Annotated in this window: 49 protein-coding genes and 3 pseudogenes (1 of these 52 cut by a window edge); 14 read left to right on the top strand and 38 right to left on the bottom strand. The window is 71.6% G+C overall.

Annotated features, from left to right (window positions below; translation table 11 throughout):
• The 11 genes from OO62_RS25825 to OO62_RS25775 all read right to left on the bottom strand — a co-directional run.
• On the bottom strand, positions 1-1,108 hold the 5' end (the start) of the coding sequence (locus OO62_RS25825) for a DEAD/DEAH box helicase (RefSeq protein ID WP_033269974.1). The gene continues 1,709 nt to the left of window position 1, outside the view; the window shows 1,108 of its 2,817 coding nt (coding positions 1-1,108); it begins with the start codon at positions 1,106-1,108; the stop codon falls past the left edge of the window.
• Between the two features lie 216 nt (positions 1,109-1,324).
• A complete protein-coding gene (tatC, locus tag OO62_RS25820; RefSeq protein ID WP_033269973.1) occupies positions 1,325-2,293 on the bottom strand; it encodes a twin-arginine translocase subunit TatC in 969 nt (322 codons plus the stop codon).
• A 62-nt stretch (positions 2,294-2,355) separates the two neighbouring features.
• The gene (gene tatA / locus OO62_RS25815; RefSeq protein WP_033269972.1) at positions 2,356-2,655 is read right to left on the bottom strand and encodes a Sec-independent protein translocase subunit TatA; all 300 of its coding nucleotides are present in this window, start codon (positions 2,653-2,655) and stop codon (positions 2,356-2,358) included.
• 267 nt (positions 2,656-2,922) lie between these two features.
• Complete coding sequence (locus tag OO62_RS25810) at positions 2,923-3,126, bottom strand: hypothetical protein (RefSeq protein WP_033269971.1); 204 nt, start codon at positions 3,124-3,126, stop codon at positions 2,923-2,925.
• 16 nt (positions 3,127-3,142) lie between these two features.
• Positions 3,143-3,388 (bottom strand): hypothetical protein, encoded by a 246-nt coding sequence (locus tag OO62_RS25805; RefSeq protein ID WP_033269970.1) that lies wholly within the window; start codon positions 3,386-3,388, stop codon positions 3,143-3,145.
• Positions 3,389-3,447: 59 nt separating this feature from the next.
• The gene (locus tag OO62_RS25800) at positions 3,448-4,398 is read right to left on the bottom strand and encodes a helix-turn-helix transcriptional regulator (RefSeq protein ID WP_033269969.1); all 951 of its coding nucleotides are present in this window, start codon (positions 4,396-4,398) and stop codon (positions 3,448-3,450) included.
• A 20-nt stretch (positions 4,399-4,418) separates the two neighbouring features.
• The gene (locus tag OO62_RS25795) at positions 4,419-5,435 is read right to left on the bottom strand and encodes a helix-turn-helix transcriptional regulator (protein ID WP_033269968.1); all 1,017 of its coding nucleotides are present in this window, start codon (positions 5,433-5,435) and stop codon (positions 4,419-4,421) included.
• A 138-nt stretch (positions 5,436-5,573) separates the two neighbouring features.
• Positions 5,574-5,948 (bottom strand): FKBP-type peptidyl-prolyl cis-trans isomerase, encoded by a 375-nt coding sequence (locus OO62_RS25790; RefSeq protein ID WP_033269967.1) that lies wholly within the window; start codon positions 5,946-5,948, stop codon positions 5,574-5,576.
• 69 nt (positions 5,949-6,017) lie between these two features.
• Positions 6,018-7,043 (bottom strand): FKBP-type peptidyl-prolyl cis-trans isomerase, encoded by a 1,026-nt coding sequence (locus OO62_RS25785; RefSeq protein WP_078617354.1) that lies wholly within the window; start codon positions 7,041-7,043, stop codon positions 6,018-6,020.
• Positions 7,044-7,179: 136 nt separating this feature from the next.
• Positions 7,180-8,541, bottom strand: coding sequence for a Pup--protein ligase (gene pafA / locus OO62_RS25780; protein WP_033269966.1), 1,362 nt, complete (start codon positions 8,539-8,541; stop codon positions 7,180-7,182).
• Positions 8,542-8,550: 9 nt separating this feature from the next.
• Positions 8,551-9,810, bottom strand: a complete 1,260-nt coding sequence (locus OO62_RS25775; protein WP_033269965.1) for an MFS transporter — start codon at positions 9,808-9,810, stop codon at positions 8,551-8,553.
• Positions 9,811-9,930: 120 nt separating this feature from the next.
• Between OO62_RS25775 and OO62_RS25770 the strand changes: the two genes are divergently transcribed.
• A complete protein-coding gene (locus tag OO62_RS25770; protein ID WP_033269964.1) occupies positions 9,931-11,103 on the top strand; it encodes a LacI family DNA-binding transcriptional regulator in 1,173 nt (390 codons plus the stop codon).
• A 64-nt stretch (positions 11,104-11,167) separates the two neighbouring features.
• Here OO62_RS25770 and prcA read toward each other — a convergent pair whose 3' ends face one another.
• From prcA to arc, 6 genes and pseudogenes are all read right to left on the bottom strand, one after another.
• On the bottom strand, positions 11,168-12,022 hold the full coding sequence (prcA, locus tag OO62_RS25765) for a proteasome subunit alpha (RefSeq protein WP_033269963.1): 855 nt from the start codon (positions 12,020-12,022) through the stop codon (positions 11,168-11,170).
• A 63-nt stretch (positions 12,023-12,085) separates the two neighbouring features.
• Entirely contained in the window at positions 12,086-12,931 is an 846-nt protein-coding gene (gene prcB / locus OO62_RS25760) for a proteasome subunit beta (RefSeq protein ID WP_033269962.1), read from the bottom strand.
• Positions 12,883-13,069 (bottom strand): annotated as a pseudogene (locus OO62_RS41770) (endonuclease domain-containing protein); the annotation flags it as partial. The pseudogene OO62_RS41770 and the gene prcB, both read right to left, overlap by 49 nt.
• Before the next feature lie 133 nt (positions 13,070-13,202).
• Positions 13,203-13,421, bottom strand: coding sequence for a ubiquitin-like protein Pup (locus OO62_RS25755; RefSeq protein WP_033269961.1), 219 nt, complete (start codon positions 13,419-13,421; stop codon positions 13,203-13,205).
• A gap of 190 nt (positions 13,422-13,611) precedes the next feature.
• The gene (dop, locus tag OO62_RS25750) at positions 13,612-15,123 is read right to left on the bottom strand and encodes a depupylase/deamidase Dop (RefSeq protein ID WP_180290006.1); all 1,512 of its coding nucleotides are present in this window, start codon (positions 15,121-15,123) and stop codon (positions 13,612-13,614) included.
• A 277-nt stretch (positions 15,124-15,400) separates the two neighbouring features.
• Complete coding sequence (arc, locus tag OO62_RS25745) at positions 15,401-17,167, bottom strand: proteasome ATPase (RefSeq protein ID WP_033269959.1); 1,767 nt, start codon at positions 17,165-17,167, stop codon at positions 15,401-15,403.
• Between the two features lie 249 nt (positions 17,168-17,416).
• On the opposite strand from arc, the gene OO62_RS25740 reads away from it, so the two are divergent.
• Entirely contained in the window at positions 17,417-17,710 is a 294-nt protein-coding gene (locus OO62_RS25740; protein WP_033269958.1) for a ferredoxin, read from the top strand.
• A 45-nt stretch (positions 17,711-17,755) separates the two neighbouring features.
• Here OO62_RS25740 and OO62_RS25735 read toward each other — a convergent pair whose 3' ends face one another.
• The 3 genes from OO62_RS25735 to OO62_RS25725 form a co-directional block, all read right to left on the bottom strand.
• Complete coding sequence (locus OO62_RS25735) at positions 17,756-18,328, bottom strand: hypothetical protein (protein WP_099868836.1); 573 nt, start codon at positions 18,326-18,328, stop codon at positions 17,756-17,758.
• 239 nt (positions 18,329-18,567) lie between these two features.
• Complete coding sequence (locus OO62_RS25730) at positions 18,568-19,479, bottom strand: tRNA (adenine-N1)-methyltransferase (protein ID WP_033269956.1); 912 nt, start codon at positions 19,477-19,479, stop codon at positions 18,568-18,570.
• Between the two features lie 89 nt (positions 19,480-19,568).
• Positions 19,569-20,846 carry a site-2 protease family protein gene (locus OO62_RS25725; RefSeq protein ID WP_410177140.1) on the bottom strand — a complete coding sequence of 426 codons (1,278 nt, stop codon included), beginning with the start codon at positions 20,844-20,846 and terminating at the stop codon, positions 19,569-19,571.
• Between the two features lie 188 nt (positions 20,847-21,034).
• Between OO62_RS25725 and OO62_RS25720 the strand changes: the two genes are divergently transcribed.
• Together OO62_RS25720 and OO62_RS25715 are read left to right on the top strand one after the other, a co-directional pair.
• Complete coding sequence (locus OO62_RS25720) at positions 21,035-21,976, top strand: RecB family exonuclease (protein ID WP_033269954.1); 942 nt, start codon at positions 21,035-21,037, stop codon at positions 21,974-21,976.
• 41 nt (positions 21,977-22,017) lie between these two features.
• Entirely contained in the window at positions 22,018-22,689 is a 672-nt protein-coding gene (locus tag OO62_RS25715) for a response regulator (protein ID WP_033269953.1), read from the top strand.
• A 103-nt stretch (positions 22,690-22,792) separates the two neighbouring features.
• Here OO62_RS25715 and OO62_RS25710 read toward each other — a convergent pair whose 3' ends face one another.
• From OO62_RS25710 to metH, 4 genes are all read right to left on the bottom strand, one after another.
• The gene (locus OO62_RS25710; RefSeq protein WP_033269952.1) at positions 22,793-24,391 is read right to left on the bottom strand and encodes an ABC transporter substrate-binding protein; all 1,599 of its coding nucleotides are present in this window, start codon (positions 24,389-24,391) and stop codon (positions 22,793-22,795) included.
• Positions 24,392-24,482: 91 nt separating this feature from the next.
• Entirely contained in the window at positions 24,483-26,090 is a 1,608-nt protein-coding gene (locus OO62_RS25705) for an ABC transporter substrate-binding protein (protein ID WP_033269951.1), read from the bottom strand.
• 362 nt (positions 26,091-26,452) lie between these two features.
• Positions 26,453-27,166, bottom strand: coding sequence for an HAD family hydrolase (locus tag OO62_RS25700; RefSeq protein WP_033269950.1), 714 nt, complete (start codon positions 27,164-27,166; stop codon positions 26,453-26,455).
• Between the two features lie 184 nt (positions 27,167-27,350).
• Positions 27,351-30,860, bottom strand: coding sequence for a methionine synthase (gene metH, locus OO62_RS25695; RefSeq protein ID WP_033269949.1), 3,510 nt, complete (start codon positions 30,858-30,860; stop codon positions 27,351-27,353).
• A gap of 260 nt (positions 30,861-31,120) precedes the next feature.
• Between metH and OO62_RS25690 the strand changes: the two genes are divergently transcribed.
• The 6 genes from OO62_RS25690 (at position 31,121) to OO62_RS25665 (ending at position 38,087) form a co-directional block, all read left to right on the top strand.
• On the top strand, positions 31,121-31,885 hold the full coding sequence (locus tag OO62_RS25690; RefSeq protein ID WP_033269948.1) for an IclR family transcriptional regulator: 765 nt from the start codon (positions 31,121-31,123) through the stop codon (positions 31,883-31,885).
• Positions 31,886-32,112: 227 nt separating this feature from the next.
• Positions 32,113-32,901, top strand: coding sequence for an MIP/aquaporin family protein (locus OO62_RS25685; RefSeq protein ID WP_033269947.1), 789 nt, complete (start codon positions 32,113-32,115; stop codon positions 32,899-32,901).
• A 46-nt stretch (positions 32,902-32,947) separates the two neighbouring features.
• Positions 32,948-34,489 (top strand): glycerol kinase GlpK, encoded by a 1,542-nt coding sequence (glpK, locus tag OO62_RS25680; protein ID WP_033269946.1) that lies wholly within the window; start codon positions 32,948-32,950, stop codon positions 34,487-34,489.
• Positions 34,490-34,502: 13 nt separating this feature from the next.
• Positions 34,503-36,107: a glycerol-3-phosphate dehydrogenase/oxidase gene (locus OO62_RS25675; RefSeq protein ID WP_033269945.1), complete on the top strand. Its 1,605-nt coding sequence runs from the start codon at positions 34,503-34,505 to the stop codon at positions 36,105-36,107.
• 208 nt (positions 36,108-36,315) lie between these two features.
• Positions 36,316-37,356, top strand: a complete 1,041-nt coding sequence (locus OO62_RS25670) for a glycoside hydrolase family 18 protein (RefSeq protein WP_033269944.1) — start codon at positions 36,316-36,318, stop codon at positions 37,354-37,356.
• A gap of 59 nt (positions 37,357-37,415) precedes the next feature.
• A complete protein-coding gene (locus OO62_RS25665) occupies positions 37,416-38,087 on the top strand; it encodes a FadR/GntR family transcriptional regulator (protein WP_033269943.1) in 672 nt (223 codons plus the stop codon).
• 151 nt (positions 38,088-38,238) lie between these two features.
• Here the strand turns inward: OO62_RS25665 and OO62_RS25660 are convergent, their stop codons facing one another.
• The 8 genes from OO62_RS25660 to OO62_RS25625 all read right to left on the bottom strand — a co-directional run bounded on the left by OO62_RS25660 (position 38,239) and on the right by OO62_RS25625 (position 46,977).
• Positions 38,239-39,009: a 3-oxoacyl-ACP reductase family protein gene (locus OO62_RS25660; RefSeq protein ID WP_051733598.1), complete on the bottom strand. Its 771-nt coding sequence runs from the start codon at positions 39,007-39,009 to the stop codon at positions 38,239-38,241.
• A gap of 218 nt (positions 39,010-39,227) precedes the next feature.
• Positions 39,228-40,067 (bottom strand): amidohydrolase family protein, encoded by an 840-nt coding sequence (locus OO62_RS25655; protein WP_033269942.1) that lies wholly within the window; start codon positions 40,065-40,067, stop codon positions 39,228-39,230.
• A gap of 19 nt (positions 40,068-40,086) precedes the next feature.
• On the bottom strand, positions 40,087-41,088 hold the full coding sequence (locus OO62_RS25650) for an aldo/keto reductase (protein WP_051733594.1): 1,002 nt from the start codon (positions 41,086-41,088) through the stop codon (positions 40,087-40,089).
• Between the two features lie 13 nt (positions 41,089-41,101).
• Positions 41,102-42,136 (bottom strand): ABC transporter permease, encoded by a 1,035-nt coding sequence (locus OO62_RS25645; protein ID WP_033269941.1) that lies wholly within the window; start codon positions 42,134-42,136, stop codon positions 41,102-41,104.
• Positions 42,133-43,734 (bottom strand): sugar ABC transporter ATP-binding protein, encoded by a 1,602-nt coding sequence (locus OO62_RS25640; RefSeq protein ID WP_033269940.1) that lies wholly within the window; start codon positions 43,732-43,734, stop codon positions 42,133-42,135. The genes OO62_RS25645 and OO62_RS25640 overlap by 4 nt, the downstream gene beginning before the upstream one ends.
• On the bottom strand, positions 43,734-44,765 hold the full coding sequence (locus tag OO62_RS25635; protein WP_033269939.1) for a sugar ABC transporter substrate-binding protein: 1,032 nt from the start codon (positions 44,763-44,765) through the stop codon (positions 43,734-43,736). Before OO62_RS25635 ends, OO62_RS25640 begins: the two co-directional genes overlap by 1 nt.
• Before the next feature lie 65 nt (positions 44,766-44,830).
• The gene (locus OO62_RS25630; RefSeq protein ID WP_051733593.1) at positions 44,831-45,628 is read right to left on the bottom strand and encodes an SDR family NAD(P)-dependent oxidoreductase; all 798 of its coding nucleotides are present in this window, start codon (positions 45,626-45,628) and stop codon (positions 44,831-44,833) included.
• Entirely contained in the window at positions 45,625-46,977 is a 1,353-nt protein-coding gene (locus OO62_RS25625; protein WP_381569089.1) for an enolase C-terminal domain-like protein, read from the bottom strand. The genes OO62_RS25630 and OO62_RS25625 overlap by 4 nt, the downstream gene beginning before the upstream one ends.
• Positions 46,978-47,238: 261 nt before the next feature.
• On the opposite strand from OO62_RS25625, the gene OO62_RS25620 reads away from it, so the two are divergent.
• Positions 47,239-48,288, top strand: coding sequence for a PAC2 family protein (locus OO62_RS25620; protein WP_033269938.1), 1,050 nt, complete (start codon positions 47,239-47,241; stop codon positions 48,286-48,288).
• 223 nt (positions 48,289-48,511) lie between these two features.
• Here the strand turns inward: OO62_RS25620 and mshC are convergent, their stop codons facing one another.
• From mshC to OO62_RS25600, 4 genes are all read right to left on the bottom strand, one after another.
• Positions 48,512-49,741, bottom strand: coding sequence for a cysteine--1-D-myo-inosityl 2-amino-2-deoxy-alpha-D-glucopyranoside ligase (gene mshC / locus OO62_RS25615; RefSeq protein WP_033269937.1), 1,230 nt, complete (start codon positions 49,739-49,741; stop codon positions 48,512-48,514).
• A gap of 119 nt (positions 49,742-49,860) precedes the next feature.
• Positions 49,861-50,784: an SCO1664 family protein gene (locus tag OO62_RS25610; protein WP_078617352.1), complete on the bottom strand. Its 924-nt coding sequence runs from the start codon at positions 50,782-50,784 to the stop codon at positions 49,861-49,863.
• A complete protein-coding gene (locus tag OO62_RS25605; RefSeq protein ID WP_033269936.1) occupies positions 50,748-51,338 on the bottom strand; it encodes a DUF3090 domain-containing protein in 591 nt (196 codons plus the stop codon). Before OO62_RS25605 ends, OO62_RS25610 begins: the two co-directional genes overlap by 37 nt.
• Before the next feature lie 109 nt (positions 51,339-51,447).
• Positions 51,448-52,146, bottom strand: coding sequence for a histidine phosphatase family protein (locus OO62_RS25600; RefSeq protein WP_033269935.1), 699 nt, complete (start codon positions 52,144-52,146; stop codon positions 51,448-51,450).
• Between the two features lie 59 nt (positions 52,147-52,205).
• Between OO62_RS25600 and corA the strand changes: the two genes are divergently transcribed.
• Positions 52,206-53,201 (top strand): magnesium/cobalt transporter CorA, encoded by a 996-nt coding sequence (gene corA, locus OO62_RS25595; protein ID WP_180290007.1) that lies wholly within the window; start codon positions 52,206-52,208, stop codon positions 53,199-53,201.
• Positions 53,202-53,237: 36 nt separating this feature from the next.
• Here the strand turns inward: corA and OO62_RS25590 are convergent, their stop codons facing one another.
• Both OO62_RS25590 and OO62_RS36590 read right to left on the bottom strand, forming a co-directional pair.
• Positions 53,238-54,026, bottom strand: a complete 789-nt coding sequence (locus OO62_RS25590; RefSeq protein ID WP_033269933.1) for a ferritin-like domain-containing protein — start codon at positions 54,024-54,026, stop codon at positions 53,238-53,240.
• Positions 54,027-54,313: 287 nt separating this feature from the next.
• Positions 54,314-55,361 (bottom strand): annotated as a pseudogene (locus OO62_RS36590) (LLM class F420-dependent oxidoreductase).
• Between the two features lie 328 nt (positions 55,362-55,689).
• On the opposite strand from OO62_RS36590, the gene OO62_RS25580 reads away from it, so the two are divergent.
• Together OO62_RS25580 and OO62_RS39100 are read left to right on the top strand one after the other, a co-directional pair.
• Positions 55,690-56,673 carry an aldo/keto reductase gene (locus OO62_RS25580; RefSeq protein ID WP_033269932.1) on the top strand — a complete coding sequence of 328 codons (984 nt, stop codon included), beginning with the start codon at positions 55,690-55,692 and terminating at the stop codon, positions 56,671-56,673.
• Positions 56,670-57,022 (top strand): annotated as a pseudogene (locus OO62_RS39100) (hypothetical protein); the annotation flags it as partial. The gene OO62_RS25580 and the pseudogene OO62_RS39100, both read left to right, overlap by 4 nt.

The following is a 57,022-nucleotide window of genomic DNA, read 5'->3' as shown; positions in this document are numbered from 1 at the left end:
GCGCCGCGATACCGCGCTCCAGGCCCTCCAGCCACTCGTAGTAGCCGAGCACATGGAGGTCGTCGTCCGGGATCCCGGCCGTCCGCGCCTCCACGATGCGGCGGACCTGCTCGCGGCCCTCCGGGTCGTTGAGCCGCAGCCCCGAGTAGAGGCACTGCTGGACGGCCGCCTCGCAGCCGGCGCGGCTGAAGATGAAGGTGATCGCGGGCAACAGGCCCTCGTTGTCGAGGCGTTCGATCACCTCGGGCCGGCTCGGCGTCCAGATCCTGGCGCGCTGCCTGCGCTCGCGCTCCCGGTCCGCCTCGCGCAGCGTGCGGCCCCGGCGCTTGTCCCGGCCGAACGTCGGCCGGCTGTTCTCCATACGGGCCAGCCGCTCCAGGTCGGGGTTGACCTCGCGGCGGCCGCCGCCCTGCCCGTCCCGCTCCTCGAAGAGGTCGTATATCCGGCGGCCCGCGAGCACGTGCTGCCACAGCGGTACCGGGCGGTGCTCGGAGACGATCACCGCGGTGTCACCGCGGACGGTGTCCAGCCAGTCGCCGAACTCCTCGGCGTTGGAGACCGTCGCCGACAGTGACACCAGCGTCACGGAATCGGGAAGATGGATGATCACCTCTTCCCAGACGGCGCCGCGGAAGCGGTCGGAGAGGTAGTGCACCTCGTCCATCACCACATAGCCGAGGCCGGCCAGCGACTGCGAGCCCGCGTAGAGCATGTTGCGCAGCACTTCGGTGGTCATCACGATCACCGGTGCGTCGGAGTTGACGCTGTTGTCACCGGTCAGCAGGCCGACCTTCTCGGCACCGTAACGCCTGACCAGGTCCTGGTACTTCTGGTTGGAAAGCGCCTTGATGGGCGTGGTGTAGAAGCATTTGCGGCCCTGCTCCAGGGCCAGGTGGACGGCGAACTCGCCGACGATCGTCTTGCCGGATCCGGTGGGAGCCGCGACCAGCACGCCCTTCCCGGCCTCCAGGGCCTCGCACGCCTCGATCTGGAACGGGTCCAGCTCGAAGTCGTACATCTCTCGGAAAGGGGCGAGTGCGGTGGCCTGCTCGGCCGCCCGGAGCCTGGCGGCGGCATAGCGTTCAGCAGGGGACATGTCCTCGGTCATCGTGCTTACGAGCCTACCGGCCACGTCTGACAACGACCCGATCTTTATGGCGGCCCTTTACCCGACGGTGGGCGAACGGCCCGGACGGGCAGCGCACCGGACGGGCGGGGACCGCCCCGGACGAGCGCGGACCGCACCCGACGGGCGTGCCCGCCCCGCGTACGCCGACGGCCCCGGCTCGTCGAGCACGGGGCCGTCACCACACGCCGTCAGGCGTCACGTCACGTCGTCGTAGCCGCCCCGGCGCGGCGGTTCGCCCGCGCCGTGCTCCCCGCTCGCCTGCTCGGGCAGCATCCGGCCGGACGACACCGACTCGATCTCCCCGATGTCCAGCGGCGTCAGGTCCAGCGCGGACGCCTCGTCGTCGTCCAGCGCCGCATCGGGGTTGCCCAGCTTGCGGCGGCGGTCGTTGAAGAGGCAGATGCCGGCCGCGCCGAAGTACAGCACCACGATGGGGGCGGCCAGCAGGCTCATGGTCAGCGGGTCACCGGTCGGTGTGGCGAGCGCCGCGAAGACCGTGATGCCCAGCACCATGAAGCGCCACCAGCTCATGATCCGGCGGCCGGTGAGCACCCCGCCGAAGTTCAGCAGCACCAGCAGCAGCGGCAACTCGAAGGCGAGGCCGAAGACCACGACCATGCGCGTGACGATGTCGAGGAAATCGTCGGCCGGGAACATGTTGGACCACTGGTCGGGGGTCAGGCCGACCAGCGCCCCGGCGGTGGTGGGGAGGACCGCGTAGGCGAGGTACGCGCCGCCGAGGAAGAGCGGGACGCCGGCGCCGACGAAGCTGAGCGCGTACTTCTTCTCGTGCGAGTGCAGGCCCGGCGCGAGGAAGGCCCAGAGCTGATAGAGCCACACCGGGCTGGCGAGGACCACGCCTGTGGTGAGCGAGAGCTTCATCGCGATCGTGAAGGGTGCGATCAGACCGTTCGCATAGATCTGCGCGCAGGGATGATCATGCGGGAGCTTGCCGCCGGGGGCAGCCTTCGGACAGCCCACCACGTCGAGCGTCGGCCCGGTGATGAAGTGCGCGATGTCCTTGTAGTAGAGCGCCGCGACGGCCGTGACCACACCGATGGCCAGCACCGACTTCAGCAGCCGGTTGCGCAGCTCACGCAGATGCGCCGCGAGCGGCATCCGCCCCTCGGGGTCCTTCTCCTGCTTGCGGGCAGACTTGAGCAACCCACTTCCTCGTCTCGTACATCAGCCGCGCGCGACCGGAGCCGGCGGCTGGGTCGGTTCGGTCAGCCCTGCTTGGTGGTGTGGTTCGGCTCGGCCACGGGGCGCGAGCTGCTCACATCACCGGGAGCCGCCTGGATCGTACGAGGAGCCTGCTGGGCGTCGGAGGGAGCCTCGGACGTCGTACCGGCCGCGGCACCGCCGTCGCCCTCGCCGTCCTTCTTCATCGCCTTGGCCTCGCTCTTGAGGATCCGGGCGGACTTGCCGAGCGAACGCGCCATGTCCGGAAGCTTCTTCGCGCCGAACAGCAGCACAATGACAACGAGGATCAGGATGATCTCAGGGGCCCTCAGGTTGCTGAGCATGTGCGACTACCTTCTCGCCGGGGCGGCGTCTGCTGTGGTGCCTGCCGATGGGGTCGGACTGGCGTCCTGGTGCTGATTCGATCGTAACGTTCGGTGGTGAACGCCGGGCAATCCCCTTGCGTACTCCCGATTGCCCCGACCGCCGCGCTGTGTGAACCGCGCATGCAGCCTACCTCTCCGCCGTCCGCGGCAGCAGGGTGCCGCCGCGTGCGGCAACCACCCGGCGCCCGCCGGCTCCGGACCCGCCCCGCCAGGCGGCCGCGCCGGTCAGTCCCGTCCGGCCTCGTGCATCCGGGAGGCCAGCGGGACCGCGGCCCGCTCCAGGTCCTGCGCGGCCCGCTGGATCCGCTCGGATGTCGCACCGACCTGGCGGGCCAGGCGCCGCACCTCGACGAAGACGCGGACGGCGAGGACGCCGAGCACGGCGAGCCCGAGGAAGCCGAGGGCGATAGCGATCATGGGCCAGAGCATGGGGCGAGCCTATCGGTCAGCCGGTGTGCAGCCGCAGCGTGCGCACCCCGCCGCCGGTGAGCAGCTCGACGATCCGCTCGCCGGCCGGCCTGCGCACCGCGCGGCGGCAGTCCGGGCAGGTGAAGGAGTAGAAGGTGGTACGGCTGCTGGCGCCGATCGCCAGCCGGAAGGCGTCCGAACCCAGCTCGAAGCGGCCCCGGCAGTCCGGGCAGGCCGCCTTGAAGAGCACCGGGGCGCCCGCGCCCGCCATCGTGGTCGTCATCCGTCGCTGCCTCCTCCTTCTCCCTGCGCACTGCGCGGTGCCGGTGCGCCGCGCCGCGCTCACGCGCCGTACGCCGCGAGCGCCTGCTCGGCGGCGCGCCGCGCACTGTCGGCGAGCGCCTGGGGCGCCACGATCCGGCCGTCCCGGCCCAGCCGCAGCGCGAGCCGCCGCAGCGAGGTCGGGTCGGGGGTGCGCAGGGTGATGCGCAGCCCGCCGTCCGGGAGCTCCTCGGCGCTGTCGTGCGGGTAGTACTCGGCGACCCAGCGGCCGCCCGGCCCGACCTCGACGGACACCTCGGGGTCCTCGGCGGCCGGCTGCACCAGCCCCTCGGACAGATCGCGCAGCTCGACCGGCGGCGGGTCGGCGGGCGCGTCCAGCAGCTTGATCTCGGCGACCCGGTCGAGCCGGAAGGTGCGCCGGGCCTCGGAGAGCCGGCACCACGCCTCCATGTAGGTGTGGCCGACGGCGAACAGCCGGATCGGGTCCACCTCGCGCTCGGTGAGCTCGTCGCGGGCCGGGGAGTAGTAGCGCAGCCACAGCCGGCGCCGCTCGGCGATGGCGCGGTCGACGTCGGCGAAGACGCCGCCCTCGGACTCGAAGGTGACCGAGAGCCGGGAGCTGGCGCCGGCCGCCTCACCGGCCGCCGCCTCCAGCTTGGCGGTGGCGCGCAGCAGTGCCTGCCGGTCGCCCTCGCGCAGCCCGGGCAGGGTGGCCACCGCGCGGGCCGCGACCAGCAGGGCGGTGGCCTCGTCGGCGGCCAGCCGCAGCGGCTCGGCGACGTCGTCGGGGTTGTGCCACCAGATCCGGTCGCCGTCGGTGTCGATGTCCAGCAGGTCGCCGCCGCGGAAGCTCGTCCCGCACATCGGCAGCACGTCGAGATCGGCGATCAGCTCGTCCTCGGTGATGCCGAAGGCGCGGGCGACGTCGCCGACCCGGGCACCGGGCCGCTCGCGCAGGTAGGTCACCAGCGACAGCATCCGCCGGGTCTGGTCGATCGCATTCGTGGCCATGCGTGTGTGTCCCGTCCCTCTCAGCCCTTGGCCACGGCGCGCAGCCGGTCGATGACCTCGGCGCGCAGCTCCGCCGGTTCCAGTACGACGACGTCCGGTCCGAACTCCACGAGCCAGGCGTCGAGCCCGTGGCCGTTGGGGATCTCCAGCTCGTCCCAGCCGTCGCCCACCGCGCGGACGGACAGTGCCCGGGCGCGCAGCGGATAGCCGTGCCCGGCGCGGAGCCTGATCCGGGCGGTGCCGGTCGCGGTCTCGCCCGCCCAGCTCTCGACGGTCTCGCGGACGGTGACGTGGTCGGGCACCGGCGCGGTGAACCTGCCCTGGCGGGAGCGGACCTTGCCGGTGATCCGGGAGAGCCGGAAGACCCGCTCCGCCTTGCGGTCGCGGTCCCAGCCGGCGACGTACCAGTGGCCGCGCCAGCACTCCAGGATCCAGGGTTCGACCTGCCGCTGCTCGGGGTGGGCGGCGGTGGACTTGCGGTAGTCGAAGACGACCGGCCGGCGGTCGCGGCAGGCCAGCATCAGCGGTTCGAAGGAGGCTTCGTGGGCGGGGATGCGGGGTTCGAGGGCACTGTGCGGCTGCCCGGCGTCGTAGTCCTCGCCGTTCTCGGCCAGCGGCATCCCGGCCGCGCGCAGCTTCTGCAGCGCGCCGCTGGCGGCGCCGGCCAGCCGGGCCTGCTGCCAGACCTTGGCGGCGAGCCCGAGCGCGGCGGCCTCCTCGGCGTCCAGGGTGATCGGCGGCAGCCGGTTGCTGTCACGGCGGGCGAGATAGCCGATGTCGCCGTCGATGCCTTCGACGGTCTCGATGACCAGGCCGAGTTCGCGCAGATCGTCCTTGTCCCGCTCGAACATCCGGTTGAAGGCGTCGTCGCCGCCCGTGTCGGCGGTTCCGTTGCCGAAGGCCATGGCGTAGCCCGGCCCGAAGGCTTCGACGTACGCCTCGATGGACGACCTGAGCTCGCGCTTGGTCAGCGGGCGTCGCGTCCCCAGCAGGCACAGCGCCAGGTTCATCAGCCGCTCGGCCTTGGCAATGGCCATCGACGCCCTTTCTCGTTGAACTCCCGATCGTGACCGTACCGCTCGGGGTGCGTGCGGCAAAAGCCGAGGGCCCGTGCCGGGATCGGCACGGGCCCTCGGGACTGCCTCACCGGCCGCCGGGCCGGGAGCTGCCCGGTGTCAGACGGAGACCAGGTCGCAGACGAAGATCAGCGTCTCGCCCGGGGCGATGCGGCCGCCACCGGCGCCGCGGTCGCCGTACGCGAGGTGCGCGGGGATGGTCAGCCGGCGGCGGCCGCCGACCTTCATGCCCTGCACGCCCTGGTCCCAGCCGGCGATGACCTGGCCGGCGCCCAGCTGGAACTGCAGCGGCTTGCCGCGGTTCCAGCTCGCGTCGAACTCCTCGCCGGTGCTGAAGGAGACCCCGACGTAGTGGACGGAGACGGTGTCCCCGGCCTTGGCGACCGGCCCGTCGCCCTCCTTCAGGTCCACGATCTCGAGCTCGGTGGGAGCCGGGCCCTCAGGAAAGTCGATCTCGGGCTTGTCGATGCTCACGGATGTGCTCCTACTTACGAATCTTTCCGATTACCGGGTCAGTCTCGCAGATCTTGCCGACGCCGCAGGTCAGACCGTGCCGACGATGTCGACCGAGAAGACCAGGGTGTTCTTGGCCAGCTGGTGCTGCGGGCTCGTGCCGTAGGCGAGCTTCGGCGGGATCACGATCTCCACCCGGTCACCGACGTGCTTGCCGACCAGCGCCTTGTCCCAGCCCTGGACGACCTGCCCGGTGCCGATCTGGAACGCGGTCGCGCCGCCGTGGTCCCAGGAGGAGTCGAACTTCTTGCCGTCCTCCCACTTCACGCCCGTGTACTGAGCGATCAGCCCGTCACCGGCCTTGACCTCGGGCCCCTTGCCCTTGATCAGGACCTGCTGCTCCAGGCCCTTCGGGGCCTTCTCCCCCTTGGGGACGGTGATCTGCGCGGCCTTCTCGTCGGCCGCCGTCACCTCGGGCATCCCGCTCTCCGGCGACGCCTGCTTCCCCTCGGCCTTCGCCTTCTTGTCGACCTTCTGCGCACCGACCACGTCGACGACCCAGACCAGACCGTCCCCCGGCTTGATCCCGGACTGCGGGTTGAGGCCCTCGCCGATCAGCGCCTTGGCGGTGCCCTCGACCTCGAAGCGGCTGCCGACCTTCTGCCCGGCGGCCGCGGACAGCACCTTCGGCGGCAGCTGCTGCTGGGTCATCTGGTCGGTGACCTCGGTGACGACCTGGGCACGCGGTGCGCCCGGCTTCGCCCCGGGCTGCGGCGTCCAGCTGCTGCCGAGGTTCTGGCCCTTCATCGTCTGGGCCGCGAAGTCCAGCCGGACCAGATCCCCCTTCTTGACGGTCGCGCCCTTGCCCTGCACGAGGGTCTTGGTGACGGCCGTGTCGGACGGCTTGGCGCCCTTGGGCACCGTGATCTTGGGCTGCGCCCCCGCCTTGCCCTCGACCTTGACGACCGCCCCGCCCGCCGCGCTCTTGCCGTCGTCGGACCCGCAGGCGGCGGAGAGCAGCAGAAGGGGCACGGTCAGCGCGGCCGCGGCGGCGCGACGGGTGCTTTTCGTGAACGAGCGGGGGTGCGGGGGTCGTGCCCCGGAGAGATTCAGCATCAGTCCAACTCGGGCTCGTGGGGTGGTGGGCAATGCCCGCCACTCTACGACCTGTCCCTGTGGACCTTCCCCGGTACAACACGGCGATGTGCCGGGAGCGGCTCGCTCCCGGCACACCCTCCGCATTCCCCGCGGGTCACATTCCGGCGATCAGCTTCTCCACCCGGTCGTCCACCGAACGGAACGGGTCCTTGCACAGGACCGTGCGCTGCGCCTGGTCATTCAGCTTGAGGTGGACCCAGTCGACCGTGAAATCACGGCGCTGTTCCTGGGCCCGGCGGATGAAGTCGCCGCGCAGCCGCGCCCGAGTGGTCTGCGGCGGCACCGATTTACCCTCGAAGATCTTCAAGTCGTTGCAGATCCGGGCCGCTTGTCCCTTCCGCTCCAGGAGGTAGTAAAGCCCCCGGCGGCGGTGAATGTCGTGATAGGCGAGGTCTATCTGCGCCACTCGCGGGTGGGACATGGTGATGTTGTTCTTTGTGCGGTACCGCTCGATGAGCTGATGTTTCATCACCCAGTCGATCTCGGTCGAGATGCGGTCGAGCTCCTCGTCCCGGATCGCCTCCAGGGTGCGGCCCCACAGCTCCAGCACGCGCTCGACGAGGCCCGTACGGATTCCGCGGCGGTCGCAGAAGTCCACGGCCTTCTCGTAGTACTCCTGCTGGACCTCCAGCGCCGAGGCTTCCCGGCCGCTGGCCAGCCGCACCTTGCGCTGCCCGGTGATGTCGTGGCTGACCTCGCGGATCGCCCGGATCGGGTTCTCCAGGGTCAGATCGCGCATGACCGTGCCCGCCTCGATCATGCGCAGGACGAGGTCCGTGGCGCCGACCTTGAGCATCATGGTCGTCTCGGACATGTTGGAGTCCCCGACGATGACGTGCAGCCGGCGGTAGCGCTCGGCGTCCGCGTGCGGTTCGTCGCGGGTGTTGATGATGGGACGGGAGCGGGTGGTCGCCGAGGAGACGCCCTCCCAGATGTGCTCGGCGCGCTGACTGACGCAGTAGACGGCGCCGCGCGGAGTCTGCAGCACCTTGCCCGCGCCGCACAGCAGCTGACGGGTGACGAGGAACGGAATGAGGATGTCCGCGAGCCGGGAGAACTCGCCGTGGCGCGCGACGAGGTAATTCTCGTGGCAGCCGTAGGAGTTTCCCGCCGAATCGGTGTTGTTCTTGAAGAGATAGACGTCGCCCGCGATTCCCTCCTCGTGCAGGCGGCGCTCGGCGTCGACGAGCAGACCCTCGAGAATGCGCTCACCGGCCTTGTCGTGGGTGACCAGCTCGGTCACGTTGTCGCACTCGGGAGTTGCGTATTCCGGGTGCGAACCCACGTCCAAGTACAGGCGGGCGCCGTTCCGCAGGAAGACATTGCTGCTGCGGCCCCATGACACGACACGGCGGAAGAGGTACCGCGCCACTTCGTCAGGCGACAGTCGGCGCTGTCCCCTGAACGTGCACGTGACGCCGTACTCGTTCTCCAGCCCGAAAATGCGGCGGTCCATGACTGAACATTACGCCTGATGGCCTGCTCTGAAACCGGGTTCGACAGCCCCGTTTCGATCATTTTCCGCCGGGGCCGCACCCGCCGTGCGCCGTACGGGCTCCCCAAGAAATCGCTTCGTCGACAAAAGGACCAGCAGTGCGGCGAGGCCGCCCGCGCCGGCCACCGCGAATCCGGCCGCCGCTCCGCCGCCCTCCACCGCCGGCCCGGCCACCGACGCGCCCACCGCCGATCCGACGCCGAACGTCGTCACCAGCCACGAAAACGCCTCCGTCACCGTGCCCTTGGGGGCGTGCCGGTCGACGACGACGAACGCACAGGCCAGCGCGGGCGCCAGGAACACCCCCGCGACGCCGGTCAGCGCCGTCATCCCCACCGGCCCGGGCACCAGCGCCAGCGGCAGATAGCCCAGCGCCAGCAGCCCGATGAGCAGCCGCAGCCGGCCCTCCGGCCGCCCCGGCCAGGTGCGCGCACCGTAGACGATGCCGCCGGCCAGCGCGCCCGCCCCGAGCGCGGAGAGCAGCCAGCTGGAGATCATCCCGCCGCCGTGCCCGTCGGCGTACGCCACCGCGGCGACCGCTATCGAGCCCAGCGCGAGGCCCACGAAGAAGAACGCGCCGAGCAGCACCAGCAGCCCGGCGGAGCGCAGGGCGCCCAGCCAGTGCGCCTCGCGGGGCCCGCTGCGCCACCGCCGGGACGGCTCGGAGACGACGACGGAGAGCGCGCCGAGCACCCCGGCCGCGTTGATCACCAGCAGCGCCGCGCCCGCCGACCGGATCGCCACGCACAGCGTCACCAGCAACGGCCCGACCGCGAACATCACTTCCTGGGCGACCGCGTCCAGCGCGTAGGCCGCGTGCACCTGGTCGGCGCGTTTGAGCACTCCCGGCCACAGCGCCCGCAACCCGCCCTCCAGGGGCGGGGTGAAGAATCCGGCGACCACCACGGCGGCGTAGGACAGCCACAGCACGTCCAGGCCGACGACGGCCAGCAGCGCCATCCCCAGGGCCGAGAGCACCGCGGCGGGCAGCATCACCCGCGGCTGTCCGTACAGGTCCACGGCCCGGCCGAGCAGCGGCTGGCCGATGGCGGTGCAGAGGCCGTAGACCGCCGAGAGCGCGCCGGCCAGCGCGTAGCTGCCGCCCTCGGCGCGGACGAACAGGACCACCGCCAGCGCCGCGGTGGCGTTCGGCAGCCTGCCCACCAGCGTCCCGGCCAGCAGCCGGGCGGCGTGCCGGGTCCTGAGCAGCTCCGCGTATCCGGCGGCCATCCCTGCCCCTTTCCGTCCGGGCCGAGCCCGACGTGTTACGTATAACTTCCGACGTTATACGTACCATGACGGCAACCCGCGGTCCACCCGCGGCGGCCGAAACGAGGAGAGCATCACCCGGTGACCAGCAACGAGGCCACGACGCCCCCCGGTGCGCGCACCGGCTCCACCGGGGCCGCGGACGCCGCACCCCCCGGCAGGCCGGCCGCCGATCGGGTCACCAGCCGGGACGTGGCGCGCGCCGCGGGGGTCTCCCAGGCCGCGGTCTCCCTCGTCCTCGGCGACAAATGGCGCGGCCGGGTCTCCCCCGGCAAGGCCCAGGCGGTCCGCGCCGCCGCCCGCGAGCTGGGCTACCGCCCCAACCTCGCCGCGCGCAGCCTGCGCACCGGCCGCACCCGCACCGTGCTCCTCGTCGTCCCCGCCCTGACCACCGAGTTCTTCGCCCGGGTCTACACCGGCGCGGCCCGGGTCGCCGCCGACCACGGCCTCGGCGTCGTCCTCTACCCCTCCTCCGAGGGCATCGGCCCGTCCCACCCGGCTCCCGCCACCACCCCCGGCGCGGGGCCCGTCCGGCCTCCTTCGGTTCCGGACCCCTTCGACTCCGCGGCCGCCACCCTCGACGGGGTGATCGCCTCCTCCATGGCCGCCGAGGCCCTCACCGCGCTGCGCGCCGCCGACCTGCCCCTGGTCATGCTCGACAGCGACCCCGACGACGACCGCGCCACCGCCACCGTCAACCTCGACATCGCCGACGGCGTACGGCAGTTGACCGGCCATCTGACCGCGCTCGGCCACCGCCGCATCACCCACCTCGCCGCCGACGTCCGCTCCTGGACGTTCGAGGTCCGCGCCCGCGCCGTCAGCGAGGCCCTCTCCCGGGTCCCCGGAGTCCGGCTGCGCCGGCTGCCCGCCGCCCTCGGCGTCGACGCCGGGCTGCGTGCCGCGCACACCGCGCTGACCGGCCCCGGCCCCCGCCCCACCGCGCTGCTCTGCGACGACGACATCATCGCGGCGGGCGCCTGCAAGGCCGTACGCCGTCTGGGCCTGCGGGTCCCCGAGGACGTCTCGGTCACCGGGTTCGACGACCTCGCGCTCGCCGTCGCCGTCGAGCCGGAGCTGACGACCGTACGGCTGCCCGCCGAGGACTTCGGCGAGGCCGGCATGCGGGCCCTGATGGCGGCGCTCGACGGCCGCCCGGACCGGGCGCCCACCCTGCCGGTGGAGCTGGTGGCCAGGGGCTCCACCGCCCCGCCGGCCGACGCCCCGGAAAACGCCGCGCGCCCCGGCGGGTGAGGACCCACCGGGGCGCGCGGTACGGGCAGCGGCCCGGACGCGATACGTCAGCGCGAGCGGTGCCTCACAGCGGCGGCTCGCCCTCGGTGTCGTCCTTGCCCTTGGCGCCCTTGCCGCCGGAGCCCTTGGCGCCGCCGGCACCCTTGCCGCCGGCGTCCTCGGCCGGGGTCCCGGACGTGCCTGCGTCGGCCTCCGCGCCGGCCGCCGGCTCCTCGGCGCCCGTCTCCTCCAGCAGGCGGGACAGCTGACGGCCCAGGATCCGCTTGAACTTGCGCTGCTGCGGCCGCGTACGGTCCAGCGTCGCGACCTCCAGCTGCTCGGCCGTCAGCGTGCGCTCCCCGCCGTTGTTGTCCCGCGAGAGCGACTCCACGGCCAGCTTCAGCGCCTCGGCCAGCGTCATGCCGTCGCGGTGCCGCTGGTCGAGATAGCTGCTGATCTGGTCCGCGTTGCCGCCGACGGCCACCGAGCCGTGCTCGTCGACGATCGAGCCGTCGTGCGGCAGGCGGTAGATCTGGTCGTCCTCCGGGGCGCTGCCGACCTCGGCGACGATCAGCTCGACCTCGTACGGCTTCTCGGCGGCGCTGGAGAAGATCGTGCCGAGGGTCTGGGCGTAGACGTTCGCCAGGCCGCGTGCGGTCACGTCCTCGCGGTCGTAGGTGTAGCCCCGCAGGTCGGCGTAGCGCACGCCGCCGATCCGGAGGTTCTCGAACTCGTTGTATTTGCCGACCGCCGCGAAGGCGATCCGGTCATAGATCTCGCTGACCTTGTGCAGGGCGCGGGAGGGATTCTCGGCGACGAAGACCACGCCGTCGGTGTACTGCAACACCACGACGCTGCGGCCGCGCGCGATGCCCTTGCGGGCGTACTCGGCGCGGTCGGCCATGGCCTGCTGGGGTGAGACATAGAACGGCGTCGACACCGGCTATCCGTCCCTTCCTGTCAAAAGCTCTCTCACTGGCGGCATTGCGGAACATCCGTCCCGTCAGAGCAGCGCGGCGCGCGGGCCGTCGGGCTGTTCGAGGCGGTGCTCATGGACGGCGCGGGCGATCTCCGAGACCTCGGCGTCGGTCAGCTTCTTGAAGCCCTCGTCGGTGATCACCGTGACGATCGGGTAGATCCGCCGCGCCATGTCGGGGCCACCGGTCGCCGAGTCGTCGTCGGCGGCGTCATAGAGCGCCTGGACCACGGCGGTGGCGGCCTGGTGCTCGGTGAAGTCCTCGCGGAAGAGCTTCTTCAGCGCGCTGCGCGCGAAGACCGAACCGGAACCGGTCGCCGCGAAACCGTGCTCCTCCGAGCGTCCGCCGGTCACGTCGTACGAGAAGATCCGGCCCTTCTCACGGTCGAGGTCGAAGCCGGCGAACAGCGGCACCACGGCCAGGCCCTGCATGGCCATCCCGAGGTTGCTGCGGATCATCGTCGACAGCCGGTTCGCCTTGCCCTCCAGGGAGAGTTGGGCACCTTCGACCTTCTCGAAGTGCTCCAGCTCCAGCTGGAAGAGCTTGACCATCTCGATGGCGAGGCCGGCGGTGCCGGCGATACCGACCGCGCTGTACTCGTCGGCCGGGAAGACCTTCTCGATATCGCGCTGCGCGATGACGTTGCCCATCGTCGCCCGGCGGTCACCGGCGAGCACCACGCCGCCAGGGAACGCCGCGGCCACGATCGTCGTGCCGTGCGGCGCCTCGATGGCGCCCTGGAGCGGCGGCAACGGGCGATTGCCCGGCAGCAGATCGGGCGCGTGCGCACCGAGGAAGTCCATGAACGACGAGGATCCAGGCGTCAGGAAGGCAGCTGGCAGACGCCCGGTGCTACGAGTGTTGGCTTCCACACGTTTCCTTCCGGATACTCGGCCGCCCGCCCAAGGCGTCCGGCCGATCCTTGAATTGGCTCAAGAGGCTGCGTTGCAGCTGAAGCACCGTACGCCCGGGACCCTACCCGTCTCCCGGGCGTGATCCACATGCCCGGGCCCGGCTCGGACACACCGGCCGGAAGGCGCCCGGTAACCCTGGGCACACCGGCCGGAGACCGTGCGCGGCGCCTCTCGGCACCGCGCACGGCACTCCGGCCGGCAGGAGGTCGGGCCGCGCCCGCTTCCGCTCCTACTGCCCGCCCTTTTGCACGAACGAGCGGACGAAGTCCTCGGCGTTCTCCTCCAGGACGTCGTCGATCTCGTCCAGCACCGAATCCACGTCGTCCGACAACTTTTCCTGGCGTTCCTTGAGGTCGTCCGTGGCCTGCGCGTCCTGCGCCTGCTCCTCGACCTCTTCCGTGGAACGCGTGGCCTTGGCCTGTCCGCCGCCGCTGTCCTTGGTCGCCATATCCCTCACCCCGCTCGGTTCGCCCCGCTCGATGTGACCTTCAAGATCCGACCCTACAAGCAGGGTCCGACATCGGCCTTGCAGTTGCTGCAACGCCCGGGAGTCACCTCGATGATTCCCGCACCGCGACAATTTCAGGCGCGGATCGGCTGTGCTCGCCGAAAGATTTCTGTCGTGCACCTGCCGTTGCTCAGCGCCCGGACAGCGTCCTCACCAGCTCCTCCGCGGTGCGGCAGCGGTCCAGGAGCTCCTTGACGTGCTTTCGCGTCCCCCGCAGCGGCTCCAGCGTGGGGACCCGTTGCAGGGAGTCACGGCCCGGCAGGTCGAAGATGACCGAATCCCACGAGGCGGCCGCCACGTCGTCCGCGTACTGCTCCAGGCAGCGGCCGCGGAAATACGCCCTGGTGTCCTCAGGAGGCTTCTGCTGGGCCCGCCGGACCTCGGGCTCGTCCAGGAGGCGCTTCATCTTCCCGCGGGCCGCCAGACGGTTGTACAGGCCCTTCTCGGGGCGCACGTCCGCGTACTGCAGGTCGATGAGGTGGAGCCGGGCCGCGTCCCAGTCCAGGCCGTCGCGGCGGCGGTAGCCCTCCATGAGCTCCCGCTTGGCGACCCAGTCCAGCTCGCCGGACAGACTCATCGGGTCGTTCTCCAGCCGGCCGAGGACGTCCTCCCACCGGGTCAGCACGTCCTTGGTCTGCTCGTCCGCATCCGCTCCGTAGCGGTCCTCGACGTATTTGCGGGCCAGCTCGAAGTACTCCATCTGGAGCTGCACGGCGGTGAGTGAGCGGCCGCTGCGGAGCGTGATCAGATGCTGCAGGGAGGGGTCGTGCGAGACACGGTGGAGGGTGCGTACCGGCTGCTCGACGGCCAGGTCGACGGCGATGAAGCCGTCCTCGATCATGGAGAGCACCAGGGCGGTGGTGCCCAGCTTCAGATACGTCGAGATCTCGGAGAGGTTCGCGTCGCCGATGATCACGTGGAGCCGGCGGTACTTCTCCGCGTCCGCGTGCGGTTCGTCGCGGGTGTTGATGATGGGGCGCTTGAGGGTCGTCTCCAGGCCGACCTCCACCTCGAAGTAGTCGGCGCGCTGGCTGATCTGGAAGCCGTGCTCGTGCCCGTCCTGGCCGATACCGACCCGGCCGGCGCCGGTGACCACCTGGCGGGAGACGAAGAACGGCGTCAGGTGCCGCACGATGTCCGAGAACGGGGTCTCCCGCTTCATCAGGTAGTTCTCGTGCGTGCCGTAGGAGGCGCCCTTGTTGTCGGTGTTGTTCTTGTAGAGGTGGATGGGCTGGGCGCCGGGGACCTGGGCGGCCCGCTCGGCGGCCTCGGCCATGATGCGCTCGCCGGCCTTGTCCCAGAGGACGGCGTCGCGCGGGTTGGTGACCTCGGGGGCGCTGTATTCGGGGTGCGCATGGTCGACGTAGAGCCGGGCGCCATTGGTCAGGATCACGTTCGCCAGGCCGATGTCCTCATCGGTGAGCTGGCTGGAGTCGGCGTTCTCCCGCGCGAGATCGAAGCCGCGGGCGTCCCGCAGCGGGTTCTCCTCCTCGAAATCCCAGCGGGCACGGCGTGCCCGGTGCATCGCGGCCGCGTAGGCGTTGACTACCTGGGATGAGGTGAGCATGGCATTGGCGTTCGGGTGGCCGGGGACGGAGATCCCGTACTCCGTCTCGATTCCCATTACTCGCCGTACGGTCATGCGGCCCTCCTTGCCCGGCGGCGCCCCCGGATGGGGTCGGCGCTCAAGTACCGCTGTGCCTCCGGTCCGTGCGCGTGCCCCACGCCCGCACAGCGTGACGCAGCGGTACCGAAGAGCCTAGAACGCCTTGGCGGCGCTGGGGAGATCATTACAGTCATTGCTCCAGTCCGGTTTTCCCTGGTCCATCGCGCCCTTTCGGGGACCTCTTCCGGAGTCTCCCGGAAAAGCGTCCGGCTGCGGACGCCCCGTGCAGGACATCCGCAGCCGGAGAGCGGTGTTACAGGTATTGGCCGGTATTCGCCACCGTATCGATGGAGCGACCGGTGTCGGCGCCCTGCTTTCCGGTGACCAGGGTGCGGATGTACACGATCCGCTCGCCCTTCTTTCCGGAGATCCGGGCCCAGTCGTCCGGGTTGGTGGTGTTGGGCAGGTCCTCGTTCTCCTTGAACTCGTCCACGCATGCCTGCAGGAGGTGGGCGACCCGCAGACCTTTCTGATTGTGTTCGAGGAATGCCTTGATGGCCATCTTCTTTGCGCGTCCTACGATGTTTTCGATCATCGCACCGGAGTTGAAGTCCTTGAAGTAGAGGACTTCCTTGTCACCGTTGGCGTAGGTGACCTCCAGGAAGCGGTTCTCCTCGGATTCCGCGTACATCTGCTCCACGACGGACTGAATCATTCCGCTGACCGCCGCCTTGCGCGATTGGTCGTGCTCGGCGAGGTCGTCGGCGTGCAGCGGGAGATTCTCCGTGAGGTACTTCGAGAAGATGTCCTTCGCGGCCTCCGCGTCCGGACGCTCGATCTTGATCTTCACGTCGAGACGGCCGGGACGCAGGATCGCCGGGTCGATCATGTCCTCGCGGTTCGAGGCACCGATCACGATCACGTTCTCGAGGCCCTCGACACCGTCGATCTCCGACAGCAGCTGGGGGACGATGGTGTTCTCCACGTCCGAGCTGACGCCGGATCCACGGGTGCGGAAGAGGGAGTCCATCTCGTCGAAGAAGACGATGACGGGGGTACCCTCGCTGGCCTTCTCCCTGGCGCGCTGGAAGACCAGCCGGATGTGCCGCTCCGTCTCACCGACGTACTTGTTGAGCAGCTCGGGGCCCTTGATGTTGAGGAAGAAGCTCTTACCCGCGGGCTGCCCGGTCACCTCGGCGACCTTCTTGGCAAGGGAGTTGGCGACCGCCTTGGCGATGAGGGTCTTGCCACAGCCGGGTGGGCCGTAGAGCAAGACGCCCTTGGGCGGGCGGAGTTCGTGCTCCTTGAAGAGGTCGGGGTAGAGGTACGGAAGCTCGACCGCGTCCCGGATCAGTTCGATCTGGCCGCCCAGACCGCCGATCTTGGTGTAGTCGATGTCCGGGACCTCTTCGAGGACGAGCTCCTCGACCTCGCTCTTCGGAATGACTTCGTAGACGTAGCCGGAGCGGGGCTCCAGGAGCAGGGCGTCGCCGGGGCGGATGGTGATGTCCAGCAGCGGCTCGGCGAGCCTCACCACCCGCTCCTCGTCGGTGTGCCCGATGACCAGGGCGCGCTCGCCGTCCTCAAGGATCTCCTTGAGGGTGACGATGTCCCCGGCGCTCTCGAACTCCATGGCCTCGACCACATTGAGCGCTTCGTTGAGCATGACCTCCTGGCCGCGCCGGAGGTCCTCCGTCTCCACGCTCGGGCTGACGTTCACCCGGAGCTTGCGGCCCCCGGTGAAAATGTCGACCGTGTCGTCCTCGTTCGCCTGCAGGAAGACACCGAAGCCGGCCGGCGGCTGCGCGAGCCGGTCGACCTCTTCCTTGAGGGCGACGATCTGGTCACGGGCCTCGCGGAGAGTATTGGCGAGACGCTCGTTCTGCGCCGAGACGCCGGCCAGGTTGGTCTGCAACTCGACGATCCGCTCTTCGAGAATCCTCGTGTGCCGCGGAGAGTCGGCGAGCTTGCGTCGCAGGACGGCGATCTCCTGCTCGAGATAGGCAACCTGGCCGGCGGGATCTTCAGACCCCCGCCCCGGCCGGATGCCGCGGTTGATGTCGTCGTCGTGGGCTGCCACGGTCCTCACCTCCTCCAAGGAGCTGGACGCTTCCTGACCCTACCTGGGCCGGTGCAGGTTGAAACCCCTAGATCGAAAAGACTGTCGGGGTGTGTCCGATCTTCACCCTTGCGCACGTCCTCACGCCAAGGGAATACCCACCCATCAACATCGGAAAGCGAGCGGTTGTATCGTCGAGTCGGTCAACACCCGTCAGGGCTGGCGCCACTTAGACAAAAACGGTTCACGTACGCAGGAACGGCAGGCGAGATGACCGAACAGGACGATGCCCCGGAGCTGGAAGTCTGGATCGACCAGGATCTGTGCACCGGGGACGGCATCTGCGCCCAGTACGCGCCGGAGGTCTTCGAGCTCGACATCGACGGCCTGGCGTACGTGAAGAGCGCGGAGGACGAGCTGCTGCAGGACAAGGGGGCCACAACGCCCGTCCCGCTGAAGCTGCTCGACGACGTCCGGGACTCGGCCAAGGAGTGCCCCGGGGACTGCATCCACGTCCGCCGGGTCAGGGACCTCGTCGAGGTCTACGGCCCGGACGCCGAGTAGCCCCCCGGGAGCGGAACGCTCCCGTCGGGCACCCCGGGCGACCGGTCAGGCACGCTGGGTGCCCATCGCGGCGGGAAGTTCGCTCTGGACGAACTTCCCGCCCTTCCATTGCCACTTGACGTCCTTGTGCACGTCCGGGCAGCAGCGCGGTACGTCGAGGGTGGAGTAGCCCAGGAGACCCGCGGAGATCACACCGTTCCCGACGGTGAGCTTCTGGACGCTGAGCTGCCGGGCGGGTGCGAGGAGTGTCGCCACGATCCGCGGGGCCGCCTTGCCGTCCGTGGGCCGGGCCAGGACGTAGACGCCGCTGGGCGGGGTGCCGGTCTCGCTGTGGCAGCGGACCACCGCGACGGTCTCGGCCGTCCCGTCGCCGTCGAGGTCGCCGGGGACCTTCCGCACCACGTCGAGGCGGTTGGGTCCGCAGTTGACCGGAAAGCTCACCCGTGCGGGGTCGGGCGCCGCGGCGGGCCGGCCGGCCCTGACGTCGTGGGAGGTCGTGGCGGTGGCGTCAGGGGGCTGAACGAAGGACGCGGCCGCAACGACCGCCGAGAGGGCGGTGGCGGTGGCGAGCCAGTGCATGGGGCGCGGCTGGGTGTGCAAGAGGTCCTGGCCTGCCATGGGCTGCACGCGGGGTAACTCCTGTGAAGTGCTGTGCCGGTGGGAGTGCCCAGCATCGTTCCACAGGAGCAGGGCGCAAGGAACCAGCTGGACCGGAGTTTTCGGTGCGGAAACGTGCAGATCCTGAGGGCGGAACGCAACGGCGCCGCCGGCGGTTCCCGGTGCGGGAACTCGTCGGCGGCGCCTGGGGATTCGATGGCCGGATCCGGCCGGCCGGACCGGGCCCTGGGAAGGGACCGTCAGTCGCGCCCGGAGGCCGCTGCCTGGTCCTTGCCGGGGCCGGTGTAGTCCTCGCCGTACGCGCCCTTCGCCGGGCGGCGGCGGCGCAGCGGGGGCTCCACACCGTCCGCGAGGCGGCGGGCGGTGAGCAGGAAGCCGGTGTGGCCGATCATGCGGTGGTCGGGGCGGACGGCGAGGCCCTCGACGTGCCAGGTGCGGACCATGGTCTCCCAGGCCGACGGCTCGTTGAACGTGCCGTGCTCGCGGATCGCCTCGACGGTGCGGGCCAGCTGCGTGGTCGTCGCGACGTACGCGCAGAGGATGCCGCCGGGGACCAGGGCCTTGGAGACGGCCTCCAGGCACTCCCAGGGGGCGAGCATGTCGAGGATGACGCGGTCGACCTCGGTGTCGGAGAGGTTGTCCTGGAGGTCGCCGACGGTGAGCGTCCAGGCGGGGTGCGGGCCGCCGAAGTAGCGCTCCACGTTCTGCGTGGCGATCTCGGCGAAGTCGGCGCGGCGCTCGTAGGAGTGCAGCATGCCGTCGTCGCCGATGGCGCGCAGCAGGAAGCTGCTGAGCGAGCCGGAGCCCACACCGGCCTCGACGACGCGGGCGCCGGGGAAGATGTCGGCCATCGCCAGGATCTGCCCCGCGTCCTTGGGGTAGACCACGGCGGCGCCGCGGGGCATGGACAGGACGTAGTCGGGGAGCAGCGGGCGCAGCGCGAGGTAGGCGACGTTCCCGGTGGTACGGACAACGCTGCCCTCGGGAGCACCGATCAGCTCGTCGTGGGGGAAGGCTCCCTTGTGGGTGTGGAAGCTCTTGCCCTCTTCGAGCGTGAAGGTGTAGTGGCGTCCCTTGGGGTCGGTGAGCTGGACCTGGTCCCCGACCTTGAAGGGCCCGCGACGGCGGGCGGCACCGGTCGGTTCGGACATGTGACCAGCCTACCGGCCCGCCGGGGCGCCGCCGACCAGCCGGGTCCCGGTCGGGCCGCGGCGCGCGCCCCGGAGGCGCACGCGCCCCGCTAGCTGGTCCGTGCCATGGCGGAGACGAAGGCGCGCTCGACGTCGGCGGTGGACAGGACGCCGTAGATGGCGCCGGTGTCCTCGACGACGAGGTATTCGGTGGCGGGTGTGGCGCGGAGGTATTCGAGCAGGTCCTCGCCGGCGAGTTCGGCCGGGACCCGCATGCCCTCCTTGAGGTCCTGGGCGAGGGTGCCCACCGGGACCCAGGGGCGGCGGTGGTCGGGGACACCGGCGATGGCGGCCTCCCGTACCAGGGCGGTCGGCGCGCCCTGGGGGTCGACGACGACCAGGGCGCGGGCGCCGGCGTCGTTGGCGCGGCGCAGCGCCTCGGAGAGCGGGGTGGCGGTCTCGACGGGGATGGCGCGCCGGGTCAGGGTGCGGGCGGTGAGGTCCGGCAGGCGCTCGCGCAGCCGGGCCATGCGCAGGCTGTTGCCGGCGCCGGTCCAGATGATGGCGGCGAGGATCGCGGCGAGCAGGGCGTCGGTGAGCGAGTCCGCGCCGCCGATCTCCGGGCGGGCGTTGCCGAGCGCTCCGGTGTGGGTGAGCAGCGGCAGGCCGATCAGCACGGTGACGGCGAGCGCGCGGCCGACCCAGGCGGCGGCGACGGTGCCGCTCATCGGCCGGCCGGTGATCTTCCACACGACGGCGCGCAGCATCCGGCCGCCGTCCAGCGGGAGGCCGGGCAGCAGGTTGAAGATCGCGACGATGAGGTTGGAGATCATCAGGCCGGCGAGCAGGACGCCGGGGACCGTACCGGGTTCGACCAGCTGCATCCCGGCGTAGAAGACGCCGGCGAGCACGAGGGAGAGCAGCGGGCCGACGAAGGCGAGGACGAACTCCCGGCCGGGGGTCTCGGTCTCCTTCTCTATCTCCGAGACGCCGCCGAAGAACTGGAGCTGGATGCGGCGCACGGGGAGCTTGAAGCGGAGCGCGGCGACGGTGTGGGCCAGCTCGTGGACGAGCACCGACGCGTAGAAGGCCACCGCGAAGAAGAGCGAGACGAGGTAGCGGGCGGCCCCGAGCTCGGGCAGCACGCGCTCCAGTTGGCCGCCGAAGACCCAGGTGATCAGGGCGGCGACGAGGAACCAGCTGGGGGCGACGTAGACGGGCACGCCGAAGGGACGGCCCATCAGGATGCCGCCCCCGCTGCCCTTCCTGCCGGGCGGGGGCGCCTTGGGCCCGCCGGGCTCCTCGGTCTGCCCGGGCGGCCGGTGCCGCCCGGACTCCTCGGGGTCCTGCGGCTTCCCGCTGTCGTCCACGGTGTGGCGTCCCCTCATCGGATACGGCATACGGCATACGGCATTCGCCCCTGCTCGGCCTGATATCTCGATCATGCAGGGCGAAGGGGTCCGGCGTCGATGGTATGCGGAGCGTCGGGGCCGCTTCCGCTGCGGGGCCCTTACGCTGCGTGCGCCCTCCGTCATCCGTCCGCGCGTGTCAGTGGCGGGCCGTAGGGTTTTGTGCCATGGGATGGAGCACGGAGCAGGACGGGGCGGCCGCGCAGGGCGGGCACGGCGCGGAGGCGGCCGGGGCGGGACCGGACGAGGGGGTGCGGGCGCGTCCGCCGGTGGCGCTCTCGCCGTCGCGGGCGAGCGATTTCATGCAGTGCCCGCTGCTTTACCGCTTCCGGGTGATCGACAAGCTGCCGGAGAAGCCGAGCGCGGCGGCGACCCGGGGCACGGTCGTGCACGCGGTGCTGGAGCGGCTCTTCGACGCGCCGGCCGGGGAGCGTACGGCGGCCGGGGCGCGCGCGATGGTGCCGGGCGAGTGGGAGAAGCTGCTGGCCAAGCGGCCCGAGCTGGCCGAGCTGTTCGCCGGGGACGCGGACGGCGAGCAGTTGGCGACGTGGCTGGCGGAGGCCGAGGCGCTGGTGGAGCGGTGGTTCTCGCTGGAGGACCCGACGCGGCTGGAGCCGGCGGACCGCGAGCTGTATGTGGAGACGGTGCTGGAGTCGGGGCTGCAGCTGCGCGGCTTCATCGACCGGGTGGACGTCGCGCCGACCGGCGAGGTGCGGATCGTCGACTACAAGACCGGCAAGGCGCCGCGGCCGCAGTTCGCCGAGGGCGCGCTGTTCCAGATGAAGTTCTACGCCCTGGTGATGTGGCGGCTGCGCGGTGTGGTGCCGCGGCGGCTGCAGCTGGTGTATCTGGGCAGCGGCGATGTGCTGACGTACGACCCGGGGGAGGCCGATCTGCGGGCCGTGGAGCGGAAGTTGCTGGCGCTGTGGGAGGCGATCCGGCTGGCGACCGAGACCGGTGACTGGCGGCCGCGGCCGACAAAGCTGTGCGGCTGGTGCGACCACCAGGCGCACTGTCCGGAATTCGGCGGCACTCCCCCGGTGTATCCGCTGGAGGCGCGCCCGGCGGACGGCGGTGGGGCCCCGCAGGGCAGAATGGAGGCGATCTAGCCTGTCCGGGCGTATCGAACGGGCGTAACGAAGGAGAGCTCGTGGCCATCCGCGTCCTGCTGGTCGACGACCAGCCCCTGCTGCGTACGGGATTCCGGATGATTCTGGAGGCGGAGCAGGACCTGGCCGTCGTCGGGGAGGCCGGTGACGGCCTGCAGGCGCTGGAGCAGGTGCGGGCGCTGCAGCCCGATGTGGTGCTGATGGACATCCGCATGCCCCGGATGGACGGGGTGGAGGCGACCCGGCAGATCACCGGTCCGGCCAAGGACGGGCCGGCGAAGGTGCTGGTGCTGACGACCTTCGACCTGGACGAGTACGTCGTCGAGGCGCTGCGGGCCGGGGCCAGCGGCTTCCTGCTGAAGGACGCGCCGGCCAACGAGCTGGTGCAGGCGATCCGGGTGGTGGCGGCCGGCGAGGCGATGCTGGCACCGAGCATCACCCGCCGTCTGCTGGACAAGTACGCCGGGCACCTGCCGTCGGGCGAGGAGGCGGTGCCGGACACCCTGCACACCCTCACCGAGCGCGAGGTGGAGGTGCTCAAGCTGGTGGCGCGCGGACTGTCGAACGCGGAGATCGCCGCGGACCTGTTCGTGAGCGAGACGACGGTCAAGACGCATGTGGGCCACGTGCTGACGAAGCTGGGGCTGCGCGACCGGGTGCAGGCGGCGGTGTACGCCTACGAGAGCGGCCTGGTGCGGCCGGGGGCCCAGTAGCCGCCGTACGCGCCCTCAGGGGCCCGTACACACGCACGGACGACGGCGGGGCCGGCCCGGGAGATGTCCCGGGCCGGCCCCGCCGTCATGTGTGCGCCGTCCGTCAGGCGTCGGCCGCCTTGCTGATCTCCCAGAACCGGAAGACGGTCGAGGCGTCCAGCGTCCATTCCAGGCCGGAGACGCCGTCGCGGGCCACCGCGTACTGCTTGCCCTGCCAGATCGGGATGACCGGCACGTCCTTGGCGACGATGTCCTGCAGCTCCCGGAAGGCGCCCTTGGTGGCGCCGCGGTCCTGCTGGTCGGCCGTCTTGGGCAGCAGCCGCCCGGTGATGGCCTGTGAGGTGTAGTGGTTGGACAGCACGCTGTCCTTGCCGAAGAACGGCTGGGTGAAGTTGTCGGGGTCCGGGTAGTCGGGGACCCAGCCCTTGACGTACACGCCGAACCGGCCGGCGGCCACGCCCTTGTCGTACTCCTCGGTGGGCACCGAGCGCACCTTGGCGTCGAACAGGCCGCTGGCGTTGAGCTGTTGGGCGATCTCCTGGAAGGCCGGGACGGTGCCCGGGCCGAACCGGTCGGGGGTGGCCCACAGCGTCAGCGGCACCTTGCCCTCCAGGCCCGCGGAGCGCAGCGCCTGCTTCGCCTTGTCGGGCTGCGGGCGGTCGCCGTAGGTGTTGAAGAAGGCGGTGTTGTGGCCGGTGATGCCGGCGGGGACGACCGAGTACAGCGGTTCGGCGGTGCGCTGGTAGACGTCCCGGACGAGGGTGGAGCGGTCCAGGAGGTACGCGATCGCCTTGCGGACGCCCAGCTTGCCGGCGACCGGGTCCTTGAGGTTGAAGACCAGGTGCATGACCTCGGCGCTGCCGCCCTCGATGACCTGGGTGCCGTGCTGCTGGCGCAGCGAGGCGTTGTCGAGGTGGGCGATGTCCTTCATGGCCAGGCCGCGGTAGGCCAGGTCGACGTCGCCGCCCTCGACGGCCTTCTTGAGCTTGTCGCTGCTGTGGAAGAACTTCACGGTCATACCGGAGTTCTTGACCTTGGCGGGGCCCTTGTAGGTGTCGTTGACGGCGAAGACGGCCTGGTCGGTGCCGTACTCCTTGAGCGTGTAGACACCGGAGCCGATGGCCTTGCCGTCGGTGCGCAGCCGGTCGGCGGGGTACTGGGTGTGGTCGACGATGGAGCCGGCGCCCGAGGCGATCTTCATGGGGAAGGTGGCGTCCGGCGTCTTCAGGTGGAAGACCACGGTCTTGGCGTCCGGCGTCTCGACGTTCTCCAGCGCGGAGAACATCACGGAGGGGCCGTTCTTGTCCTTGATGCGCTGCGTGCGGTCGAAGGAGAACTTGACGTCCTTCGAGGTCAGCGCGTCACCGTTGCTGAAGGTGAGGCCGGCCTTGAGAGTGCAGCGGTAGACCTTGCTGTCCGCGTCGGTGAACGAGCAGCTCTTGGCGGCCTCCGGCTCGGGCGTGTTGCCGCCCTTGGGGAAGCTCAACAGCGACTGGAAGACGTTGTTGAACAGCAGCCAGGACCCGGGGTCGTAACCGGCTGCGGGGTCGGTGGCCACGACCTTGTCCGTCATTCCCATGACCACGGGTTCACCGCGGCCGGCAGCTCCCGAGTCGTCCGTGCCGCACCCGGCGACCGCGAGCAGGGCTGTGGTCAGCCCTGCTCCGATCGGGGCGGCCAGCCACTGGTCACGCTTCCTCACTGAACGGTCCTCACGATCTGGGTGGTGCCTGTCGGGCCGCGGTACGAACGCCGCGGCGGAGTGGAGAGGTGTGGCGGGGTGGTACGCACGCTCAGTCGGCGACGCCGCGGCCGAGCTCCCAGATCTGCAGCCCCGACGAGGAGTTGAGGGCCCACTCGACGCCGGTGATGTCGTCGCGGGCGGCGACGTACTGCTTGCCCTGCCACAGCGGGAGGAGCGGCACGTCGTCGGCGATGATGTCCTGCGCCTGCTTGAAGTCGGCGGCCGCGGCGTTGCGGTCGGACTGCTGGCGGCTGGACGGGATGAGCTGCGACTCGATCTTGCCGTTGCGGTACGGGGAGCCGAGGAAGTTCTGCTTGCCGATGAACGGTGCGATGTAGTTGTCGGCGTCCGGGATGTCGGGGAACCAGCCCATGTTGTAGACGGTGTACTTGCCGGCGAGGGAGTCGTCGCGGTACTGCTGCCAGCTGGGCACGCCCTTGAGGCGCACGTCGAAGAGCTTGGTCGCGTTGAGCTGGCTCTGCAGCGCGCGGACCTCCTTGACGGTGCTGGAGCCGTAGTGGTTCGTGGTGTAGGCGAGGGTGAACTTCACCGGGGTGGTGATGTTCGCGGCCTGCAGGGTCTTGCGGGCGGTCGCGACGCTGGGGTTCCCGTACTTGTTGAAGAACGAGTTGATGTGGCCGGTGAGGCCGGTGGGGACCATCGAGAAGAGCGGGTCGCCGGTGTAGGAGTAGACGTTGCGCACCAGGTCCGAGCGGTTGATGATCTGCGCCATCGCCTGCCGCACGGCCTTGTTGGAGACGGCCGGGTCCTTGGTGTTGAAGGCCAGGTAGCGGATCTCCTGGCCGGGCATCTCCTGGAGGGCGATGTGGTTGTTGCGCGCGTTCTCCAGGCCCTTGACCTGATCGGGCGCCAGGCCACGGTTCATCAGGTCGACGTCGCCCTTGCGCAGCGCCTTCTCGACGGAGTCGGAGTCGTCGAAGAAGCGCATCTCGATCTTGTCGTTCTGCGCCTTCTCCCCGCCCTTGTAGTCCGGGTTCTTGGTGAAGACCGCCTTGGTGATGCGGTTGCTGCTGCGCTCGGTCTTGACGGTGTACGGGCCGGAGCCGACCACGTCGAAGCCGCTGTAGAGGCGGCTCTTGGGGTACACCTGGGAGTCGACGATGGCCGCGGCGGGCGTGGTGAGCTTCTGCGGGAAGGTGGCGTCCGGCTTGCTGAGGTGGAAGACCACCTCGGTGTCGCTGGGCGTCTCGACCTTGTCGATGTCGTCGAGCAGCGACACCGGGCCGTTGGTGTTGTTGATGGTCTGCATGCGCTCGATGGAGAACTTGACGTCCTGCGCCGTCAGGGCGTGCCCGTTCGAGAACTTCAGGCCGCTGCGCAGGGTGCAGCGGTACTGCTCGTTCTGGGTGTCGCGGAACCCGCAGGACTCGGCCGCCTCCGGCACCGGCGCGGTCCCGCTGCGCGGCAGCCGCATCAGCGTCTGGAGCGTGGCACGCAGGACGTTCCACGCGTCGACGTCGTACGCCTGGGCCGGGTCGAGGGGGGCGGGCGCCGCCTTGGTGGCCTCGATGTGGGTGGCCACCCCCACGACGATCGGATCGCCACCGTCGCCCGCGCCGTCCGAGCTGCCACAGGCAGCGAGCACGGGGGCAAGGAGACCGGCCAGCGCCGGCAGCACCAGGGTCTTGCGATTCATCGTCGACAGGTTCCTTATCAGCGCAGAGGTGTTGCTCGCGTCGACATTAGTAGGAACGGCCAGCCGCGCTGGGACACAAAGGAGTTGCAGCGATATGGGTACCGGATAGCCACGACGGCGTGATCGATATCCGGACGGCGGAACGATTCGCGCGTTGCTCCACCAATCCGGACACTTACCCCCGTAGAAACCCCCGAAGACAGCCTCCGGAACAGCTGTCGGGTCCGCTGTCGACGGCCCGGCACGTGAGAAACGTCACGCATTTGCGGGCCCGCGGCGATGCGGCTATTCAGTCAGCGCATTCGTCACGGAAAATGAGCGGCCCGTTCCGCACAGTTTCGTCGGCTTTCCCCGCGATACGCTCAGTGCACGCCGCCGCGGCTTTCCGTGATGAGCGACCGGAGAAATGGCAGATCCACTTCTTCCAGCGAGCGGACGACCGTCCGGCCCGCCGCCGGCGGGATCGGCGTCACCGAGGGCACCGCGACGACCGGGCAGCCCGCCGCCTCACCCGCCGTCACCCCGGTCAGGGTGTCCTCGACGACGGCGCAGCGCTCCGGGGCCGCCCCCAGGCGCGCCGCGGCGGTCAGGTACGGGTCGGGGTGCGGCTTGGTGCGCACCAGGTCGTCGCCCGCCAGGGTCAGCCGGAAGTGCTCCGGGCCGAGCGAGTGGAGCATCTGGTCGACGACGGCGCGGTGCGAGGCGGAGACCAGGGCGGTGGGCACCTCGTGGGCGGCCAGCTCGGCCAGCAGCCTGCGGGCGCCCGGCATCAGCGGGACGCCGCGCCGGATGCGGGCCAGGAAGGCGGCGTTGAGCAGCACGCTGAGCTCGGGCAGGCTGATGTCCACGCCGGTGACCTGGATCAGGTAGTTGGCGCTGCGCGACATCGGGCCGCCGACCACCACCTCGCGGTGCGCGTCGTCCAGGATGTGCCCGAGGCCGGCGAACACCTCGGCCTCGGCCTCCCACCAGAACCCCTCGGTGTCGACGAGCGTGCCGTCGAGGTCGAGGAAGACCGCCTGGAGGGTCGCGCCGTCGGCCGTTCGGGTGCCGATCGCGGGGATGCTGCTGGTCATCCATCCACCTCCACTGCGACTGTCCCCGAAGGGACGAAAGGGCCGGTCGCCATCCCCGGCTGGGGGACACGACCGGCCACTACCGGACCGACCAGTGTACGACGGTGCGCGGTGAAAAGCGCGGTGGCGCAGGTCAGGGCCGCACGGAAGCTGCTCCGAACGGCCCTGACCTGCTTACGGCGGGTTACCTCGCGTTGAAGTACTTCGCCTCGGGGTGGTGGATGACGATGGCGTCGGTGGACTGCTCCGGGTGCAGCTGGAACTCCTCGGAGAGCTGGACGCCGATCCGCTCCGGCTGGAGCAGGTCGGCGATCTTGGCGCGGTCCTCCAGGTCGGGGCAGGCGCCGTAGCCCAGCGAGAAGCGCGCGCCGCGGTACTTGAGCGCGAACATGTCCTCGACGTCGTCGGGGTCCTCGCCGCCGAAGCCCAGCTCCGCGCGGACCCGGGCGTGCCAGTACTCGGCCAGCGCCTCGGCCAACTGCACGGACAGGCCGTGCAGTTCGAGGTAGTCGCGGTAGGAGTTGGCCTCGAAGAGCTCGGCGGTGGCCTCGCCGATCCGGGAGCCGACGGTGACGACCTGGAGGCCGACCACGTCCCGCTCGCCGGACTCCTCCGGGCGGAAGTAGTCCGCCAGGCACAGCCGCCGGCCACGGCGCTGCCGCGGGAAGGTGAAGCGGGTGCGCTCGGTGCCGTCCTCGTGCAGCAGGATCAGGTCCTCGCCCTTGGACACGCAGGGGAAGTAGCCGTACACCACGGCGGCTTCCAGGAGGTTCTCGGTCTGGAGCTTGTCGAGCCAGCCGCGCAGCCGGGGGCGGCCCTCGGTCTCCACCAGCTCCTCGTACGTCGGGCCCTCGCCGGTGCGCGCCTGCTTGAGGCCCCACTGGCCCTTGAACAGCGCGCCCTCGTCCAGCCAGGACGCGTAGTCCGCGAGCTGGATGCCCTTGACGACCCGGGTGCCCCAGAACGGCGGGGCGGGCACCGGGTTGTCGGTCGCGACGTCCGAGCGCACCGCGCCCTCGGGCTCCTCGACCTCCAGCGCCGCGGTGTCCCGCTTGGGCACCCGGCGCTGCTTGAGCTCGGGGAGGGTGGCGCCGGGCACCCCGCGCTTGACGGCGATCAGCGCGTCCATCAGGCGCAGGCCCTCGAACGCGTCGCGGGCGTAGCGGACCTCGCCCTCGTAGATCTCGTGCAGGTCCTGCTCGACGTACGCGCGGGTGAGGGCGGCGCCGCCCAGGATCACCGGGAAGTCGGCGGCCATCTTGCGCTGGTTGAGCTCCTCCAGGTTCTCCTTCATGATCACCGTGGACTTGACCAGGAGGCCGGACATGCCGATGACGTCGGCGCGGTGCTCCTCGGCGGCTTCGAGGATGGCCGAGACCGGCTGCTTGATGCCGAGGTTGACGACGTTGTAGCCGTTGTTGGACAGGATGATGTCGACGAGGTTCTTGCCGATGTCGTGGACGTCGCCGCGGACGGTGGCCAGCACGATCGTGCCCTTGCCCTCGTCGTCGGACTTCTCCATGTGCGGCTCCAGGTAGGCCACCGCGGTCTTCATCACCTCGGCGGACTGGAGCACGAACGGCAGCTGCATCTGGCCGGATCCGAACAGCTCGCCGACGACCTTCATGCCCTCCAGGAGGGTGTCGTTGACGATGTCGAGGGCGGGGCGCTCCTGGAGCGCCTCGTCGAGGTCGGCTTCCAGGCCGTTCTTCTCACCATCGATGATGCGCCGCCGGAGCCGCTCCTCCAGCGGCAGCGCGAGCAGTTCCTCGGCCCGGCCGGCCTTCAGCGACTTGGCGGTGGCGCCCTCGAACAGCTCCATCAGCTTCTGCAGCGGGTCGTAGCCCTCGCTGCGGCGGTCGTGGATGAGGTCGAGGGCGGCCTTGACCTCTTCCTCCTCCAGCCGGGCGATCGGCAGGATCTTCGAGGCGTGCACGATGGCCGAGTCCAGGCCGGCCTTGACGCACTCGTCCAGGAAGACGGAGTTGAGGACGATGCGGGCGGCCGGGTTGAGGCCGAAGGAGATGTTCGACAGGCCGAGGGTGGTCTGGACGTCGGGGTGACGCCTCTTCAGCTCCCGGATGGCCTCGATGGTGTTGACGCCGTCCTTGCGGGACTCCTCCTGGCCGGTGCAGATGGTGAAGGTCAGACAGTCGATGAGGATGTCCGACTCATGGATGCCCCAGTTGCCGGTCAGGTCGGCGATCAGCCGCTCGGCCACGGCCACCTTGTGCTCGACGGAGCGGGCCTGGCCCTCCTCGTCGATGGTGAGCGCGATGAGCGCGGCGCCGTGCTCGGCCGCCAGCGCGGTGACCTTCGCGAAGCGGGACTCGGGGCCGTCGCCGTCCTCGTAGTTGACGGAGTTGATGACGGCCCGGCCGCCGAGCTTCTCCAGGCCGGCCCGGATCACGTCCAGCTCGGTGGAGTCCAGGACGATGGGCAGGGTGGAGGCGGTGGCGAAGCGGCCCGCCAGCTCCTCCATGTCGGTGACGCCGTCCCGGCCGACGTAGTCGACGCACAGGTCGAGCATGTGGGCGCCCTCGCGGATCTGGTCGCGGGCCATCTCCACACAGTCGTCCCAGCGGCCCTCCAGCATCGCCTCGCGGAACTTCTTCGAGCCGTTGGCGTTGGTCCGCTCGCCGATGGCCAGGTAGGAGGTGTCCTGGCGGAACGGCACGGTCTGGTAGAGCGAGGCGGCGCCCGGCTCGGGGCGGGGGTTGCGCTCGGCCGGGACGGCGCCGCGGACCCGCTCGACGACCTGGCGCAGGTGCTCCGGCGTCGTACCGCAGCAGCCGCCGACCAGGGAGAGGCCGTACTCGGCGACGAAGGTCTCCTGCGCGTCGGCCAGCTCGCCGGGGGTCAGGGGGTAGTGCGCGCCGTCCTTGCCCAGCACCGGCAGGCCCGCGTTGGGCATGCAGGCCAGCGGGATGCGGGAGTTGCGGGCGAGGTAGCGCAGGTGCTCGCTCATCTCGGCCGGGCCGGTGGCGCAGTTCAGGCCGATCATGTCGATGCCCAGCGGCTCCAGGGCCGTGAGGGCGGCGCCGATCTCGGAGCCGAGCAGCATGGTGCCGGTGGTCTCGACGGTGACCGAGCAGATCACCGGGAGGTCGGTGCCGGTGGCTTTCAGGGCGCGGCGGGCGCCGAGGATGGCGGCCTTGGTCTGCAGCAGGTCCTGGGTGGTCTCCACCAGCAGCGCGTCGGCGCCGCCGGCGATCATGCCCTCGGCGTTCTGCTGGTAGGCGTCGCGCAGCGTGACGAAGGGGGCGTGGCCCAGGGTGGGCAGCTTGGTGCCGGGGCCCATGGAGCCGAGCACGTAGCGCTGCTGTCCGGTGGAGGCGGTGAACTCGTCGGCGACCTCGCGGGCGATCCGGGCGCCGGACTCCGACAGCTCGAAGACGCGCTCGGGGATGTCGTACTCCGCCAGTGCGGCGAAGTTCGCGCCGAAGGTGTTGGTCTCGACGCAGTCGACGCCGACCGCGAAGTACTCCTCGTGCACGGAACGGACGATGTCGGGCCGGGTGACGTTGAGGATCTCGTTGCAGCCCTCCAGCTGCTGGAAGTCCTCCATGGTCGGGTCCTGGGCCTGCAGCATGGTGCCCATCGCTCCGTCGGCGACGACGACGCGGGAGGCCAGTGCCTCCCTGAGGGATTCGACGCGGGACGGGCTGATGGACGATGGCGTGTTCGAGGCCATGGAGGTGCTCCCTGGTTGCGACGGCTGTCGGCTTTGCGCCCCCGCCTACGGAGGCGCACCCGGCCAGCGTAGCTGCCGGTCCGGTACACGTGTTCCCCGTTTCACGCCCTGGACAGCACCCCACCACCCCCCTGTCGTGCACTATCCGTGATCGTTGGCAGACTCCCTTCGCTCACCCAGAACGTCCGGCTCGCTGACTCCAGTCGACATGGACCGATATCGTTCAGCATTGTCGAACCGCATACTTCGGAGGTTGCCCGATGGCACGCACCATCCAGTCGCTGGAGCGCGCCGCAGCGATGCTGCGGCTGCTCGCAGGAGGGGAGCGGCGGCTGGGGCTCTCCGACATCTCCTCCTCCCTGGGGCTGGCCAAGGGCACCGCGCACGGCATTCTGCGCACGCTCCAGCAGGAGGGCTTCGTGGAGCAGGAAGCCGCCTCGGGCCGCTACCAGCTGGGCGCGGAGCTGCTGCGGCTGGGCAACAGCTACCTGGACGTGCACGAGTTGCGGGCCCGGGCCCTGGTGTGGACCGACGACCTCGCGCGCTCCAGCGGCGAGGCGGTCTACCTGGGCGTGCTGCACCAGCAGGGCGTGCTGATCGTGCACCACGTCTTCCGGCCGGACGACAGCCGGCAGGTGCTGGAGGTGGGCGCGATGCACCCGCTGCACAGCACGGCACTGGGCAAGGTGCTCTCGGCGTACGACCCGGTGGCGCACAGCGAGGTGGTCGAGGCGGAGCGGGAGGCGTTCACCCCGCGCACGGTGACCGGCCTCGGGGACGTCGAGGGCCTGCTGGACCTGGCCCGGGCGCGCGGCTGGGCGGCGGACGTGGAGGAGACCTGGGAGGGCGTGGCGTCGGTGGCCGCGCCGATCCACGACCGGCGGCGGATGCCGGTGGGCGCGGTGGGCATCACGGGAGCGGTGGAGCGGGTCTGCCTCGACGGCGAACTGCGGCCGGAAATCATCGCTGCCGTGAGGGATTGCGCACGTGCAGTGTCCCGTGATCTTGGCGCAGGGCGATTCTGACCCTTTCGCCCTTTAAGTTCACCTAAGTTTTTGGCCAAAGAACCCTTGACGGGGTTCTTACGGTGAACAAAACTGCCGTTCATCGGTCGGCATTGTCGAACACCTAACGACAATATTCGCTATGGTGGGGCAGTGCCGGTATCGATCACGGCCCTCTCGGAGGGCGCGGACCACCGGACGGGACCCGGGGTTCGCCTTCCCCTGGACGAAGGACAAAGGAGTCGCGGGTGTCCAGCTCCGACATCTTCATCAGCGAGACCATCGGTACCGCTGTTCTGATCTTGCTCGGCGGTGGCGTCTGCGCCGCCGTCACCTTCAAGCGCTCCAAGGCGTTCAACGCCGGATGGGTCGCCATCGCCTTCGGGTGGGGCTTCGCCGTCCTCACGGGTGCCTACATCGCCGCGAAGTCCGGCGCACACCTCAACCCGGCCGTCACCCTGGGCCTCGCCATCAAGGGCGCCATCCAGTGGAGCCAGGTGCCGGTCTACCTGGCGGGCGAGATGCTCGGCGCCATGATCGGCGCGGTGCTCGTGTGGATCGTCTACTACGGACAGTTCCGCGCGCATCTGACCGACCCCGAGGTCCTGGCTGATCACACCAGCCACGAGGGCATGGTCGACCAGGCCACCGCGCCGAAGGCCGGCCCGGTTCTGGGCATCTTCTCCACCGGCCCGGAGATCCGCAATGCCGTGCAGAACCTCGCCACCGAGATCATCGCCACCGTGGTGCTGGTGCTGTCGATCCTCACCCTCGGGCTGAGCGACAACGGCAAGGGCGTCGGCACGATCGGCACGCTGCTGGTCGCACTGGTGGTCACCGGCATCGGTCTGTCGCTGGGTGGTCCGACCGGGTACGCCATCAACCCGGTCCGCGACCTCGGTCCGCGAATCGTGCACGCGTTGCTGCCGCTGCCGAACAAGGGCGGTTCAGACTGGGGCTACGCCTGGATTCCGGTCGTCGGCCCGCTCATCGGCGGCGCCATCGCCGGGGGCCTCTACCAGGTGGCGTTCGCCTGAGCCGCCTGACCGCCCCGCTGCCCGCACAGACTTCTTGGAGCACACCATGAGCGAGACCCCCACCACCTCCTCCCACGGGCACGGCCCGTTCATTGCCGCCATCGACCAGGGGACGACGTCCAGCCGCTGCATCGTCTTCGACAAGGACGGCCGGATCGTCTCGGTCGACCAGAAGGAACACGAGCAGATCTTCCCGAAGCCGGGCTGGGTCGAGCACGACGCCGCCGAGATCTGGACCAACGTCCAGCAGGTCGTCGACAGCGCCGTCGAGAAGGCCGGGATCACCGCGGCCGACGTCAAGGCCATCGGCATCACCAACCAGCGCGAGACCACCGTGCTGTGGGACAAGAACACCGGCGAGCCGGTCCACAACGCCATCGTCTGGCAGGACACCCGCACCGACGCGCTCTGCAAGGAGCTCGGGCGCAACGTCGGCCAGGACCGCTTCCGCCGCGAGACCGGTCTGCCGCTGGCGTCGTACTTCGCCGGCCCGAAGATCCGCTGGCTGCTCGACAACGTCGAGGGCCTGCGCGAGCGCGCCGAGCGCGGCGAGATCCTCTTCGGCACCATGGACTCCTGGGTCATCTGGAACCTCACCGGCGGCGTCAACGGCGGCCACCACGTCACCGACGTCACCAACGCGTCGCGCACGATGCTGATGAACCTGCACAACCTGCAGTGGGACCAGAAGATCCTCACCTCGATGGAGATCCCGGCCGCCGTGCTGCCGGAGATCAGGTCCTCCGCCGAGGTCTACGGCGAGGCCGCCGGCGGCGTGCTGGCCGGTGTCCCGGTCGCCTCGGCGCTCGGGGACCAGCAGGCCGCGCTCTTCGGCCAGACCTGCTTCAACCAGGGCGAGGCCAAGTCCACGTACGGCACCGGCACCTTCATGCTGATGAACACCGGCCACGAGCCGGTCAACTCCTACAACGGCCTGCTGACCACCGTCGGCTACCGCATCGGCGACCAGCAGCCGGTCTACGCCCTGGAAGGCTCCATCGCCGTCACCGGCTCGCTCGTCCAGTGGATGCGCGACCAGATGGGGCTCATCAACAGCGCGGCCGAGATCGAGACCCTCGCCAGCACGGTCGAGGACAACGGCGGCGCCTACTTCGTACCGGCCTTCTCCGGCCTGTTCGCCCCCTACTGGCGCTCGGACGCACGCGGTGTCATCGCGGGCCTCACCCGCTACGTCACCAAGGCGCACATCGCGCGCGCCGTGCTCGAGGCCACCGCCTGGCAGACCCGCGAGATCACCGACGCCATGACCAAGGACTCCGGCGTCGAACTGACCGCGCTCAAGGTCGACGGCGGCATGACCTCCAACAACCTGCTGATGCAGACCATCTCGGACTTCCTGGACGCGCCCGTGGTGCGCCCGATGGTCGCCGAGACCACCTGCCTCGGCGCTGCCTACGCGGCCGGACTGGCCGTCGGCTTCTGGTCCAGCACCGACGAGCTGCGCGCCAACTGGCGCCGGGCCGCCGAATGGACCCCCCGGATGGACGCGGCCACCCGTGACCGCGAATACAAGAACTGGCTCAAGGCCGTCGAGCGGACCATGGGCTGGCTCGACGACGAGAGCTGACGAGGAGCACATCATGAGCACCCTGCAGAGCGCCCCGGCACTCGGGACGCACCCGGCCCACGGTTCGCACGCGAGCCGCGCCGAGACCCGGGAGCAGCTTTCCAAGGCAACGTACGACCTCCTGGTGATCGGTGGCGGCATCCTGGGCATCTCCACTGCCTGGCACGCCGCGCAGGCCGGGCTGCGGGTGGCCCTGGTGGACGCCGGTGACTTCGCCGGCGCCACCTCCTCCGCCTCCTCCAAGCTGCTCCACGGCGGTCTGCGCTACCTGCAGACCGGCGCGGTCAAGCTGGTCGCGGAGAACCACTTCGAGCGGCGTGCGGTGTCCCGCCAGGTGGCACCGCACCTCGCCAACCCCCTGACCTTCTACCTGCCGGTCTACAAGGGCGGCCCGCACGGCGCGGCCAAGCTCGGCGCGGGCGTCTTCGCCTACTCCGCGCTCTCCGCGTTCGGTGACGGCGTCGGCCACGTCATATCCCCGGCCAAGGCGCAGCGCGACGTGCCCGAGCTGCGGACCGAGAACCTCAAGGCCGTCGCCGTCTACGGCGACGACCAGATGAACGACTCCCGGATGGCCCTGATGACCGTCCGTGCCGCGGTCGCGGCCGGCGCCACGGTCCTCAACCACGCCGAGGTCACCGGACTGCGCTTCACCCAGGGCCGGGTCACCGGTGCGGAGCTGAAGGACCGCATGGAGGGCGAGGAGTTCGGCGTCAACGCCCGCCTGGTCCTCAACGCCACCGGTCCGTGGGTGGACCACCTGCGCAAGATGGAGGACCCGAACGCGGCGCCCTCCATCCGGCTGTCGAAGGGCGCGCACCTGGTCCTCAAGCGGACCGCGCCCTGGAAGGCCGCGCTGGCCACGCCGATCGACAAGTACCGCATCACCTTCGCCCTCCCCTGGGAGGACATGCTGCTGCTGGGCACCACGGATGAGGAGTTCGAGGGCGACCCGGCGGATGTCGCGGTCACCGAGAAGGACACCGCCCAGATTCTGGACGAGGCCGCCTTCTCCGTCCGCGACCAGCAGCTGTCGCGGGATCTGATCACGTACTCCTTCGCGGGTCTGCGGGTGCTGCCCGGCGGCCCCGGCGACACCTCCAAGGCCAAGCGCGAGACGGTCGTGACCGAGGGCAGCGGCGGCATGCTGTCGGTGGCCGGCGGCAAGTGGACGACCTTCCGGCACATCGGCCGTACGGTCATGAACAAGCTCGCCGCGCTGCCCGGCCACCCGCTGGCCGACGACATGGAGCCGATCGCGCACCTGCCGAAGAAGCTCCCGCTGCCCGGTATCGCCAACCCCAACGCGGTCGCGCACCGGCTGCTCGTCGACGGCGGCACGCCCGGCCCGCGAATGGCCCCGGAGACCGCCCGTCACCTCGCCACCCACTACGGCTCGCTGTCCTTCGACATCGCCCGGCTGGCGAACGAGGACCCGGCGCTGGCCGAGCGCATCCACCCCGACGCGCCGGAGATCTGGGCGCAGGTCGCCTACGCCCGCGACAACGAGTGGGCCGAGACGGTCGACGACGTGCTGCGCCGCCGTACGACCCTGACGATCCGCGGTCTGGACACGGAGGACGTCCGGGCCAGGGTCAAGGGCATGCTGGAGAACTGACGGCCCGCCGGCGCGGCCGGCAGCACGCCGAGTGACGATGGGACGGTCCACGGGGGGGCCGTCCCATCGCCGTATCCGCAGGCCGGAGCGCGTACAGAGGGCGAGCGTGCGAGGTGTGGCGGTGACTGTCAGTGGCGGCTGCCATGATGGTCACCACGGCATCCCGACCGGGGATCCGCCGTGGGGGATCAGCAACGGGGGGACTGTGATGGCTCGGCGACGCCTGCGGCGTGCGGGGAAGTGGGCGGCCTGGACGGTCGCCGTGCTCGTCGTACTGCCGGTGACGGTGGCGGGGACGGCGCTGCGCGCCCAGTACGCGGGCGCGGCCTCGCCGCAGACCACCACCCGGGGGCGGGACGCCTTCTGGCTGGGGCACGCCTGGGTGGACGGGCGGCGGGACGACGCCGACGTGGCGGCGCTGCGCCGCCGCATCGAGGGCACCGGCATCCGTGATCTGTACGTCCACGCCGGGCCGTTGGAGCACGACGGCACCCTGCCGCCGGCCCGCACCGCCTATCCCCGGGCACGCTGGCTGATCGCCGCGGTGCACCGCGAGCTGCCGTCGGTGCGGGTGCACGCCTGGCTGGGCGACCGGCTGGTGTACGGGCCGGGCGAGCGGGGCGGGCTGCGGCTGGCGGACGCCCGGGCCCGCGCGGCGATCGTGGCGAGCGCACGTCAGGTGCTGGCGGACGGCTTCGCCGGGGTCCATCTGGACATCGAGCCGCTGCACTCCGACAACCCCGACTACCTCCGGCTGCTGGACCGGCTCGGCCCCGCGGTGCACCAACGGGGCGGCGTGCTGTCCGTGGCGGTCCACCAGATCGACCCGCTGCCCGGGCTGCACCGGGTCAGCGGTGCGCTGACCGGCCACCGCAAGTGGCTCTCCCAGCGGTTCTTCGGGCAGGTGGCGCGGCGGGTCGACCAGATCGCGCTGATGTCGTACGACACCGGGATGCCGGCCGAGAGCCTGTACGGCGGATATGTGGCGCAGCAGACCCGGCTGGCGCTGGAGGCCACCGGCCCGCACACCGATCTGCTGATGGGGCTGCCGTTCTTCCACACCGACGACATGGGCCACCACGCCTCGGCGGAGACCGTGCGGGCCGCGGTGCGGGGCATACGGCTGGGGCTGACCCGTCAGGACCCGGGCCGCTCGCGGTTCGGTATGGCGCTGTATGTGGATTTCGCGGCCACCGAGGAGGACTGGGCGGCGTACCGGAGCGGTTGGGGGCGGCCCGGCAGGACATAATGGCCCCAGACATCGGATGTCTGCGGGTGTCCGGGCGGGTCGGGAGCGGGGAGGTCGGCATGGCGGTCACCGACGAGGCCATCGAGAAGATCAAAGGCATGATCGTCTCCGGTGCGCTGCGGCCGGGCGACCGGCTGCCGAAGGAGAGCGAGCTGGCGGCCGACCTCGGCCTGTCCCGCAACTCGCTGCGCGAGGCGGTGCGCGCGCTCTCCCTCATCCGCATCCTGGACGTGCGCCAGGGCGACGGCACCTACGTCACCAGCCTGGACCCGCAACTCCTGCTGGAGGCCATGAGCTTCGTGGTGGACTTCCACCGCGACGACACGGTGCTGGAGTTCCTCGCCGTCCGCCGCATCCTGGAGCCGGCCGCCACGGCGATGGCGGCCGGCCGGATCGGCCCCGTCGAACTGGACGAACTGGAAGCCCAGTTGGACGCGCTGGGCCCGGACCCGTCGGTGGAGGACCTGGTCGCCGGCGATCTGGAGTTCCACCGCGGCATCGTCGCGGCATCGGGCAACTCCGTGCTCTGCTCGCTGCTGGACGGGCTGTCCGGCCCGACGACCCGGGCCCGGATCTGGCGCGGCCTGACACAGAAGGACGCGGTCCGGCGCACCCTCACCGAGCACCGCGCGATCCTCGGCGCGCTGCGCGACCACGACGCGGAGGCGGCGCGGGCCTGGGCGACGGTGCACATCGCCAGCGTGGAGCAGTGGCTGCGCTCCTCGCTGTGATCAGCCGGCGCGCGGAGCCGGGGCCCTCGCCGCACCGCGCACCCAGCCCCGGCAGCGGCCACCGGGCACCCAGCCGCGCCGCGCCCCGCCCCCGTCCGCCCGCCCGCCGCGTGTCGAACCGTCAAACCGCGGCGGACCGCGTACGGGCATCTCAGATGGCGAAGCCGCCGTCGACCGCGATCGACGCGCCGGTGATGTAGCGGCCGCCCTCACCCGCCAGATGGGCCACGGTCGCCGCGATGTCCGCGGCCCGGCCGTACGCCCCCAGCGCGGTCAGTCCCGCCTGCAGCGGCGCGCTCTCGCCGTCCGCCGGGTTCATGTCGGTGTCGATCGGGCCCGGCGTCAGGAGATTGGCGGTGATGCCGCGCGGGCCCAGCTCCTTGGCGAGGGTCCGGGTCAGGCCGGCGAGCGCGGCCTTGCTGGTGGCGTAGAGGGTGCCGCCGGGGAAGGCGACCCGCTCGGCCATGCAGCTGCCGATGGAGATGATCCGCCCGCCCTCCGTCAGATGGGCGGCCGCGGCCTGCGCCGCCAGGAACGGCCCCCGCACATTGGTCCGCAGCACCCGGTCGATGTCCTCCAGGGAGAGCTGCTCGAACGGGCCGAGCACACCGACGCCCGCGTTGTTGACCAGGATGTCCAGCCGCCCGAACCGGTCCACGGCGCCCGCCACCGACGACCACACCGCCTCCGCGTCACCGCTGTCGGCCCGTACCGCCCAGGCGCGCCCGCCGGCCCCCTCGATCTCCTTGACGACCTGCTCGGCCGCCTCCGCACGGCTCTGCCAGGTCAGCGCCACCGCCGCGCCGTCGGCGGCCAGCCGCAGCGCGATCGCCGCACCGATCCCCCGGCTGCCGCCGGTCACCAGCGCCACCTTGCCGGCCAGCGGCCGGCCGCCGCCCTCGCCCCGCACCGCCGCCGTCATCGGGGCCATCACCGTCGCGGTCATCGTCGTCACCGTCACCTTCACCTCGGTCTGTCGTCCGCCGGGGACGAGCACCGCGTCCTCTGCGGTACGACTCGATCCTCGGCCGCGGCGCGCCCCTGAGCTGGCGGAATCCGGACGGGCACCCGGCGGCTGCGGCGACCGGGGCGGCTGGGGCGTTCCTTTCGGGCGGCCCGGGGTGATCCGGAAGACGCGCCCTACGGCTCGCCGGCGCCCAGGCCGTACACCCGCCGCGCGGTGCCCCCGAAGACCGCCGAGCGCTCCGCCGCGGTGAGCCGGCCGGTGGCGGCCTCCGCCACCGCGACGACGTCGTCGTAGCCGGCGGCCAGGGTGCACACCGGCCAGTCGGAGCCGAACATCACCCGGTCCGGGCCGAAGACCTCCAGCACGTGCCGGGCGTACGGCAGGAGCTGCTGCGGCCGCCAGGCGTCCCAGTCGGCCTCGGTGACCAGGCCGGACAGTTTGCAGCTGACGTTCGGCAGCCCGGCGAGCGCGGTGAGCCCGTCGGCCCAGGGCTGCCGGTCCCCCGTCGCCACCGCCGGTTTGGCGGCGTGGTCCACGACGAACGCCAGCTGCGGCAGGGCCCGTACGGCGGCCTGCACGGCGGGCAGTTCACGCGGGGTGACCAGCAGGTCGTAGACCAGCCCGGCGTCGGCCAGGACACCGAGGCCGCGCAGCACGCCGGGCCGGGTGAGCCAGGCGGGGTCCGGCTCGTCCTGCACCTGGTGCCGGACGCCGACCAGGCCGGCGGGCAGCGCCGCGAGGACCTCGGCGAGCGCCGGATCGGTCAGGTCGGCCCAGCCGACGACACCGGCCACCGGCCCCTCCCCCGCCGCGACGGCCAGCAGTTCGGCGGTGTCCTCGTACGAGGACACCGACTGGACGAGGACCGTGGCGTCGATGCCGTGCGCGGTCAGATGCGGGACGAGGTCGGCCTCGGTGTACCGGCGGCGGATCGGATCGGCCCAGGCCCCGTCCATCCACGGCTGCGCGCGCCGCGCCGGGTCCCACAGGTGGTGATGGGCGTCGATACGCATCGGGGGCTCCCGTTCCGGCTCAGTCGTTCAGGGGCAGCGGCAGCCCGGCGTCGAGCAGGCCGCGGGCGACGAGAGCGTGCCACAGCGCGTCGGGGACCGGGTGGTGGAACAGGGCGGCGTTCTCGGCCATCTCCTCGGGCGTCGCGGCGCCCACCACGGCCGCGGCGACGGCCGGGTGCCCGAACGGGAAGCGCAGCGCCGCCGCCTTCAGGGGCACGCCGAACTCTGCGCACACGGCCGCCAGTTGGCGGGCCCGGGCGAGCAGTTCGGGCGGCGCGGGCGCGTAGTCGTACGGGGCGCCGGGCGACGGGTCGGCCAGCAGCCCGGAGTTGTAGACGCCGCCGACGACGACCGAGGTGCCGCGCCGCTCGCACACCGGCAGCAGATCGTCGTGGGCGGTGCGCTCCAGCAGGGTCCAGCGGCCGGCGCAGAGCACCACGTCCACGTCGAGGTCGGCGACCAGCCGGGCCAGCACCCCGCTGTCGTTCATGCCGAAGCCGATGGCACGCACCACCTGCTGCGCGCGCAGCTCCGCCAGGGCCGGGAAGCCGGTCTCGTACACCTCGCGCAGGTGGTCCTCGACGTCGTGCAGATAGACGACGTCGACGGCGTCCACCCCGAGCCGTTCCAGGGACGCCTCCAGCGTGGCGCGGATGCCGTCGCGGGAGAAGTCGCGCACCCGGGCGCGGGCGGGGGTGTCGACGAAGCCCTCGCCGTCCGGGGCTTCTCCCGGTGTGAGCGGCCGCAGCCGGCGGCCCACCTTGGTGGAGAGGGTGTAGCCGGCGCGGTCGCGGCCCCGCAGGGCCCGGCCGAGCCGCTCCTCCGACAGGCCCAGGCCGTAGTGCGGTGCGGTGTCGAAGTAGTGGGCACCGGCAGCCAGGGCGGCCCGTACGACGTCCCGGGCCCGCTCCTCGGGCACCGCGCGGTAGAGGTTGCCGAGCGGTGCGCAGCCGAGGCCGAGCGGCGGAACGGTGACGCCGGTGCGGCCCAGTTCCCGCGGCCCCTGCGGCGGAAAGCGCATGACGACGGCCCCCTCAGTCCTGCTTCTCGCCGCTGGTGAAGCGGGAGATGACCAGCGCGACGATGATGATCATGCCGTTGAGGAACTGCGTCCACAGCGGCGGCACCCCGCCCAGCGTCATCACATTGATCACCAGTTGGAGCGTCAGTACGCCGGTCAGGGCACCGAAGAGGGTGCCGCGGCCGCCCTTGAGGCTGATGCCGCCGATCACCGCGGCGGCGAAGACCTGGAAGATCCAGCCGTTGCCCTGGCTCGCGGACACCGCGCCGTAGTGGCCGGTGTAGAGGATGCCCGCGAAGGCGGCGAGCAGCCCGCCGACGGCCAGCACGATCCAGGTGATCCGGTCCACCCGGATGCCGGCCGCGCGGGCCGCCTCCGGGTTGCCGCCGATCGCGTAGAGCGCCCGCCCGTGCCGCAGATACCCCAGCGCCGTGCCGCCCAGCGCGAAGAGGGCGAGGCAGATCCACACGGCCGCGGGGACACCGAGCCAGTCGGCCTTGCCCAGGTAGGCGAAGGATGCGGGGACGTTGCCGATCGACTGGCCCTCGGAGATGCCCACTTGGAGGCCGCGCAGCATGGTGAGCATGCCGAGGGTGGCGATGAAGCCGTTGACCCGCAGCTTGAGGATGAGGAAGCCGTTGGCGGCGCCGACCGCCGCGCCCACGGCCAGGCACAGCGGGACCGCCGTCCAGGCCGGGAACAGCTCCAGCCCGGCGAACCGGGCGCCGTGCGCGGGCATCACCAGCCACAGCGCGAGCACCGGCGCCAGCCCGATGGTGGACTCCAGCGACAGGTCCATCCGCCCGCTGATCAGGATCAGCGCCTCGGCGAGCACCAGCAGCCCCAGTTCCGTGGACTGCTGGACGACGCCGATCAGGTTGTCCCGGGTCAGGAAGGCGGGTGAGACGATGAAGCCGATGACGCCCAGGACGAGGATCACCGGCACCAGGGAAAGGTCCCGCCAGCGGGCCGGGTCGAGCCGGGGCCGGCCGCGCCGCGGCGCCTTGTCCACCGCGCCCGCGGCCGGTGGCGATGCGGTCTCGGTCATGACGCGGTCCCTTCCGTTCCTTCGGTTCCTTCCGTGTCCCGGCCGGCGGGGCGGCCCTCGCCGGCCGGGGGGTGCTCGCCGCCGGGCGCGTCGTGCTCGCCCATGCCCTCCATGGCGGCGACCAGTTCGTGGTCGCGCCAGCCGGCACCGAACGCGGCGGTCACCCGGCCGTGGAAGACCGTCAGCACCCGGTCGCAGACCCGCAGGTCGTCCAGCTCGTCGGAGACGAGCACGGCCCCGCTGCCGCCGTCCGCGACGTCCCGTACGACGCCCAGCAGCGCGTCCTTGGACTTGACGTCGACCCCGTTGGTGGGCCGGACGGCCACCAGCACGGCGGGCTCCCGGGCCAGCGCCCGGGCGATCACCACCTTCTGCTGGTTGCCGCCGGAGAGCCCGGACACCGGCTGGCCGGGCCCGGTCGCCTTGATGTCCAGCGACGCGATCATCCGCCGGGCGAACTCCCGTGTCCTGGCGGGCAGTACGGTCCCCATCGGCCCCAGCTGGTCGGCGACGGTCAGGGTGGCGTTCTCGGCCACACTGCGGCCCGGCACGAGGCCCTCGCGGTGCCGGTCCTCGGGGACGTAGCCGATGCCCGCCTCCAGGGCGTGCGGCACGCTGCCCGTACGCACCGGCCGCCCCCGCACCGAGATCCGCCCGCGGTCCGGGGCCCGCAGCCCCACCAGCACCTCGCCGATCGCGGTGTTGCCGCTGCCGGTGGCGCCGGCGAGGCCGACCACCTCCCCGGCCCGCACGGTCAGGTCCAGCGGCGCGAAGTGCCCTTCCAGCGCCAGCCCTTCGGTCCGCAGCACCGGCTCACCCGGCGGGCGCGCCGCCGTACGGCTGCGCCGCGCGGCGCCCGCCTCCTCCCCCGTCATCGCCGCCACCAGCGCGTCCTCGGGCAGCCCCGCGACCGGCGCGGTCAGCACGTGCCGGGCGTCGCGGAACACGGTGACCGTGTCGCACAGCTCGTAGACCTCCTGAAGGTGGTGCGAGATGAACAGGAAGGCCACGCCCCGGGCGCGCAGGGAGCGCAGCCTGGCGAAGAGCCGGCCGATGCCCGCGGCGTCCAGGCGGGCGGTGGGCTCGTCGAGGATGATCAGCCGGGCGCCGAAGGACAGCGCGCGGGCGATCTCCACGAACTGCCGCTGCTCGACGCCGAGATCCTTGATCCGGGCGGCCGGGTCGGCGTCGACGCCGTACCCGGCCAGCAGCTCCCCGGCCCGCTCGCGCAGCGCCCGCCACCGGATGACCCGCTCCCCCTGGAAGCGGCCCAGGTAGAGGTTCTCCGCGACGGTCAGCTCCGGCACCGTCATCGACTTCTGGTAGACGCACGCCACCCGACGCTGCCAGCCGGCGGTGTCGCCCCAGCCGGGCGCGGGCTCGCCGCCGAAGGTGACCCGGCCGGCGTCCGGGCGCTCCATACCGGTCAGCACCGACACCAGGGTCGACTTGCCGGCGCCGTTGCGGCCCACCAGGGCGTGCGCCTCCCCGGCCCGTACGGTCAGCCCGGCGCCTTCGAGGGCGACGGTGGGGCCGTAGCGCTTGACGATGCCCTCGGCGCGCACCGCCGCCGGCCGGCCGTCGGTCTGCCCGGCCACTACTTCTTCTTCTCCAGCTGATTGGCCCACAGCTTCTCGTCGTCGACGTTGGCCTTGGTGACCAGGGGCGCCGGCAGCTGGTCCTCCAGCCCGTTCTTGATCCTCACGATGGTGGAGCCGTGGTCGGTGGGCCCGGGCCGGAAGGTCTTCCCCGCCAGCCCCGCCCTGGCGTAGTACAGCGCGTACTTGGCGTAGAGGTCGGCGGGCTGGGAGAGGGTGGCGTCGATCTTGCCGGCGCGGATGGCGTCCAGTTCGTCCGGGATGCCGTCGTTGGAGATGACGGTGATGTGCCCCGCGGACCCGGCCGGCTTGAGGAGTTTCTTCTGCTCCAGGAGGGCGAGGGTGGGCTGCAGGAAGGCACCGCCGGCCTGAAGGTAGATGCCGTCGAGGTCCGGGTGCTGGGCGAGCAGGCTCTGCAGCTTGGCGGAGGCCACCTCGCCCTTCCAGTCGGTGGCCAGCTCGTGGACGGTGATCCTCGGGAACTTCTTCCGCATGCAGGACGCGAACGCCTCCGACCGGTCCCGCCCGTTGATGGAGCTGAGGTCGCCCTGGAGTTCGGCGACCCGGCCCCGGCCGCCGAGCCGCCTGCCGAGGTACTCGCAGGACTTCTCCCCGTAGGCGCGGTTGTCGGCGCGCACGACCATGTAGACCTTGCCCTCGTCGGGCCGGGTGTCCACGCTCACCACCGGGATCTTCTTCTCCGCCAGCCGCCGCAGCTCCGCGGCGATGGCCCCGGTGTCCTGCGGGGCCATCACGATGGCCTTGGCGCCCTGGTCGGTCAGCGCCTGGACGTTGGAGACGACCTTGGCGATGTCGTTCTGCGAGTTGGACAGCGGCAGCGCGGCCGGACCGCCGTGGTCCAGGTCCTTTTCGAGGTACTGCTGGTAGGAGTTCCAGAAGTCGGTGTCCGTACGGGGCATGTCGATGCCGATCCGGCCGCCCGCGGCGTCGCTGCCGCGGTTGCAGCCGGCGAGCGCGGCGGTGGCGAGCACCGCGGCACAGACCGCCGCGCCGGTGGTACGCAGTCTCATGGGTGGTCCCTCGGTCGTGGTGTGCGGATCCCGGGAGGTCGCGGGGTGCGGGCGGACGGGCCGGTTCAGGTGGCGGGCCGCAGCCGCAGCCCCTGCATCCCCCCGTCGACGGCGAGCGCGGTACCGGTGATGCCGGACGCGGCGGGCGACGCCAACGAGGCGATGGCGGCGGCCACTTCGTCAGCGGTGACCATCCGGCCCATCGGCTGGCGGGCATGGAGCGCGGCGCGCTCGGCGGCCGGGTCGTCGGCCCGTGCCAGCAGCCGCCCGATCCACGGGGTGTCCGCGGTGCCCGGGTTGACGCAGTTGACGCGGATGCCCTCCCGGAGGTGGTCGGCGGCCATCGCCAGCGTCAGCGACAGCACCGCGCCCTTGCTCGCGCTGTACAGGGCGCGCTGCGGCAGCCCGGCGGTGGCGGCGATGGAGCAGGTGTGGGTGATCGAGACCGCCCCCGGGGCACCGGCGGCGGTACGGCGCAGATGCGGCAGCGCGGCCCGCGCGGTGCGCACCAGCCCCAGCACGTTGACGTCCAGCACCCGGCCCCACTCCGCGTCGTCGTTGTCCTCGACGGTGCCGATCGCGCCGATGCCCGCGTTGCCGACCAGGGTGTGCAGGGCGCCCAGCTCCACCACCGCCTCCTCGACCGCGGCCCGTACGGCGGCGTCCGAGGTCAGCTCGGCCGTGACGCGGACCGCCCCGGCCGGCGCCCCGGCGGGGTCCCGGTCCAGCACGGCCACCCGCGCGCCGCGCGCCATCAGCAGGGCCGCGGTGGCCGCCCCGATGCCGGACCCGCCGCCGGTGACCACGGCGGCCATCCCCTCGAAGTCGGCCGGCGGCCGGCCGGTGTGTGCTGCGCTGCTCATGCGGAGACCTCCTGTTCGCCCGGCTGCCGGTACCGGTCGTGCGGTGGCCGGCGGGCCCGCCACACGGGCCCGTCGGGGAAGCGGTGAGCGGCGATGGACGCCGGCTTCATCCGCGCCGAGAAGCCGGGCGCGGCCGGGGCGCGGTAGCGGCCGCGCTCGACGACGGCCGGTTCGGTGAAGTGGTCGTGCAGATGGTCGACGTACTCGATGACCCGGTCCTCCCAACTCCCCGACACCGCCACGTAGTCGAACATCGCCAGGTGCTGCACCAGCTCGCACAGCCCCACCCCGCCCGCGTGCGGGCACACCGGGACGCCGTACTTGGCGGCCAGCAGCAGGATCGCCAGGTTCTCGTTGACGCCGGCCACCCGGGCCGCGTCGATCTGCACGAAGTCCACCGCCCCGGCCTGCAGCAGCTGCTTGAACACCACGCGGTTGGCGACGTGTTCGCCGGTGGCGACCTTCACCGGCTGCCCGGAGCGCACCGCGGCGTGCCCCAGCACGTCGTCCGGGCTGGTCGGCTCCTCGATCCAGTGCGGGGTGTACGGCGCCAGCGCGGTCATCCAGCGGACCGCCTCGGCCACGTCCCAGCGCTGGTTGGCGTCGACGGCGATCCGTACGCCGGGCCCGACGGCGTCCCTGGCGAGCCGCAACCGCCGACGGTCGTCGTCGAGGTCGGCGCCCACCTTCAGCTTGATCTGCCCGAACCCGTCGGCCACCGCCTGTTTGGCCAGCCGCACCAGCTTGCCGTCGTCGTAGCCGAGCCAGCCGGGCGAGGTGGTGTACGCGGGGTAGCCCTCGGCCTTGAGGCGGGCGGCGCGTTCGGCGCGGCCGGGTTCGGCGGCGCGCAGCAGGGCGAGGGCCTCCCCGGGCGTCAGGGCGTCGGTCAGATACCGGAAGTCGACGAGCGAGACCAGTTCCTCGGGTGTCATTCCGGCCAGGAACTCCCACACCGGCAGGCCCGCCCGGCCGGCGGCCAGGTCCCAGGCGGCGTTGACCACCGCCCCGGCCGCCATCTGCGTCACACCCTTCTCGGGGCCGAGCCAGCGCAGCTGGGAGTCGTGGGTGAGGTCGTGGTGCAGGGCGGCGAGGTCCGCTGCGGTGGCGGGCGCGGGGCGGCCGACGACGTACGGCGCGAGCGACCGGATCGCGGCGGCCATGACATCGTTGCCGCGCCCTATCGTGAAGCAGAAGCCGTGCCCCTGCGGCCCGCCGGCGGTGTGCAGCACGACGTAGGCGGCGGAGTAGTCGGGGTCCGGGTTCATGGCGTCCGAGCCGTCGAGCTGCTCCGAGGTGGGGAAGCGGACGTCGTGGACCTCGAGCTCGGTGACGGTGTCGGTCACGGCCATGCGCATGCCCCCAGAGATGTTGCGGAAGAACATCGGACCTTTCCCGGTCATCCGATGTATAGACCCGCGCGCAAGACCGCGTCCAGACCCCGTACGGAAGTTACGCGATCAGAGCCGGACACAGATCGGATGAATCGGATCTCATTCGTGCACAGGGGCTGCGGACCGGCACCGCACACGCCGTAGTCTGGTGACGCACGCAATGGAACTGCTGCCGGCGGCCGCCCCCACACGGCCGAACCGGTCGGAAGGAGGCGCTGGGTGATCGAGCTCGAGGGGGTGCCCGAGCTGATCGACCCGGTCATGGTGGCCGCGTTCGAAGGCTGGAACGACGCCGGCGACGCCGCCTCCGCCGCGGTCGCACATCTGGACCGGGAATGGAAGGGAGAGGTCTTCGCCGCGCTGGACGCCGAGGACTACTACGACTTCCAAGTCAACCGCCCCACGGTCTTCCTGGACGGCGGCGTACGCAAGATCACCTGGCCGACGACCCGGCTGTCCGTGGTCCGCGTGGGCGACGCGAACGGCAAGGGCCGGGCGCGCGATCTCGTCCTGGTCCGCGGGATCGAACCCAGCATGCGCTGGCGTTCGTTCTGCAACGAAATCCTGGGATTCGCCCATGAGTTGGGGGTGGAGATGCTGGTGGTGCTGGGCTCCCTGCTCGGCGACACCCCGCACACCCGCCCCGTCCCGGTCAGCGGCGTCACCTCCGACGCGGACCTGGCCCGCCGCCTGGACCTGGAGGAATCGCGCTACGAAGGCCCCACGGGCATCGTCGGCATCCTCCAGGAAGCCTGCACGCACGCCGGGGTCCCCGCGGTGAGCCTGTGGGCCGCGGTGCCGCACTACGTCTCCCAGCCGCCCAACCCGAAGGCCAGCCTCGCGCTGCTCAACCGCCTGGAGGACCTCCTCGACATCAGCATCCCGCTCGGTGAGCTGAGCGAGGACGCGCGGGCCTGGCAGCTGGGCGTCGACCAGCTGGCCGCCGAGGACAGCGAGGTGGCCGAATACGTCCAGTCCCTGGAGGAGGCGCGGGACACCGCGGACCTCCCGGAGGCGTCCGGCGAGGCCATCGCCCGCGAGTTCGAGCGCTACCTGCGCCGCCGCGACCCGCAGGCCGGCCCGGGCGTGGCCACCGAGGGCGGCCTCACCGAAGGCCGCGACAGCTCCTACCTCCGCGACTCCACCAGCGGCCGCACCCGCCCGCCCCGCCCGGTCCCCAAGGACCAGCGCGAGCAGCGTCCCACCGACGAGGCGGAGACCGGCCCGGAGTCCTCGGAGGACTCCGAGGAACGCCGCGACGAGGACTGACCGGGGTTCGTTCCGCCGTCCCGCCGGAGGCCGTGCGCCTGCGGCGGGACGGCCCGAACGGGCGGCCGACGACGCACCCGGGCCGCCCCTCGGCGTCACGGCGGGTGAGCCGTAGCCGTACGCGGGCCCGCCCGGCGCCACGGCGGACCGGCCCCCAACAAGAACGAAGGGGCGCCCCCGCTCCCGCGAAGGCGCCCCGAGGGACGATGTCAGCCGGCGGCCGTCAGAGCGCCACGCCCAGCAGCGCGTCGACGGTGCGCGAGACGAGGCCGGGCGCGCCCTCGTCCGTGCCGCCCTGCGCCTCCTGCGTCGCGGCCCAGCGGTCCACCGCGGCCAGCGCGGCCGGGGAGTCCAGATCGTCGGCGAGCGCCGCGCGGATCTCCGCCAGCAGGGCCTCGGCCGGCGGGCCGTCGGGACGGGAGACCGCCGCGCGCCAGCGCGCCAGCCGTGCCACCGCCTCCTCCAGCACCGAGTCGGTCCACTCCCAGTTCGCCCGGTAGTGGTGCGCGAGCAGCGCCAGGCGGATCGCCGCCGGGTCGGTGCCCTCGCGCCGTACCTTCGAGACGAAAACGAGGTTGCCCTTGGACTTGGACATCTTCTCGCCGTGCAGGGCCACCATCCCGGCGTGCACGTACGCCTTGGCGAACGGGTGCTCGCCGGTGAGCGCCTGGGCGTGCGAGGCGCCCATCTCGTGGTGCGGGAAGGCGAGGTCGGAGCCGCCGCCCTGCACGTCGAAGCCCATCCCGAGGTGGTCCAGGGCGATCGCGACGCACTCGATGTGCCAGCCGGGCCGGCCGCGGCCCAGCGAGCCGCCGTCCCAGCTCGGCTCGCCGTCGCGGGCGGCCATCCACAGCATCGGGTCGAGCGGGTTCTTCTTGCCCTCGCGCTCCGGGTCGCCGCCGCGCTCGGCGGACAGCAGCCGCATCGCCTCGGCGTCGAGTCCGGAGACCTCGCCGAAGTGCGGGTCGGAGGCGACGGAGAAGTAGATGTCGCCGTCCAGCTCGTAGGCGGCGCCGGCGTCACGCAGCCGCTCCACCAGCGGGACGATCCCGGGTATCGACTCGACGGCGCCTATGTAGTGCTGCGGCGGCAGCATCCGCAGTGCCGTCATGTCCTCGCGGAACAGGGCGGTCTCGCGCTCGGCGAGCGCGGTCCAGTCGTCGCCGGTGGCCACCGCCCGCTCCAGCAGGGGGTCGTCCACGTCGGTGACGTTCTGCACGTAGTGCACTTGGCGCTTCGTGTCGAGCCACACGCGCTGAACCAGGTCGAACGCGTTGTAGGTCGCCGCGTGCCCCATGTGGGTGGCGTCGTACGGCGTGATGCCGCAGACGTAGATACGGGCGACGGGACCGGGGTCGAGGGTCACCCGTCCGCCGGTCGCGGTGTCGTGGATCCTCAGGTCGCGGCCCTGACCAGGCAGGGCGGGGACCTCAGAAGCGGGCCATGCATGCATGCCTTGAGCGTAACCGGACGGAGGTTCCGCATACGAACCGGACCACGGGTCTGGCCGGAAAGGCACTCTTGTGTTTGACAGCGCAACGTGCAAGGGGCGCGTCGGGGTGCGGCTCCGGCTCAGACGGGCGGCCAGGGGATCGCGGGCCATTCCCCGCTCGGCTCCGGGTGCCGGCCGCTGCGCAGCAGCTCCGCCACGCGGGTCCGCAACGCCTCGATCTCGGCGTCCGTGAGCAGTTCGGCCAGTCGGGCGGCGAGCGGCGCCGCGTCCGCCAGCGCCTTCCGCAGACCGCTCAGCACCTCCACGGCCTCCGCCGGCAGCGGTTCGCCCGCCCAGCCCCACAGCAGGGTGCGCAGCTTGTCCTCGGCGTTGAACGTCACACCGTGGTCGATGGCGAAGAACCGGCCGTCGACGCCGGGCAGCAGATGCCCGCCCTTGCGGTCACCGTTGTTGATCACCGCGTCCAGCACCGCGAGCTGCCGCAGCCGCGGATGGTCGGCGTGCACCAGCAGCGCGGTGCGGCCCTCCCCCAGCTCCGCGAAGCCGACGGCCTTCCAGCCGGGCCCCGGCTCCTCGTCCTCCACCAGCGCCAGCAGCTCGGGCACCTCGTCGCTGCTCTCCGGCGGGTCGATCCACTCCTGGACCATGCCGGTGCCGTACGGGCCCTCGCGCAGCACGGTCGGCGGGATCAGGTCCCAGCCGCAGGCGCGGGAGACCTCGTAGGCGGCGACCTCGCGCTGGGCGAGGGTGCCGTCCGGGAAGTCCCACAGCGGGCGCTCCCCGGCGACCGGCTTGTAGACGCAGGCGGCACTGCGGCCGTCGTGCTCGACGGTGCAGTAGAGCACCGCGTTGGACGCCTCCCGGATGCGGCCGCGCACGGTCAGCTCACCCTCGGCCAGGAAGGCGGCCGACAGGCCGGCGGCAGGCTCCGGCACGGCCGCGGCCCGCGCCGGGTCGGCGGGACCGGGCAGCGACGCGGCCGGCTCCGCGGCCGGCTCGCCGCCGCTCAGGCGTCCCGTCGGTATCCGTTCTGGCGCGGGCATACGTGTCCCTCCGGGTCGAGCGGCAGGCTGCACAGCGGGCACGGCGGGCGGCCGGCGTTGACGACTTCCAGCGCCCGCTTGGCGAACGCCCTGGCCATGGTTCCGGTGAGGCGCACCCGCAGCATCGGCGGGCCGTTCTCGTCGTCCTGGAGCAGCCGCTCCTCGGCGTCGGCGAGCGCCTCGTCGCTGTCGGCGTCCAGCTCGACCAGGGCCTGCGCCTCGACGATCATCCGCTCGTCCTCGCCGTCCCAGGCCAGCGCCATCGTGCCGACCCGGAACTCCTCCTCCACGGGGGTCTCCAGCGGGGCGGTGTCGGCGAGTTCGGCGGGCGAGACGGCGGGCACCGGAGCGTTGCCGCCGCTGCGCCGTACGACCTCGTCCAGCAGCTCGTCGATCCGCTCGGCGAGCGCCGCGACCTGCGTCTTCTCCAGGGCGACGCTGGTCGTGCGGCCGGCGGCGGTGGCCTGGAGGTAGAAGCTACGGCGGCCAGGCAGCCCGACCGTACCGGCCACGAAGCGGTCCGGCGCGTCGTAGAAGAACACCTGACGGGACAACGTCCTGCTCCGATTGCTCGACTGCGGGGTCACTGCGGTCGCTGCACGTCCTGCTGACCGCAGGGGCGTGGCGGGCAGCGCCGTCGCACCACCCTACTGCGCCGACTGATCACGCTGCGCCCGCACCACCGCCGACGGCCGCGTCCCGGCCGTCGGCCGGGATCGCCCCGTCCTCCCTGGGCACGAGGGACGCGAAGTCGCCGGTGTCACCGAGCCGGACCAGGTAGGGACGCAGCCTGGTGTAGCGGATGACGGTGACCGAGCAGGGCTCGACGGAGATCCGCTGGAACAGGTCGAGGTGCAGGCCCAGCGCGTCGGCCACCACCGCTTTGATGATGTCGCCGTGCGCGCACATCGCGTAGACGGCCTCCGGGCCGTGCGCCTCCTCGATGCGGGCGTTCCAGTCGCGCACCGCGTCCACCGCCCGGGCCTGCATGGCGCGCATCGACTCCCCACCGGGGAAGGCCGCCGCGGAGGCGTGCCGCTGGACGACCTCCATCAGCGGATCGTCGCCGAGCTCGGCGAGTTTGCGGCCCGACCAGTCGCCGTAGTCGCATTCGCTGATCCGGTCCTCGACGTGCAGCGCGAGCCCCGGCCGGGCCGCCAGCAGCGGCTCCACGGTCTCCCGGCAGCGCTGCAGCGGACTGGAGACGACGGCGGCCAGCGGGACCCCCGCCAGCCGGGCGGGCAGCGCGGCGGACTGGGCGGCGCCGCGCTCGTCGAGGGCGACGCCGGGCGCCCGCCCGGCGAGCACTCCGGCAGTATTGGCGGTGGAGCGGCCGTGCCGCACCAGGATCAGCGTGGGCATGACCGCCAGCCTACGTTCCGCGGCCCCCGTCCTGGCATGCGCCCGGCCTCCGCGCGAGAATGCCAGATGTGATCGTGGACTGCGCCATCTACCGGGAGGGCCGCCGCACCGAGTGCGCGACCGACTTCGCGCACGCCCTCGACGCGGCCCGGGCCGAGGGCCACTCCTTCATGTGGCTGGGGATGCACGAGCCGACCGCGGAGGAGTTCGAGCGCGTCAGATCCGAGTTCGCCCTGCACCCCCTGGCGATCGAGGACGCGCTCAAGGCCCACCAGCGGCCCAAGCTGGAGGTCTACGACGACTCGCTGTTCATGGTGCTCAAACCGATCACCTACGACGACAAGGCCGACACGGTGACCTCCTCGGAGGTGATGGTCTTCGTGGGCGACTCGTTCGTGGTGACCGTGCGGCACGGGGAGGCCAGCCCCCTGGCGGCGGTGCGGCGCCGCCTGGAGGAGCATCCGGAGATCCTGCGGCACGGCCCCGGGGCGGTGCTGTACGCGGTCAGCGACGCGGTGGTCGACCACTACATCGAGGTGGCCGCCGAACTCCAGCTGGACATGGAGGAGTTGGAGGCGGAGGTGTTCGCGCCGGTGCGCGGCGCGGACACCCGGAACACCGCCGCCGAGATCTACGCGTTCAAGCGCGAGGTGATGGAATTCCGGCGGGCGACCGGCCCGTTGGCGGGGCCGATGACCCGGCTGCAGAACCCGGGAGTGCCGTTCGTGCACGCCCATGCCCGGCCGTTCTTCCGCGACGTCGACGACCACCTCACCCGCGCCAACGAATCGGTGGACGGCCTGGACCGGCTGCTCTCGGACATTCTCTCCGCCCACCTGGCCCAGATGGGCGTACGGCAGAACGACGACATGCGCAAGATCTCCGCGTGGGCGGCGCTGGCAGCCGTACCGACCCTGATCGCCGGGATCTACGGCATGAACTTCACCTACATGCCGGAACTCAGCTGGCACCTGGGATACCCCGCGGTCCTGGTGCTGATGGTCCTCATCGAGGTCTCGCTCTACCGCCTGTTCAAACGACGCGGGTGGCTGTGACCCGCGGCGGGAGGCGTACGGCGGCGCCGGCCCGGCTCACGCGAACTCCGGCGCGGAGGTGGCCGGGCCGCCCAGCGGATCCGGCCGCTCGGGCTTCTCGAGGGTGACCATCCGCCGCCAGCCGCCCAGCCGCTCGTAGCCGTACACCGCCCGGATCCCCGCGGCCAGCGTCGCGGACTTGGCCGTCGGCCAGTGCAGCAGGCGGCCCATGTGGTCCATCACCGCGAGGCTGACGTCCCGGTAGACGGCCATCTCGGCGTGCGCGCACTCGCGCAGCACCCGCTGGATGGTCCGGCCGTGCCCCGCCCGGGCCAGCTTCAGCAGTTCCTCGTGGCAGTAGGCGAGGTGGTTGTCCTCGTCCCGGCAGATCATCCGGACCGCCTTGCCCACCTCGGGGTGGTCGCCGAAGAACCTCCTGAGCATCCGCATCTGATCGGAGGCCCGCTGTTCGGTGACCCGGCTGTGCGCGAGGTAGGTGATGATGTCCAGCTCGGTGAGCGGCTCGTCGCGGCGCAGCTTGTCGTGCGCCAGGCCGATACCGCGCCGCTCCAGGAGCATCGTGTAGTCGGTGTCGTCGGGGACCTCCGCGGGCGTCAGCCCGCGCCTGCGCATCAGGGCCTGGAAGATCCGGCCGTGCTTGTCCTCGTCGGCGCCGTGCCGGGCGACCTTGGGCGCCAGCTCGCGCAGCGACGTGGGCAGGAGCGCGGCGATCCGGCCGTTCTCCCAGCCGCCCTGGGCCTCGCCGCTGGCCGCTATGGAACAGAACAGGCGGTAGGAGTTGTCATTGTCGACGATCTCCTGGAAGACACTGCGGGCCGAGAACATCTGCGCCACCTCCGAACGGACACACCCGTAAAGAAAAAGTCAAATGGGGCGTTCCGGTCGCGGCAACCGGAGCCGCCACCCATTCGGCCGTTCGGCTGACGCACCGGCGGCGACGAGGCGTAACCGGGCCGCCGGCCGCCACGTTGAGCAGCGCGACGGCCGTGGCGGGGAAGATCCCCCCGAGCCCCCACCACGGCCGCAGACCACGGAAGCCCGGCGCCCCAGGCGCCGGGCTTCGTGCTGCCGGCCCGGGACTTCTCACCGCAGGCCCGGCGCGGAGCGTGTCCTCACGCGAGTCCGGCGCGCTCCAGGGCCTCGGTGCCGGCCCGCAGCGAGGCCAGCCGGTCCTCCAGCGTGAAACCGGCCGGGGCCAGCGTCAGGGTGGTCACGCCGGCCGCCGCGTAGCCCTGCATCCGCTCGGCGATCCGCTCGACGGAGCCGAGCAGCGTCGTCTCGTCGATCAGCCGCCCCGGAATCGCGGCGGCGGCGCCGTCCTTGTCGCCCGCCAGGTACTTCTCCTGGATCTCCGCGGCTTCCTTCTCGTAGCCCATGCGCTGCGCCAGCTGGTTGTAGAAGTTCTGCTTGGGGCTGCCCATGCCGCCGACGTACAGCGCGGTGTACGGCCGGAACATGTCGGCCAGCGCGCTGACGTCCTTGTCCGCGCCCACGGCCAGCGGCAGCGTCGGACAGACGTCGAACCCCTCCATCGTCCTGCCCGCCTTCTCGCGGCCCGCCCGGAGGTGCGAGAGCGCGGTCTCCTCCAGATGCTCGACGGAGGGGAAGATCAGCAGCGCGCCGTCGGCGATCTCACCGGTCTGCGTCAGGTTCTTCGGGCCGATCGCGGCGATGTAGAGCGGGATGTGCTCGCGCTGCGGATGCACCGTGAGCTTCAGCGGCTTGCCCGGGCAGCGGCAGCGTCCAGTGCTCGCCCTCGTAGGAGAGCCGCTCGCGCGCCATGGCCTTGCGGACGATCTCCACGTACTCACGGGTGCGCGCCAGCGGCTTGTCGAACTTGACGCCGTACCAGCCCTCGGAGACCTGCGGCCCGGACACCCCGAGGCCCAGCCGGAACCGGCCCCCGGAGAGGGAGTCCAGGGTCGCGGCCGTCATCGCGGTCATCGCGGGTGTACGCGCCGGGATCTGGAAGATCGCCGAACCGACGTCGATACGCTCCGTCTGGGCGGCGACCCAGGAGAGCACGGTGGCGGCGTCGGAACCGTACGCCTCGGCCGCCCAGCAGACGGAGTAGCCGAGGCGGTCGGCCTCCTGCGCCACCGCGAGATTGTCGGAGTCCATCCCGGCGCCCCAGTAGCCGAGGTTGATGCCAAGCCTCATGCCGCTCCCCTTACCCATCAGTAACGTCGCTGTTCCGGGGACTGTAGCGCGCACACGAGTGTCGTCAAAGCCCCTGCCCCCAGGCCCTCCCGGCTCCTGCCGCCGGGGCGACGGCGCTCCACGCGACTCCCGCGCCCCGGCCCCTGCACCCCCTCCCGGCGCCCCGGCCCCCACCCCGTCTCCCGCATCCCCGCGCCTCCCCTCCCACCACCGGCCGCAACCGGGCACAACCGGTCACAACCGGGCGCCGCCGGCCACCACCGGGCACCACCGGCGGGTTGTCCACAGGTCCCCTGATCCCCGCCCTCGGCGCGTAATCTCAAGCCTCATGGAGCAAAGGCACCTCGGCCGAACGGGCCTTCGCGTGTCCCGTCTCGGACTCGGCACCCTCAACTGGGCCCGCGACACGGACGAGCACGAAGCCGCCGACCAGCTCAAGACGTTCTGGGAGGCCGGCGGCACCCTCGTGGACACCGCCGACATCTACGCCGACGGCGGCGCCGAGTACCTGCTGGGCCGGCTGACGGAGGGACTCGTTCCGCGCGACGACCTGGTGATCGCCACCAAGGCCGGCAGCGTCCTGGAACCGGACCGCCGGGTCGACTGCTCCCGGCGCCACCTCCTCGCCGCCCTGGACGCCTCACTGGAGCGGCTGGGCACCGACTACGTCGACCTGTGGCAGCTGCACGCCTTCGACCCGCACACCCCGCTGGAGGAGACCCTCCAGGCCCTCGACCTGGCCGTCACCAGCGGCCGGGCCCGCTATGTGGGGCTGTCGAACTTCTCCGGCTGGCAGCTCGCCAAGGCCGCCACCTGGCAGCGCGCCGCACCCGGCATACGCAACCCGCTGGCCGGCACGCAGATGGAGTACTCCCTCCTCCAGCGCGGCATCGAACGCGAGGTGCTGCCCGCCGCCCTGGACCTCGGCATCGGCGTCCTGCCCTCCTCACCGCTCGGCAGGGGCGTACTGACCGGCAAGTACCGCCATGCCACCCCGGCCGATTCGCGCGGCGCCTCCGACCACCTGGCGGGCTTCGTGGCGCCCTACCTCGACGAGACCGCGAGCCGGGTCGTCGAGGCGGTCACCACCGCCGCCGACGGGCTCGCCGTCACCCCGCTCCAGGTCGCCCTCGCATGGGTGCGCGACCGCCCCGGAGTGACCGCGCCGATCGTCGGCGCACGCACAGCGCAGCAGCTCAGAGCGGCATTGTCAGTGGAGACCCTTAGTCTTCCTGACGAGATCTGCCGGGCGCTGGACGATGTATCGGCTCCGGTGCACCACTATCCCGACCACGACTGGAGCACGCTGTGAGTACCGACCGCCGCGCCGGCGAAACCCCGCCCGAGCAGCAGGGAGCGAAGGAGTCCCCGGCGGCCGGACCGGGGAAGGCGACCGCGGCGGCACTGGCGGCGGCCGTACGGGCCGTGGAGACCGGCGAACGCCCGGCGGCCTCGTTCTTCAACGAAGCCCCCCGCCCCGCCCGCCCGGCCGCACCCGCCACCGGCACCGGCCCGGGCACCGCCCCCGCAGGCCTCGCACAGGGGAGCCCCACGCCGGGCGGACCTGCGCCCTCCCCCGCCGGGACGCCGGCGCAGCACCCCGCTCCCCGGCCCGCGGCCCCCGCCCAGCACCCGGCCGCCGACGCCCCGGCCCCCTCCCC

This window comes from Streptomyces lydicus, assembly GCF_000717345.1.
GTDB lineage: Bacteria > Actinomycetota > Actinomycetes > Streptomycetales > Streptomycetaceae > Streptomyces > Streptomyces lydicus.
The sequence above is the reverse complement of the archived record's forward strand: the minus strand, read 5'-3'. Positions and strand labels throughout refer to the sequence as shown.

Excerpts from the sequence above, each read along its gene's own strand:
- tatA (WP_033269972.1), bottom strand. The coding sequence starts at position 2,655 with ATGCTCAGCAACCTGAGGGCCCCTGAGATCATCCTGATCCTCGTTGTC.
- OO62_RS25810 (WP_033269971.1), bottom strand. The coding sequence starts at position 3,126 with ATGCTCTGGCCCATGATCGCTATCGCCCTCGGCTTCCTCGGGCTCGCC.
- OO62_RS25805 (WP_033269970.1), bottom strand. The coding sequence starts at position 3,388 with ATGACGACCACGATGGCGGGCGCGGGCGCCCCGGTGCTCTTCAAGGCG.
- OO62_RS25800 (WP_033269969.1), bottom strand. The coding sequence starts at position 4,398 with ATGGCCACGAATGCGATCGACCAGACCCGGCGGATGCTGTCGCTGGTG.
- OO62_RS25795 (WP_033269968.1), bottom strand. The coding sequence starts at position 5,435 with ATGGCCATTGCCAAGGCCGAGCGGCTGATGAACCTGGCGCTGTGCCTG.
- OO62_RS25785 (WP_078617354.1), bottom strand. The coding sequence starts at position 7,043 with ATGCTGAATCTCTCCGGGGCACGACCCCCGCACCCCCGCTCGTTCACG.
- pafA (WP_033269966.1), bottom strand. The coding sequence starts at position 8,541 with ATGGACCGCCGCATTTTCGGGCTGGAGAACGAGTACGGCGTCACGTGC.
- OO62_RS25775 (WP_033269965.1), bottom strand. The coding sequence starts at position 9,810 with ATGGCCGCCGGATACGCGGAGCTGCTCAGGACCCGGCACGCCGCCCGG.
- OO62_RS25755 (WP_033269961.1), bottom strand. The coding sequence starts at position 13,421 with ATGGCGACCAAGGACAGCGGCGGCGGACAGGCCAAGGCCACGCGTTCC.
- dop (WP_180290006.1), bottom strand. The coding sequence starts at position 15,123 with ATGACCGTACGGCGAGTAATGGGAATCGAGACGGAGTACGGGATCTCC.
- OO62_RS25740 (WP_033269958.1), top strand. The coding sequence starts at position 17,417 with ATGACCGAACAGGACGATGCCCCGGAGCTGGAAGTCTGGATCGACCAG.
- OO62_RS25735 (WP_099868836.1), bottom strand. The coding sequence starts at position 18,328 with ATGGCAGGCCAGGACCTCTTGCACACCCAGCCGCGCCCCATGCACTGG.
- OO62_RS25730 (WP_033269956.1), bottom strand. The coding sequence starts at position 19,479 with ATGTCCGAACCGACCGGTGCCGCCCGCCGTCGCGGGCCCTTCAAGGTC.
- OO62_RS25725 (WP_410177140.1), bottom strand. The coding sequence starts at position 20,846 with ATGAGGGGACGCCACACCGTGGACGACAGCGGGAAGCCGCAGGACCCC.
- OO62_RS25720 (WP_033269954.1), top strand. The coding sequence starts at position 21,035 with ATGGGATGGAGCACGGAGCAGGACGGGGCGGCCGCGCAGGGCGGGCAC.
- OO62_RS25705 (WP_033269951.1), bottom strand. The coding sequence starts at position 26,090 with ATGAATCGCAAGACCCTGGTGCTGCCGGCGCTGGCCGGTCTCCTTGCC.
- OO62_RS25700 (WP_033269950.1), bottom strand. The coding sequence starts at position 27,166 with ATGACCAGCAGCATCCCCGCGATCGGCACCCGAACGGCCGACGGCGCG.
- metH (WP_033269949.1), bottom strand. The coding sequence starts at position 30,860 with ATGGCCTCGAACACGCCATCGTCCATCAGCCCGTCCCGCGTCGAATCC.
- OO62_RS25690 (WP_033269948.1), top strand. The coding sequence starts at position 31,121 with ATGGCACGCACCATCCAGTCGCTGGAGCGCGCCGCAGCGATGCTGCGG.
- glpK (WP_033269946.1), top strand. The coding sequence starts at position 32,948 with ATGAGCGAGACCCCCACCACCTCCTCCCACGGGCACGGCCCGTTCATT.
- OO62_RS25675 (WP_033269945.1), top strand. The coding sequence starts at position 34,503 with ATGAGCACCCTGCAGAGCGCCCCGGCACTCGGGACGCACCCGGCCCAC.
- OO62_RS25670 (WP_033269944.1), top strand. The coding sequence starts at position 36,316 with ATGGCTCGGCGACGCCTGCGGCGTGCGGGGAAGTGGGCGGCCTGGACG.
- OO62_RS25665 (WP_033269943.1), top strand. The coding sequence starts at position 37,416 with ATGGCGGTCACCGACGAGGCCATCGAGAAGATCAAAGGCATGATCGTC.
- OO62_RS25660 (WP_051733598.1), bottom strand. The coding sequence starts at position 39,009 with ATGACGGCGGCGGTGCGGGGCGAGGGCGGCGGCCGGCCGCTGGCCGGC.
- OO62_RS25655 (WP_033269942.1), bottom strand. The coding sequence starts at position 40,067 with ATGCGTATCGACGCCCATCACCACCTGTGGGACCCGGCGCGGCGCGCG.
- OO62_RS25650 (WP_051733594.1), bottom strand. The coding sequence starts at position 41,088 with ATGCGCTTTCCGCCGCAGGGGCCGCGGGAACTGGGCCGCACCGGCGTC.
- OO62_RS25645 (WP_033269941.1), bottom strand. The coding sequence starts at position 42,136 with ATGACCGAGACCGCATCGCCACCGGCCGCGGGCGCGGTGGACAAGGCG.
- OO62_RS25635 (WP_033269939.1), bottom strand. The coding sequence starts at position 44,765 with ATGAGACTGCGTACCACCGGCGCGGCGGTCTGTGCCGCGGTGCTCGCC.
- OO62_RS25630 (WP_051733593.1), bottom strand. The coding sequence starts at position 45,628 with ATGAGCAGCGCAGCACACACCGGCCGGCCGCCGGCCGACTTCGAGGGG.
- OO62_RS25625 (WP_381569089.1), bottom strand. The coding sequence starts at position 46,977 with ATGGCCGTGACCGACACCGTCACCGAGCTCGAGGTCCACGACGTCCGC.
- mshC (WP_033269937.1), bottom strand. The coding sequence starts at position 49,741 with ATGCATGCATGGCCCGCTTCTGAGGTCCCCGCCCTGCCTGGTCAGGGC.
- OO62_RS25610 (WP_078617352.1), bottom strand. The coding sequence starts at position 50,784 with ATGCCCGCGCCAGAACGGATACCGACGGGACGCCTGAGCGGCGGCGAG.
- OO62_RS25600 (WP_033269935.1), bottom strand. The coding sequence starts at position 52,146 with ATGCCCACGCTGATCCTGGTGCGGCACGGCCGCTCCACCGCCAATACT.
- corA (WP_180290007.1), top strand. The coding sequence starts at position 52,206 with ATGCCAGATGTGATCGTGGACTGCGCCATCTACCGGGAGGGCCGCCGC.
- OO62_RS25590 (WP_033269933.1), bottom strand. The coding sequence starts at position 54,026 with ATGTTCTCGGCCCGCAGTGTCTTCCAGGAGATCGTCGACAATGACAAC.
- OO62_RS25580 (WP_033269932.1), top strand. The coding sequence starts at position 55,690 with ATGGAGCAAAGGCACCTCGGCCGAACGGGCCTTCGCGTGTCCCGTCTC.